The organism is Yoonia tamlensis, from assembly GCF_900115105.1.
Lineage (GTDB): Bacteria > Pseudomonadota > Alphaproteobacteria > Rhodobacterales > Rhodobacteraceae > Yoonia > Yoonia tamlensis.
In genome coordinates, this window is record NZ_FOYP01000001.1 from 1,946,431 (window position 1) to 2,003,567 (window position 57,137).

Genomic DNA, 57,137 nt, shown 5'->3' on the forward strand with positions numbered 1-57,137 from the left:
TGATCTCTCCGCGGGCAGGCAGATGCCCTGATAGCATCGTCACCAAACCGCCCAAAGTGTCGATTTCTTCTTCGTCGATCTCGTGGTGGTCGGTCAGCTTGATCCCGATCTCGGCTTCGAATTCTTCGAGTTCGGTACGGGCCTGCGCCATGTAGACGCCCGGTTTTTCCATGATCCAGCTTTTGGCTTCGTCAATGTCGTGTTCGTCTTCGATGTCGCCGACGACCTGTTCGATCAGATCTTCGATGGTGACCAGCCCGTCGGTGCCACCATATTCATCAATCACCAGCGCCATGTGAATGCGTTCGGCCTGCATTTTTTGCAGCAAGACCCCAAGCGGCATGGACGGCGGCACAAACAAAAGCGGGCGCGCGGTTTCGCGCAGATCCAGATCTTTGGTTTCGCCGTTAAACCCGTGGCGCAGCGCGAAATCCTTGAGATTCACAATGCCGATCGGCGTATCCAATGTTCCGTCATAAAGCGGCAGCCGTGTCAGCCCGCTTTCGCGGAACACATTGACCAGATCTTCCTTTGAGATACCCAATGGCACGGCAACAATATCGGTCTTTGGAACCGCGACATCTTCGACCCGTTTACGGCGCAGGTTCAACATGCCCAAGACAGATTGTGGCAGTTGGCTGACCTCGCTTGGCGCATCTTCATGCGTGTCGGGCATCGCCTGTGGTTGAAAAACATAGCGCAGCCGGGACAAAACTCCCGGGGTCGTTGCATTTTGATCCATTTGCGCGCTTTGCGCTGCGATAGATGGACCGTCGTTGGAGTCGCCCATTGTTTCCTTACCTATGTGGGCAAAAGCGCCCTAATTTTCCTTATATGGGTCACTTACACCCAGTTTGCCAAGTATCGCCACCTCTAATCTTTCCATAACGGTGGCGTCTTTGTCACGCTCGTGATCATAGCCCAGCAAATGCAGCGTACCATGAACAAGTAAATGAAGCGTGTGGTCGACCATGGATTTCCCTGCTTCTTGGGCCTCACGGGTGCAGGTATCAAACGCAATTGCGATATCGCCCAGTTCCGCATCCATCGGCAATTCGGGCGCAACCGGCGGGTCACCGTCAACATCCGCCCCGCGTTCATCGGACGGCCAGCTTAGCACATTTGTCGCGGCGGGTTTGCCGCGAAAATCGGCATTCAAGGCGGCGATGCGTGCATCGTCACAGGCCAGCAGGCTGATTTCAAATTCTGCGGGGTCATAGCCCAAATGCGCCAGCGCCGCGTCGCTCGCGCGGGTGGCGAGCAATGCAATCCCCTCCCAGCGCGTGTCTTCAATGATGCAATCGACTGTCACTTTTCCGCGTCGGCCTCGTAAGCCTCGATGATAGCGGCGACAAGCGGGTGACGCACGACATCCTTGGACGTAAAATAGTTAAAGCTGATTTTAGGAATATTCTTAAGCAGGCGTTCCGCGTCGCGCAGACCCGAATTCACCCCGCGCGGCAGATCAATCTGGGTGCGGTCGCCCGTGATCACCATGCGCGATCCTTCGCCAAGGCGGGTCAGGAACATCTTCATCTGCATGGTTGTCGCGTTTTGGGCCTCGTCCAATACCACAAAAGCATTCGACAATGTCCGCCCCCGCATAAACGCAAGCGGCGCAATTTCGATCACCTTTTCTTCCATCATCTTGGCAGCTTGCTTGCCCGGTAGAAAATCATTCAGCGCATCGTAAAGCGGCTGCATATAGGGATCGACCTTGTCTTTCATATCGCCCGGCAAATAGCCCAGCTTTTCACCAGCCTCGACCGCAGGGCGCGACAGGATAATCTTGTCGACATGGCCGGAAATCAGCATGTTCACGCCGACAGCCACCGCCAAATATGTCTTGCCCGTCCCCGCGGGGCCGATGCCAAAGGCCAGTTCGTTGTCGAACAGCGATTTTACATAGGTTTTTTGCGCATCGGTGCGCGGCTCAACCAGTTTTTTGCGGGTCTTGATTTCAACCCGCGCATTTTCGCCTTTGAACATTTCGGTTTGCTCAGTAGGGCCGGCAGGGCCGCGCACGGTTTCCGGCCCCATGCGCAATTCGCGGTCGATGTCGCCCGCATCCAGACTACGACCCGCCTCAAGACGCCCGTAGAGTGATTTCAGCACCTCCTGCGCCTTTTCGCGCGCGGCCCCGCCACCCAGAACATCAAGCTGGTTGCCGCGGCGCAAGATCTGCACGCCAAGGCTGTCCTCGATGGTGGTGAGATTGCGGTCAAATTCGCCGCAAAGGTCAATAAGTAAGAAATTGTCAGGGAATTCAAGCGTGACTTCAGTGACAATATCGTCGGTTACGGTCGGTGCACCAGTGGCCAAACGGCTCTCCTTTGAGTCGGTATAACACCAGCTTGGCAAGGGAATGCTGCAGGTGCAAGAACCGATCCAAGCGCGTGCGCCATTTCGGCCCAAAAAACTGCCCCGCACCAATGGAAATGCGGGGCCATGGTGATTACCGGTTCGGTGGCGGTGGCAAAATGCTGCGCAATGCGTCTTCGGTCACGCCCAACGCTGTTGCAGCTTGGCCAAAGTCCAATTGAGGACCGCCCGCAGCGTCGAGCACCTGCATCAGCTCTTCAACGCTACGACCCAGCGTTTGCGCCGCCTCATCAAATCCTTCAGGCGCGCCACCTGGGCCATCACCGCGCGGTGGTTCGCCGCGCGTAATCACTGTACCCTCAGGTGGATTCGCACCAACGCCAGCCTGTGCCGTGGTTACAAAGTTATCTTGTGCCTGCACACCGACCAAACAGCCCGGAAGGTTCGGGAAATCCGTTGTCGCATGGTAGTGATAGACAGCGTCGGCACCATATTCGGTCTCGCCGATGTGGCCGTTGCAAGTATCCAGATCGGTTGGAACGGTGCCGTCGATATCTGTGCTGCCATACATTGCAAACCCGTCAAATGCATAACCAAACTGCGCACTGCTATCCTGCGTCAGCCCGCATTCGGCGGCGATTTCATGGGCATCATAGACTGTTGCGATATCGGTCGCAGTCGCGTGCCAATGATACCAACCGCCCGGATCAACGTGACCGCCGCAGGTATCCAACACGGGCATGTGGCCGGTTTGCTGGATGCTTGGCGCGTCAGAAAAGATCGGCACGCCGTCCAAACCAACCCCGACCTTGGACACGGTCCCAAGCCGTGACGGGGCATCGGCCATGACCGGCGTGGTCGGGATCAACAATGTCATCGTAACGGTTTCGTCAACCGACACATTGATGCACGCGTGATCGTCAACCGGCTGCGCTACCGAAATATCGGCGATATGCACCGTGCCGTCATCATCAAAGAACCGATAACCAAGTTCGTCAAGCATCTCGAAATAGGAGCGATCGACACGGTAAATCCCAGCGTTTTCTCCGGTCCAGTCCCATATCCCGCTTTCGCCATCTATCGTTGCCGGGCAGAACGGGCCGATCTCAAGACCTTCGGGGACGTAATTGACAACAAGCTGGGTACATTGCGCGGCTGTCCCGTTTTCAAGGGTGCAATCGACGATCTGCGCCGGAGCGACAAGCGCGGTTTCGGTCATTCCATCGGCAATACCGTGGGCCGCGCCAAGGCTGGGCGCGCAAAGCGTTGCGGCCGTAAGCAGGCTTAGTATTATCTTGGGTTGCTTTCGCACATCAGGTCTCCGTTGCATGATAGATTGGACGTCAATCTTGATGCAAATTATAACGGTGACGTGCCGGAATTCCGTCGCGCAAAGCGCCGGTTATTGCGAAAGCAGTTCCCCCTTGAGCGAATTTGTCGCGTCATCAATGATCCTGACGCGGCGCACGGTGCCGATGACATCTGCTGGGGCCTCGGCGAATACGGCGTGCAGATACTCGGATTTGCCAATCATCTGACCGGCTTCGCGGCCCGCTTTTTCGAACAGGACCTTTACATCGCGCCCGACCATCGACGCTTGGGTCGCGATCTGCTGTTCACGCAACAGCCCCTGCAAGCGCTGCAATCGGTCGTTCATCACATCTTCGGGCAGTTGCGGTTTTTCGGCCGCAGGCGTGCCGGGACGGGTAGAGTATTTGAACGAATAGGCCTGCCCGTAATGCACATCGCGCACCAATTGCATCGTGTCTTCAAAATCCTGATCCGTTTCACCGGGGAAGCCGACGATGAAATCACCCGATAGCAACAGGTCAGGTCGGGCCGCGCGAATGCGTTCGATCAGACGCAAATAACCTTCGGCGGTATGTTTGCGGTTCATCGCCTTCAGGATGCGGTTCGACCCGGATTGCACGGGCAAATGCAGATAGGGCATCAGTTTTTCGCAAGTCCCATGCGCGTCGATCAGCGCATCGTCCATGTCATTGGGGTGGCTGGTGGTGAAACGGATGCGTTCCAACCCGTCAACCTTGTCCAACTCCCAGATCAACCCTGCCAAACCACCGTCATGCCCGTGATAGGCATTCACGTTTTGACCCAAGAGCGTGATTTCACGCACACCGGATTCGACCAGTTCTTGCGCTTCGCGGATAATCCGGTCGGCAGGGCGTGATACTTCGGCGCCGCGGGTATAGGGCACGACGCAGAAGGCGCAGAATTTGTCGCAGCCTTCCTGCACGGTCAAAAACGCGGTCGGGCCGCGTTTGGCCTTGCTGCGCGCTTTGAGCGTCTCGAATTTGTCGTCGTCAGGGAAATCGGTATCAAGCGCCTTGGCACCCGTTTGCACCGCATCATCCATCGCGGGCAGCCGGTGATAGCTTTGCGGCCCCACAACCAGATCAACCACCGGCGCGCGGCGCATGATCTCTTCGCCCTCGGCTTGTGCCACGCAGCCTGCGATCCCGATTTTCAGATTTGGGTTGATATCCTTGAGCGGCTTCATGCGCCCCAACTCGGAATAGACCTTTTCCGCCGCTTTTTCACGGATGTGGCAGGTGTTAAGCAGAATCATATCCGCGTCTTCGGGGGTCTTTGTTTCCACATAGCCGTTGCCGCCCAGCGCCTCGGCCATGCGTTCGCTGTCATAGACGTTCATCTGGCAGCCATAGGTCTTGATAAATAGCTTTTTGGGCGCGGACATGTGCAGGCCTCGGGTTAGGAGATTTGAGAGCGTCATAGCGGCTTGGTGGATTGCTTGCAATGCGGGGTGATTTGACCCAGTTTACGCCAAGCGCAACCGGATACGACTTTCATGCATTTTACCAACCTGACCGCCCTGATTTCCGATACCAAAACCGCGCTTGCGCGGGGGCCAATTGCCCTGATCCTGATCGAGGATGATGTGGAAATAGCCGGCACCATTACGCATCATCTGCGGCTGGGATTTGCACAGATTGTGCTGTTCTGCCCTGCCGATATGCCCATGCCGGATGGTCTGCCCGAAAATGTGCACCGCGTGGATTTTGACGTAACCGCCGAAGGTGCGCTTGCGACGATCAGCAATGCGGTGATCAAAGCCGCGCAAGGACAGTGGATTTATTATTGCTATAACGCCGAATATTTGATGTTCCCGTTTTGCGAAACACGCAGCATCGGTGAAATGCTGACCTTTATGGCCGAAGAACGCCGCGATAGCGTCATGTCTTATACGATTGATCTTTATGCCCGCGATCTGTCGCAAACGCCCAACGGGGTCGACCCGCATGCCCCCTATTTCGACCGCAGCGGATATTTTGCGCTGGCGCGGCAAGACGCCCAAGGTGCGGCGCTCGAGCGCCAGATGAATATTCACGGCGGTCTGCGCTGGCGGTTTGAAGAACATATCGCCAAAGCCCGCCAAAGGCTGGATCGGGCCGCATTGTTTCGCGCCCTGCCCGGGTTGCAAATGGCCGAAGATGGCACCCTGTCAGAGCCGGAGCACAACACGTTTTCCTGTCCGTGGCATCACAATCTGACCGTTGCAACCGCGTCGTTCCGCACAGCCAAGGCACTGCGCCGCAATCCTGGCAGCCGCCATGCGATCGACGGTTTTTTCGGGGCGCATTCGGAACCGTTCAACTGGTCGTCCCAGCAGCTTCTGGATCTGGGCCTGATCGAGCCGGGGCAGTGGTTCTAGACACGCGTGGATCAAGATCCACCCTACGCCTGTGCAGTGACCCATAGGGCCAGTCAGAAGGTTTGCCAACCAAGCCTGCACGCACCGGTGCCATCAGGATCAGGTGGTCGTGCAGATCGTAATCCGCCCGATCACGGATCACATGTTCCCAGTACCGACGCTGCCAGATGCCTTTTTCACCAGGGCGCAAACGGGTTGTCCCCGAAAGCACGGGCGGCGCGCAATGGCGCGAAAAGGTCGATTTAATCAGCCGCCAGCGTTTGCTATAGGCGCTATCCCCGGGCGGTAGGGTCCAGATCATATGCAATTTGTTAGGTAACACCACAGCCGCATTGATTTCAAAAGGCCAGCGCTGCAAACACAGCCGCGTCGCCGCGCGCAGCAGGTCGATGCGATCAACCAGCAGCGACGACGCATCGTCGCGCAAATTGACGGTAAAGAAATAGGTGCCTGCGGGCACAAAGCGTCTGCGGTATTGTGACATCACGCAAACCTGCCATGGAACTGGTTAACATCCGATAAACCATCGTAGGGTGGATCTTGATCCACCCCTGTTTGTATCGACCGTGCGCACCAGCAGGCGCATGGCGCGCAAATCTGCTATTTACGGCGCAGCCGGATGACCACGTCAACAGAGGCAATCTCGGCCCCCATGGGGGCATGCGGCACCCGTGCGATTTCAAGCTGGTCAGCCGGCGCATCCGTCAAAAGCGCGGTATCTTCCCAATAGAAATGCGGATGATCCGTCATATTCGTGTCGAAATAGCTCTTGGCGCCGTCAACTGTGATCTCGCGCATCAATCCGGCATCGCAAAAGGCGCGTAGCGTATTATAGACGGTCGCCAGCGACACTTTTTCACCTGCGGCAAGCGCTGCGTCAAACAGGCTTTCTGCGGTCACATGCCTGTCTTGTCCGTCACCGACAAGCAAGCTGGCCAATGTCAGCCGTTGCCGCGTCGGGCGCAATCCTGCCCCCGAAAGCCAATCCGTGCTGCGTTGTCCAACAATATCCGTCATGCGTGCCTGCTTATTTGCGTCCCCCCTTATAGCTGCGAATGCGAAGGATTATCAATTGAATTTCTGCAATTGCCCGTCAGGCTTGCCCTTGCAAAGGTCGCAGTGGTAAAGGTTTTGAAACGCAGCAGTTAAGAATGAGACCAGACAAATGGCCGATTACCCTACCAGTTTTGACAAAGACGACTTGCTCAAATGCGCCCGCGGCGAATTATTCGGCCCCGGCAACGCGCAGCTGCCTGCCCCGCCGATGTTGATGATGGACCGCATCACCGAAGTTTCTGCCGATGGCGGCGCGCATGGCAAAGGGCATATCATTGCTGAATTCGATATCACGCCAGAGCTGTGGTTCTTTGACTGCCATTTTCCCGGCAACCCGATCATGCCCGGCTGTCTGGGGCTTGATGGCCTGTGGCAGCTGACCGGTTTTAACCTTGGCTGGCGCGGCTGGCTTGGGCGCGGTTATGCGCTTGGCGTGGGCGAGGTCAAACTGACCGGCATGGTGCGCCCCGACCGCAAAATGCTGACCTATAAGATTGATTTCACCAAAGCGATCCAGACCCGCCGCCTGACCATGGGTGTCGCCGACGGGATCGTCGAAGCCGACGGCGAAGTGATCTATCAAGTCAAGGACATGAAGGTCGCGCTCAGCGAAAGTTAAGCCTCTGACCTAGCGCCGACAATTGTTGTTGGCGTTAGGCTTTGCGCAGCATGCGTTCAGCGCACCCAAAATGCGCGCCGCCCATCCCGCCGCAAAGTCACGCGTTGCTTTCCAAGAACGTTTGGGCCTCAAGCAATGCACCCGCAAGCCCGTCGATAAACCCGTGCGTGCTGACGTCAATCAAGCCGGATGTTGTGCGGGTCTCATCCTCAACGACATCCGCAACCGCAAGTACCCCAAATGGCGTAGCCTTTGCCGCAAGCAATTCGCGGTAGCTGGCACCTGTGCCATGTTTCAACACATTGACGGCGAGATAATATTTATGGATGCGATCCGCGAGATCCGGCTGCTTGGCCGCGAGCAACGCTGCGCGCAATTTGCGCGAAAACGGCCCGCGTTTGAAATGATGCTGCATGCGGGCTTCAAACAGGCCGAACAGGTCGACCGCCGCCTTTTCGAGCCCCGCAGTCGCCGCACGCATTTCCTGATCTTGTGCGTGCGCTTTTGCGCCTTGGCTGGTTGCGGCTGCGTTCAAGCGGGCTTCGTGTATCTTTGCATCAGCTTGCGCCGCTGCGATCAACGCATGCAGGTCATTCGTTTTTTCCATTGTCCGCGCTCCTTGGGGGTTGAACCACCCTTACGCTATGCTGCGCAGAAAGAAAGGGCAGAAACGGCACCGCCGCATTACCCGTTCCGGTCTGCGCGCGCGGATCAAGACACCAATGCGCGCCCGTTTTTGACATGCCGTGCAACCAGCCCGCGCTGGCGCTGGCCTTTTGGGATAAATGCGGCGGACTGTGGGGCGTGGCCGGCCTGCTTTAGTTCCGGAAACAGTTCAAAAATTTCTTTGCGCGCCTGCGCAGGCACCGATTTCAAGGCTTCGGGGCCTGTATACAGGCTTTCACTGGGGGCATCATTTGCATAGACCACCTGATGTGCGTCAAACAGCATATGCATATAGCAAACCGGCGCGTCGGTCTGTACTGACGCGACGCCGGGCGCGGCGACAAGCGATTTCGCGGCAACCAGTACTTCGTCTGTGCCAAACATGCGCTGCGCAATTTCCGACCGCACCAGCATCCGGTGCTGCGGAGAAACCAGCAGGTCCTGTTTGGGCAATCCGGCACCCATGCTGCCCGCGGCAATTCTGATCGGGCGCAGATTTGGCTTGAACGCCAGATCAATGCTGTCCAGCGCGCGCTTGCCGATCCACAAAATCGGCTGCAAACCGTTGTCTTTGGTCAGAACCAAATCACCAACTTCCAGCGATTCGATCGGGCGCGGTCCGGTGCTTGTGGTTATCAGCGTCCCTGCAACAAAGCATGGCACATTGTCGACAGGTGTTTCCTGACCGTCCGCGCTCCCGTTGACTGTATAGGTCGTGCCGGGCGTCGGCAAAACCGGCCCGCTGATGCCGACGTTATCGCCGTCAATGCGAATGATCCAGAATGTTTCGCCCGTGGAGGTCGTGAATCCGAACTCCAGTTCGACCGGCGACCCCGCAAGATAGGTTGTCCCGTTGATTGTGACGTCTTGTGAAAGCAGCTGGTCGTTATTGCCCGTCGACGGGGACGACCCGTTCCCCGGCGTATCAATATAGCCGTCCGAGAAATAGTTGTCGGGCGATCCGACCGGATTACCGTCATCGTCAGTGACACTGATAACAGTCAGCGTGGCACTGCTGTTAAGCGTCATTGTTGTCCCGTTCGGGTAGCTGATGGTGTTATTTGTCGATGCACCGACCCATTGATCAAACCCGTAGATCGGCACCGTAAAATTGAACGCAACCATGTTCAGCCCTCATACTCATGGAAATTGTCGGGTAGCACCGTCCAAATATTAACGCAACATTAACAAGCCAAGCAGATTTTGTGCGGTGGCGTCAAAGGCGCGATTTTTCGCCACATCGCGCGGACCAGATCGCTAGGCATGCCGCGCGGGGCGAAGCTACCTGCTTGCCCCCGCCCCCACTGCTGCCTTACAAAGCAGTAACAAAATAATGGGAGTGCGTTTATGCGTCGCGTCGTCGTCACAGGTTTGGGGATTGTCTCTCCGATTGGGAATAACGCCGAAGAGGTGAAAGCCTCGCTTAAGGCTGGCAAATCCGGAATCGTGGCGTCGCCCGAAATGGCCGAACACGGGTTCCGCAGCCAGATCGCAGGCACAGTCAAAATTGACATCACCGAACATGTCGACAAACGCGCGCTGCGTTTCATGGGGCCGGGTGCAGCCTATGCCTATATCGCGATGGGTCAGGCGATTGCGGATGCAGGGCTTGATGAAAGCACGGTATCAAACGTGCGCACGGGGCTTGTTGCGGGCTCCGGCGGCCCATCCACATCCGCGATGTTCGCGGCCCATAATGTGGTCAAAGATACAGGTGCCACCAAACGCATCGGGCCTTTTGCCGTGCCAAAATGCATGTCGTCCACGATCTCTGCGAACCTGTCGACCCAGTATAAAATCAAAGGCATTAACTATTCGATCACCTCTGCCTGTTCGACATCCCTGCACTGCATCGGCAACGCCGCCGAACAAATCATGATGGGCAAACAGGACGTGATGTTTGCGGGTGGCGGCGAAGAATTGGACTGGACGCTGTCATGTCTGTTTGATGCGATGGGCGCGATGTCATCAAAATTCAATGACACCCCCGAAAAAGCATCCCGTGCGTTTGACGCAAACCGCGACGGTTTTGTAATCGCTGGCGGCGGCGCGATGCTGGTGCTGGAAAGCCTTGAGCACGCGCAAGCACGCGGTGCCAAAATTTATGCCGAAGTAACCGGATACGCGGCGACATCTGACGGGCACGACATGGTTGCCCCATCAGGCGAAGGCGGCGAACGCGCGATGCGTCTGGCGCTGCAAACCCTGCCAGAGGGCCGCAAGATCAGCTATATCAACGCGCACGGGACATCGACCCCCGTCGGCGACGTGGGCGAGATCGAAGCCGTGCGCCGTGTGTTCGGCGAAGGCGCGACACCGCCCGTTTCATCGACCAAATCCATGACAGGCCACAGTCAGGGTGCCACCGGCGCCTCCGAAGCTGTTTATTGCCTGTTGATGCTCGAGGATGATTTCATCACCCCGTCAATCAACGTCGAAACCCTTGACCCTGCGCTGAAGCCCGCCGAAATCGCCACAACATTGGTTGAAAACGCAGGGCTGGATACCGTGATGACAAACTCTTTCGGGTTTGGCGGCACCAACGGGTCAATGTTGCTATCCAAGTTTAAGGGCTAAGCCATGACAATTACATTGAACGGAAAACGCGGGCTGATCATGGGCGTCGCGAACGAAAGATCAATCGCTTGGGGCATCGCCAAAGCGATGTCAGAGGCGGGCGCGGAACTGGCGTTCACCTATCAAGGCGAGGCATTTGGCAAACGCCTGGAACCGCTGGCGGCATCGGTTGGGTCGGATATGCTGGTCGATGTCGATGTCACCGATGACGCCAGCATGGATGCGGCCTTTGACATGATCGCGCAAAAATGGGGCAAGCTGGATTTTGTTGTGCACGCCATCGCGTTTTCGGACAAGAACGAATTGGCAGGTCGGTTCACCGACACGAGCCGCGCGAATTTCCAGAATTCGCTGACAATTTCTTGCTATTCATTCATCGATGTGGCCAAACGTGCCGCAGCCTTGATGCCCGATGGCGGCACCTTGCTGACGTTGACCTATCAGGGTGCCAACCGCGTGACCCCGTTTTATAACGTCATGGGCGTGGCCAAGGCCGCACTGGAAAGTGCGACACGCTATCTGGCGAACGATCTGGGGCCGCAAGGGATCCGCGTCAACGCGATCAGCCCCGGCCCGATGAAAACCCTCGCGGGGGCTGCAATTGCGGGTGCGCGCCGCACCTATAAGCACACCGAACAAAACACGCCAATGCGCCAGAACGCGAGCCTTGAGGCAGTGGGCGGCACTGCTGTCTATCTGGCGTCAGATGCGGGTGCGTTTACATCAGGCGAAATTATCCGCGTTGACGGCGGGTTTCATGTTTTGGGCATGCCCCAGCCGGAAAATCTTGTGATGCCAATCACCGATAAATAGCCACAACCATTGGGCGATAGCGACTTTTGTTATCGCCCTTGGTGTACTAGCCTTGTTCCAAAGCGGTTCACGCAAAAGGAATTGGCATGACCTCCCCCCATTATTTCCGGATCGACGGTATTTATGACGCGCAGACCTATTGGGAACGCGTCAAACGCAGCGAAGTATTTCTTGGTCTCGATCAGGCCCATATGCGCGCATCTCAAGAAAAAATTGCTGGCGCGACAGTGGGTGTTGCAGGGCTTGGCGGCGTTGGGGGTGCGGTGGCAATGTTGCTTGCACGGCTTGGTGTGCGGCATCTGAAAATCGCTGATCCCGATGCCTTTGACACCAGCAATATCAATCGCCAGCTTGGGGCGTCGCCTGCGACGTTAGGCGCATCAAAGGCCAGCACCATTGCCAAGCTCATCCATGAAACCACGCCGGATGTGACGCTGGATGTCTATACAGATGGGCTGACCGTGGAAAACGCCAGCGATTTTGTCACCGACTGCGACTTGCTGATTGATTGCATTGATTTTTACACAATTGCCGAACGCTACGCGCTACATCAAGCCTTTCGCGATAGCCCTAATTGCATGGGCTGCCTTTCGTCAAAAATGGTAGGGTACGGCGCGAACCTGTATCTGTTCACAAAAGACGGGCTCACGCTCGAAGATTTTTACGGGATCGCACCGGGCACGGAAATGACGCCGGAACTGATGGACAAGCTGGTGCGGCTTCAGGCCGCTTTCTTGCCCCGTTTTCCAAGTCTCGAAGTCATATATGACTGGATGCAAGAGGTGGGCACCGCCCCGATGATCGCCACGACACCGCCGCTGACACATTATCTGGTCGGTTCCCGCGCGGCACTGATGTTGGCGGGGCTTGACCAGCCGCCCTATTGTGACGCGCTGCCGCCGATGCCCAGCTATCTTTGGGTGGATGCCACACGCGGGCAATGCGGCATTTATGAATTCAACGGCGCATTCGCCAACCCTGACGAATACGCCGCGCATTTTGGAAAAACGCCGGATTAAGCTGCGTCGATGCCGACCATTTCGATTGCAAAGATCAGGTCTTTGCCTGCCAGCGCATGGTTGGCGTCCAATGTCACTTCGGTCTCGGTTACTTCGGCGACGGTGACATGCATGATCTGGCCTTGGGGGGTTTGCATTTGCAATTGCGTGCCCAGATCAAGCGGGATGTTGTCGGGGATTTCACCGCGCGGCACGGATTGGCGCGCGTCAGGGTTGGTTTCGCCGTAGGCTTGGGCACAGGGCACTTCGACGGTCTTTTTGTCGCCCACGGCCATGCCGGGAATGGCGACATCCAAGCCAGGAATAATCTGGCCAGAGCCAACCACAAATTCCAGCGGGTCGCGCCCGTCAGAGCTGTCAAAGGTTTCACCCGTCTTGAGCGTTCCTGTGTAATGGATACGCACCGTATCCCCTGATTTTGCTTGGCTCATTTTCTACATCTTTCGGCTAGCGTTTCAAAATTCGCGCTAAGCTACGCGCCTGCACCCCAAGTTGCAAACCGCTTTCCCCCTTTTCGTTAGCGCATGCCCGTGACACGATGGTTCAAAGACAAGAGGATCACATGACAATCACCACCTGTGTTTTCGATGCTTACGGCACATTGTTTGACGTCAACGCCGCCGCAGCGGCTGCCGCAGCAGAACCCGCCCATGCACATATTGCGGATGTCTGGCCTGCCATCGCGCGCGACTGGCGCGCAAAGCAGCTCGAATACAGTTGGCTGCGCGCCGTGGCCGGACGGCACTGTGATTTCTGGCAGGTCACGCAAGACGGGCTTGACTGGGCACTTGCGTCAAACGGGGTAACCGGCGTGGCCACCCGCAGACGTTTGTTGGACCTCTATTGGGAACTGGCCGCCTATCCCGAAGCACCGCAGGTATTGGCCGATTTGCGCGCGGCGGGCATGAAAACCGCGATTTTGTCAAACGGCAGCCCCAAAATGCTGGAAGCGGCGGTTACATCGGCGGGGCTTGCGCCGCTGTTGGATGCGGTCCTGTCGGTCGAGGCGGTCGGCGTTTTCAAGCCCGCCGCGCGTGTCTATGATCTGGTCGGAGAGCACTTTCCCGGCGCCGAGCAAAGCGTGCTGTTTGTGTCTTCAAACGGGTGGGATGCGGCGGGGGCTGCGGGATACGGGTTCCAGACTGCATGGGTGAACCGCGCAGGCGCGCCGATGGACCGGCTTTATGCCACGCCCCACCATACCGTGGCTGATCTGACAGCCATTCCGGGGCTGGTCTGATGCCGCAGTTTACCTCGCAAGACGGGCTTTCGCTGCATTATACCGATCAGGGCGCGGGGCTTCCGGTGATTGCGCTGGCGGGGCTAACCCGCAACGGCGCGGATTTCGATCATATTGCGCGCACATGGCCGACACGGTTGATCCGGCTTGATTACCGCGGGCGCGGCCAATCGGATTGGGCCGATCACACAACCTATACCATCCCGCATGAGGCGGCGGATGTTCTGACGCTGATGAACCATCTTGACCTTGATCAGGCCGCGATCCTTGGCACTTCACGCGGCGGGCTGATTGCAATGACGCTTGCCATCACGGCCAAAAACCGGCTGCTGGGTGTCGCGCTCAATGATATCGGTCCCGTACTCAAGCCCGAGGGGCTTGCCACGATCATGGATTATATCGGGCGCAATCCTGCGCAAACCACCTATGCCCAAGCCGCCGCGGTGCGCGCGCGGCTATGGACCCAGTTTGAAAACGTACCGATAGAACGCTGGCTGGCCGAAGTGAAAGCCCATTACAAAGAAACCCCCGCGGGGCTGGTGATACGTTATGATCCCAAATTACGCGATGCCGTTATCGCTGGAGGCGCCCAGCCGCTACCCGATCTGTGGCCGCTTTTTGATGCGCTTGACGGGCTGCCTTTGGCCTTGATCCGCGGCGCGAATTCTGACCTTTTGTCGCGTGAAACTGCTGATGAAATGGCGCGGCGGCGCCCCGATATGATCCGCGCGGATGTATCCGGGCGCGGGCATGTGCCATTTCTTGATGAACCCCAATCGCTGACTGCCTTGCATGCTTGGCTGGAGAAAATGACATGAATATTGAAATGATCCGCGCCGCGGCCACACGTATTGACGGGCACGCACGGCGCACCCCGCTGCTATCCTCGCCGTTTCTGGACGAAATCGCCGGACGGCAGGTTTTCGTCAAGGCAGAGTGCCTGCAACATACCGGTTCATTCAAATTTCGCGGCGCGTGGTCGGCGATTTCCATGCTGTCGGCTGACCAGATCAAGGCGGGCGTGATCGCCTTTTCTAGCGGCAACCACGCGCAGGGCATCGCGCTGGCGGCGCAAAAACATGGCGCCCCTGCCGTGATCGTGATGCCGGTAAACGCGCCCGCAATCAAGATCGCCAACACCCGCGCCTATGGCGCCGAGGTGGTGCTGTATGACCGCGCCACCGAAGACCGCGACGCAATTGGTGCGCGGCTCGCGGCAGAGCGCGGGCTGACCCTGATAAAACCCTTTGACGAGCCGCTTGTTGTCGCGGGCCAAGGCACCTGCGGGCTTGAGATCGCGCAAGAACTAGGCAACCGCGACGCCGAAGTCGCCGTTTGTTGTGGTGGCGGCGGGCTGACCTCTGGGGTCGCGATTGCCTTGGCCGCAGATGCGCCAAAGATGCGGGTGCGCCCTGTAGAGCCTGCTGGATTTGACGATGTGACCCGTTCGCTTGCTGGCGGGCAGATCATGCGCAATGCGCAGCTCGACGGGTCGCTTTGCGATGCAATCATCACGCCGCAGCCGGGTGATTTGACCTTTCCGATCATGCAAAACCTATGCGGCGCAGGCATTGCCGTGACCGACGATGAATGCCTGCGCGCGATGGGCCTTGCCTTTGCGCGGCTGAAAATTGTCATCGAACCGGGGGGTGCGGCCGCACTTGCCGCGGCTCTGTTCCACCCCGACGCGTTTGAAGGCGACACGGTTGTCGCCATCGCAACGGGCGGCAATGTTGACCCAGCGGTCTTTGCCCGCGCCTTGGACACGCTTGCATGACCCGTTTCACCATCGCCAGTTTCAACGTCAAGAACCTGATCGAAGCGGATCAGGAATATTACAAGTTCGAACAATACACCCCCGAAGAATACGCATGGAAACGCGCGTGGCTTGCGGACCAGTTGCTGACGATGAACGCAGATATCGTCGGATTTCAGGAAATTTTTAGCGAAGCCGCCCTGCGCGATGTGGTGATTGAAACGGATGAACTGGGGCTCGCGGCCAATGCCGCGCATATTCCCGACCGGTCCAAACGCTATGCCCGCAAGGCGATTTTTCGCAAACTAGCCTATGAACCCTATACGGAATCGGCGCTGGCCTTTGCGCCCAACAGCTTTGACGGTGGCGCGGGCGCACGCCGTCCGGGCGTTGCGATCCTGTCGCGGTTCGGGTTTGTGGGCGCGCCCGAGGTGATCCAAGACCTGCCAGAACCGCTTGATATCCCGTTTAGCGATATCGACGGCACAGACGGCGGCAGCTACCGGATCAAGCGGCTTTCGCGCCCGATCCTCAAGGTGCGCATTCCGGTCGGGGAAACGGTTGTCACCGTGTTCAACTGCCATCTGAAATCCAAGCTGGGTGAATTGCCCCGCCCCGCGGGCGCCGCGTTCCCGCCTGCCGCTGATCTGGTGAATTACGATCCGGCAGCCCGTGCGATGGGGTCACTGCGCGCCGCCTTGCGCCGCATGGCCGAAGCATGGGTGCTGCGCAATGCCATCATCGCAGAACTGGAGGCGGGCAATCCTGTCATGGTTTTGGGTGATTTCAATGATAGCGAAACCGCCGTTTCATCGGAAATCATCAGCGGCGAAGCCCCGTTCAAAAACTATGCATGGATGCGCCGCCACGACGCCCAGACCCCGCGCGACCGTTATTCCGACGCGCAAAACGAAGTGATTCAGGAAAAGATCAGCAAGGTGCGCCTGTTTTCCGCCGAAAAGCTGTTCGTGCGTAAATCCCTGCGCGATATGGTCTATACATCTGCCTTTGGCGGCGTGTTCGAAAGCATTGACCAGATTTTGATGTCGCGGCATTTCCACCCTGATTTTCCGCAAAAACTGGGCGAGATGGAATATTTCAGCGTGCTGAACGATCATCTCACCGACGGCTCGCACCCCGAGGCCCCGTATAATAAGCTCGCATCGGATCACGGGCAGATCATGGCCCATATGCTGATAGGAGACCCCTATGAATGATATAACCCAAATCACCCGCGACGGTGTTTCACTGCATGTCGCGGCCCAAGGGCCCGTGGATGCGCCCGCCGTGGTATTTGCCAATTCGTTAGGGACCGATCTGCGGCTTTGGGACGATATCGTGCCGCTTTTGCCAAAAGGACTGCGCGTGATCCGTTATGACATGCGCGGGCACGGGCAATCCGATGTGCCTGATGCACCCTATACGATGGGGCAATTGGTGTCGGATGCCGAAGCGGTCTGTGATGCCTTCAAGCTGCGCGATGTGTTGTTTGTGGGCCTCTCGGTTGGCGGCATGGTGGCGCAAGGGCTTGCGATCAAGCGCCCTGATCTTGTCCGCGCGCTGGTTTTGTCCAACACGGCGGCAAAAATCGGCAACGCAAAGCTTTGGCAAGACCGGATCGCTACGGTGCAGACCAAGGGTCTGGATGCGATGGCCGATGAGGTAATGAAGCGCTGGTTTTCGCCCGGCTTCTACGCCTCTGACGCGATGCTGCATTGGCGCGATATGCTGGTGGCAACCCCGACCAATGGCTATCTCGGGATTTGCCACGCGATTGCGGGCACGGATTTCTATACGCCCACCAGCGCACTACGCATTCCCACGCTTGGCATTGCCGGATCCGAAGACGGGGCCACGCCGCCCGATCTGGTGCGCGAAACTATTGATCTGATCCCCGGGTCAAGGTTCGAACTGATGCGCCGTGTGGGCCACCTGCCCTGCGCAGAAGCCCCCGCTGCCTATGCCGCGCTGTTAAACCAGTTCATCGCAGACATCGGCCATGGCTGAGTTCCTGCTGGTCCACGGGTCCTGCCACGGGGCGTGGTGCTGGGCGCATGTGATCGCGCAATTGCGCGCCGCAGGGCATGGTGCGCGCGCGATTGACCTACCCTCGCATGGGGCAGACCGCACGCCGCCCGCAGATGTCACGCTAGACCTTTACGCCAAGGCAATTGTGGATGCGATTGAAACCCCTGTGGTTCTGGTCGGCCATTCGATGGCGGGCTACCCGATCACCGAGGCCGCAAATCTTGCGCCTGAAAAAATCGCGCAACTGGTCTACCTGTGTGCCTATGCGCCGGTCATTGGCAAATCGACAGCGCAAATGCGGCGCATGGCGGACGAGCAGCCGCTGCGCGATGCGATCATTGTGGCGCAAGACAGGGTGACATTTACGATTGATCCGGCCAAAGCCCGCGCGAAATTCTATCACGATGTGGACCCCGCGCGCGCGCAATGGGCGATCCGCCAATTGGGGCCACAGCCGATTTTGCCACAAGAAACGGCTGTTACAAACCTGCCCGATGTCCCGCGCCACTATATCCGCTGCACCGATGACCGCACGATTCCGCCCGCGTTTCAGGCCAAAATGACCGAAGGCTGGCCTGCAGAGACCGTCAGCGAAATGGCGACATCGCATTCGCCATTCCTGTCAGCGCCAGTAGAATTGGCCGCGCAACTGATTGCCGCGCTTACGTAAAATCACCTCTTGCAATGCCCGCGCCCGCGCATAATCTGGCGCGATGAAAAGCAATCTTCCCCTCACCTTTATCCTGATCACGGTTGTCATTGATGCCATGGGCATCGGGCTGATCATGCCGGTCATGCCTGACCTGATCCAAGAGGTCGAAGGCCGCGATCTTGCGATGGCCGCCGTTTGGGGCGGGGTGCTGACAACAATCTTTGCGGCAATGCAGTTCCTGTTCGGACCAACAATCGGCAGCCTGTCCGACCGATTTGGGCGCCGGCCTGTGCTGCTTTGGTCGCTGGTGTTCATGGCGTTTGACTATGTGCTGATGGCGGTTGCGGGCACGATCTGGCTTTTGGTCATTGGCCGGCTGATCGGCGGGGTTACGGCGGCCACGCAATCGACTGCTTCGGCCTATGTCGCGGATATATCAACGCCCGAACAAAAGGCTGTCAACTTTGGCCGGATTGGTGCGGCATTCGGGATCGGCTTTGTGTTTGGGCCGATGCTGGGCGGGGTCTTGGCCGAATTTGGCACGCGCGCACCGTTTTGGGCGGCTGCGTTTCTGGCGGGGGCAAATGCGGTTTTCGGCTATTTTGTCCTGCCCGAAACCGTGACCGATAAGATCCGGCGCAAGTTCGAGTGGCGCCGCGCCAACCCGCTGGGCGCGTTCAAAAGCATCGGAGCGCTTCCCGGTCTTAAACGGCTGATGCTGATCCAGTTTGTCTATACCATTGCGTTTTTCGTCTATCCGGGTGTCTGGGCTTATTTTGGGGTCGCGCGCTTTGGCTGGGGACCGGGGATGATCGGGCTGTCGCTGGGCGTCTTCGGGATTTGCATTGCGCTGGTCCAAGGCGTTCTGATGAAGCCCATCCTTGACCGGATCGGCGAACGCAAGGCGGTGATACTGGGGCTGTCTATCGACGTTGTGGCATTTGGCGCGCTGGGTTTCCTGACGAGCGGCTGGCTGGCGCTTGCGCTGATCCCGCTGACGGCGATGGGGTCAATTGCGGGGCCGGCATTGCAGGGGATCATGTCCCGCACTGCGTCCAACGACCAACAGGGCGAATTGCAGGGGCTGATCGCATCCATCGCAGCCGTCGCGACAATCATCGCCCCGCTGATCGTGACGCAGACCTTTTACTATTTCACCAGCGAAACCACGCCATTCTATATGCCCGGCGCGCCGTTCCTTGTTTCCGCATTCCTAACGGCAGGTTGTGTCTTGGTCTTTGTCCAGACACCGCGGCCCAAGCGAAAACGCGTCACTTAGGGTTTTCACCCTGCTGAACACTTGCTAGGGTGAACTACGTTCAGAAGAGGGTATCATGGCGGGTAAAGTAGCACAGCGGCGCGCAGCCTTGCGCGAGGATCTGATCAACATCGCGCAGCGGCGCATCGCGGAAGATGGATTGCAAGCATTGCGCGCACGCGATCTGGCAACCGAAGCCGGCTGTGCCTTGGGCGCGATCTATAATGTCTTTGGTGATCTCAATGATCTGGTGCTGGCGGTAAATGCTCGCACCTTTCATGCGCTTGGCGCCGATGTTGCCGCAGCCCTTGCCGAAGCCCCCCAAGACCCTGTCGATCATCTTGTGGTAATGGCGCAGGCCTATCACCATTTTGCGGCGGCGCACTTGCATAGCTGGCGGGCCCTGTTTGATGTGGAACGCGCGCCAGACACCGCCGCACCCGATTGGTATCTGCACGAGATGGGGCAGCTGTTTACCTATATCTCTGACCCGCTGGCAGTGATTTTCCCCGCGCGTGACCCGCAAGATCTGGCGCTTTTGACGCGTGCGCTGTTTTCTTCGGTACATGGTATCGTGCTTTTGGGGCTGGACGGGGCCAGCGCAGGCGTCCCGTCCGACGATATCGACCGGATGATTGCCCTTGTTTTACGGCAATTTGCGGGCCGCGAATAATGTTGTGAACTTTGTTCATATTTCTCTTGACCCACAAGATCGGGCGCGCTATCACTAAGTCATGAACAGCGTTCACAAACGCAACACATGAGGATGATAGCAATGTTTAAGACACTCGCGACCTTGATCAACGGGCAGAACGCACGGGCCGAAGACCGCGTGCGCGACGCATTTGCGATCGAATTGATCGACCAGAAAATCCGCGAATCCGAAAGCAGTCTGCGCGCGGCCAAATCCACCTTGGCCAGCCTGATCCAGCGCCAGCGGTCCGAAGAAAAGCAGCATAGCGCCTTAAAGGCCCGTATCGGCGACCTGACCAAACGCGCGCAGGACGCGCTGGATAACGACCGCGAAGACATGGCCGCAGAGGCCGCCCGCGCCATCGCCACGATGGAAAACGAACTGACCCTGCGGGCTGAAACCCTGAACCGTCTTGACCAAAAGGTGTTGCGTTTACGGTCATCGATTGAAACCGGACACCGCCGGATTATCGACCTTAAACAAGGTGCGATACAGGCCCGTGCTGTGCGCCGCGAACAGTCGATCCAGATGCAAATGGTCAAAACCGGCGCGGGTCACGGCAGCGTCGAAGAGGCCGAAGAACTAATCCAGCGTGTCTTGGGCCGTGACGACCCGTTCGAGCGCTCTGAAATTCTGGCTGATATCAACCGCGACCTTGACGGCGGCACCATCACCGACCGCATGGCCGATGCCGGATTTGGCCCTGCGACGCGGTCAACCGCCGACGATGTTCTGGCCCGCCTGAAATCAACAAAGAAATAATGCAATTCCAATAGGAGAAAACCAAAATGGCACATGTAAAAACAGATAACGCATTGATTATGTTCGTAAACGGCGCAGGTGTTGCTGTCGCATACGGGATGCTTGCTATCTCGCTCTGGCTGTCCACCGAAGTTCCACTGTCGACCAAAGGTTTCTGGGCGATGTCGGTGATGATGCTCACACTGGCGCTGGTCAACTTTGTCAAATACCGCTTTGACGACAAAATGTCCGAAGACCGCATTCAGCGGATTGAGGACGCCAAGAACGAAAAGCTGCTGTCGGAATATGTCGGCGAAAATAAATAGCCAACCCCGCCCCGCCGTTGCAGATGCCGCGGCGGGGCCTTTTCCTTTGCAACCCCCACCGACATTCGCCAAAGTTGACATCATGAATTTCCTGCGCCGCCTTGCCGCCCGAATTGTGGGCCACGCCATCCGCATTTTCGCCCGCGCGATCACCGCCGTGCGCGCCGATTGGCAGGGGATCGAACCTGTCCCGCGCCAGCGCGTTTATTTCGCCAACCATACCAGCAACGGCGATATGCCGATGATCTGGGCGTCACTTCCTTCCGCATTGCGCCGCGAGGTCCGGCCTGTGGCCGCAGCGGATTACTGGCTCAAGAACAAGCTGCGCGCCTTTGTTGGCCCCGAGGTGTTCAACTGTGTGTTGGTCGACCGCCGCCCCGAGGTCAAAGACAAACCGATGGACAAGATCATTGCCGCACTCGACGAAGGGTCATCGCTGATTATTTTCCCCGAAGGCAACCGCAACATGACCGATGATCCGCTGCTGCCGTTCAAGGCGGGGCTGTATAATATGGGACTGGCCCGACCGGATGTTGATCTGGTGCCGACATGGGTGGCAAACCTGAACACGATCATGCCCAAGGGCGAGGTCATCCCGCTGCCCCTGATCTGCACGGTGACTTTCGGCACGCCGATGCATGTGCAAGTCGGCGAAGACAAAGACGCATTTCTGGCCCGCGCATCAAACGCGCTGCTAGCGCTTGCGCCCAAGGTGACAAAATGAGCAGCACAACCGTTGATATTCTGCTGCTGGCCTTTGGCAGCTTTGGCATCCTGATCGGATTGACGTTTCTTGGCGAAGTGCTGCGTGCACGCCAAACCCCCGGCACACAAAACCCCGTACTAGAGACCTTTATGACCCGCGTCCAAAGCTGGTGGGGCATGGTCGCCTTTGTGGGGGCGGCGTTGCTGCTGGGCAAGGGTGGCGTAATGGTGCTTTTTGCGTTTTGTTCCTTTGCGGCGTTGCGCGAAATCCTGACCATGACGGCCAAGGCACAGGCCGATCACATCGCGCTTGCGCTTGGGTTCTTTGTGGTGCTGCCGCTGCAATATGTCTTTGTCGGCATGGGCTGGCACGGCATGTATACCGTGTTTATCCCCGTTTACGCATTCCTTTTGCTGCCGATCGTATCGGCGCTGCGCGGCAATGCTGACCGGTTTTTGGTGCGGGTGGCCGAAACCCAATGGGCGCTGATGATCGCGGTGTTCTGCGTCAGCCATGTGCCCGCGCTGATGAACCTCGAGCTGGGTCAAAGCAGCGACCGGTCGGTGCTGTTGATCGCGTTTCTGGTCATGGTCGTGCAATTCGGCGATTTGCTGGAATACTTTTTCGGGCGCCGCATCGGTCGTCACAAAATCGCGCCGGGCCTGTCGCCCAAAACGCGGCGCGGGGTGCTTTGCGGTGTATTATCCGCAATGTGTATCGGCGCGTTACTGCATTGGATCACGCCTTTCGGGGTCTTGGGGGCAGCAGCCATGGCGGGGGCTGCGTCGCTTGTCGGGATGCTGGGCAGCCTTGTCTTTGCGGCCATCAAACGCGACCGCGGGGTCAAGGATTGGTCACATCTGATCCCCGGTCAGGGCGGTTTTCTGGACCAGCTTGACAGTGTGATTTTCGCAGCCCCGATTTTCTATCACCTGACGCGGTATTTTTACGGGTGACGCAGGAACTGCGGCAGCTTCCGCAGGTTCTTTGCGATCAGCGTTCCTGCCCCGCCAATACGGTGGTGCCGGATCGCGCGGTAGTCCTCGCGGCTTTTGCGGATCATTTGTTTGACCGACCTGTTACTTGCGCCACCCACGCGCATTTGCACCATGACGCGCGGCAGATAAGCCAGCCGCACATCGGCTGACAGATAACGCAGCATGGCCTCGTAATCGCCCGAAATCCGGTAAATCGGATCATAGGCGCCCAGATTTTCAAACACTTCGCGCCGCAGATAAAGCGTGGGATGCGGCGGCATCCAGCCCCATTTCAGGCGGTCTTGCGCATAGGGGCCAGCCACCCAATGGCGCAACACGCGCGCGGGGTTATCCGCTGCAACATATTGCAAATCGCCGTAAACCCCATCAACCGCAGGATCCGCCAGTGCGGCAGCCACATCGACCAGAACCGCAGGATCGGCAAGCTGGTCATCCGCATGCAGCAGCCCGATCACATCGCCGGTTGCGCGCGCAATCCCTTGATTTATCGCATCATATATCCCCGCATCCCGACCCGAGACAACCAATGAACGCCCCGCCGCGCGTGCATTGAGGATGTTCAACGTCGTATCGGTCGACCCGCCGTCTTGCACCAGATGTTCGATGTCCGTGTAAGTCTGGCGATCAAGGCTTGTCAGCATTGCAGGCAATGTGTGTGCGCCGTTCATGACGGCTGTGACCACTGATATTTTCATCCAAGATCAATCCCTAATACTGACAAAATTGCATCCTGCGGGGTGCAATCATGGGCCGCCATATGGCGGCGGACCTCGGCCAGTTTTGCGTCGACCAAATAGCGGTACCAGAACCCTTGTAGGACGTGAAACGCCCGCCCCTGCCGCCCGTCCAGAAACCCCAAACACAGCACATAGCGATAAAAGAAATAGGCGCCCGCACGCGCACCGCCGGGCAGTCGGGCATAGATGTTTTCCTTGATCCAGCGCTTAATCGCGGCCTGTTGCCCGCCCCGCAATTGGCCAATCGTTTCACGCGGCGCGAATTGGTAGATTTGGTTCAAGATATCAATCGCCTCGCGGCTGGCATATTGGTTATGCTTGGCGACCCACCAATCCAGACTGCGCCGGTTATCATCGACAATTGCGCCCGCAAGCATCGCTGTCGGCCCATCAACGATAATATGTTCATCCATCCACCTGTTTTCACAGCGCCCTGCCCCGTTGCGAGACAAGCGCAGTACGCGGACCGGAAACACCCCGCCCCAACGGACCGGCTGGCCCATGAAATGCACGTGACGGTTCACATAGATGCCCGCGACATCGGGCAGACCTGCGCTGATTTGTTCCGCAAGCTGCGGGGTGACAAACTCATCCGCATCAAGCCGCAAAACCCAGCCCGGCGCACCCGCAATTTGCGCAAGCGCCCAGTTGAACTGTGTGGCGTGATTGATCCAAGGGTGGTGCAGCACTTCTGCGCCCGCCTGCTGTGCCAGATGCACGGTGTCATCTGTCGATCCACTGTCGACAACGATAATCCTGCTGGCAATCGCCGCGACAGAGCCGATGGCCCGCGCGATGTGCAGGCTTTCATCCTTGGCAAGGATGATGACCGTCAGCGCGGTCATGGCGCGGGCCTGATTTCAAGCGGATTGCCAACCCCGATATGATCGGCGGGCAGATCGCGCATCGCCACCGCCCGCGCGCCCAAGATTGCCCGCGCCCCGATCCGCACAGCAGGCCCGACAAAAGCATCGGCGCAGACCCAAGCGTCTTGATCAATCCAAATGGCTGGCGTGATCAACGGGCGGGCCGGATCGCGCCAGTCGTGACTGCCCGCACATAGATGCGCGCCTTGCGAAATCGTCGCGCGCGCACCGATATGGATCTCACCCAAAGCATAAAGATTAGCACGATCACCGATGGCAGCCTGATCGCCAATATGCAGGTGCCAAGGCATGGTGATCCGCACATTGGGATAGATATGCACATTTCGCCCGATCCGCGCGCCAAACCCGCGCAACAGCAGCACCCGCCACGGCCAAAATATGCGCGGGCTTAGACGAAACAACGGCCAGACCACGGCCCAAAGCACGCGGCGTATTTGCGTGGGGCGCGCGTATTTTTGTGCGCGTCTGTTGGCATTTACATCTACGGGCGTCATGCGGGCACCTGCCTAGCCAAAGGGCGCGTGCAATCGAGGTAAAGCTGTGCAAACCGGTCAACCATCACACTGGGGGCAAATTCCCGCTGCATCCATGCGCGCCCCCGCGCCCCCATTGCAAACAGGTCTTGCGCCAGAAGCCGCGCGATTTCCTGCGCCAGATCCGTACGATCGAGATCAACACAAGCCCCGCAGCCCAATGCATCCAGACGCTGCCAAGGTGTCTGGCTTGTTGTCAGCACGGGCACACCATGGGCAAGCGCCTCGGCCACAGCGATGCCGAAATTTTCGGAATGGCTGGGCAAAACAAACAGATCGGCGGACGCAAATGCGCGCGCCTTGGCCGCCGCATCCGCGTGCCCGTGCAGACGAATACGCGCACCGCATGCTGCGCGGATACGCGCCACATAGGCCGCTTCACCCGTGCCGTAGATATCAAGCGTTACGGCTTGCGGCAGGCGCGTCATCGCATCCAACAGAAGATCCAGCCCCTTTTTGGGATGCAGCCGCCCCAAAAATAGCAGGCGCGTAGCGGGCTGATTGGGCCGGTGGGTTTGGGGCGGCACCGGCACCGCATTGGGGATCAGCGCGGTCCGGATATTGCCCAGCCGGGTCACGCTTTGCCTTGCTTCTGCATCGCTGGTGACATGCAAGACGACATCGCGCGCGCGCAGCATTTGCGCCAGCTTTTCAAACTTCTGTTTTTGTTTGCGCCTTGGCGCATCGGGCCAGTCTTGGGTGGCTTGCAATGCGCCGCGCGGCGACCAAACTAGCGGTTTGCGCAGCGCGCGCGCGCAGGCCAAGGTGGGCAGCGTGGGGAAACTATAGGTGCCCGTCAGATGCACGACATCGGCCCAAGCCACCGCGCGCGCAAGCCCCGCCAAAAGCCCCGGCGCAATGGCATGTCCGGCAACACGGCGCGCATAATGCACCGGATACGGCTGCGGCTGCGCGGTGACGCGGGCGCGCAGGGCAGGCCCCGCAGCATCGGTTGTCAGCACCCGCACGGCAAAATCAGGGTGCTGCGCTATCCCGTCACAAATCGCCTTGGTTGACCAGATCGGCCCGCCCCAATAGGTCGCGGGGTAGTAGGACGGGGTGACATGCAGCAGCTTCATTCCGCCACCTGCACAGCCGGCAGTCGCCGCCCCACAATGCGCGCAGGATTGCCAGCAACGACGGTGTTTTCGGCAATATCACCTGTAACAATCGCCCCTGCGCCAATCACCGCGCCGCGCCCGATCGTGCCACATTGCGGCAAGATCACCGCATTCATGCCAATCCAGACATCCGCGCCGATCTTCTTTGGGCAGGCCATTGGTTTCGCATAAGGATCCAGCCCGTGGTCATGTGTATAGATCACCGCGTTTTCCGAGATCATCACCCCGTCACCAATCTGCAACCCGCCGGTGATATCCAGATGCACACCGCGGTTCACCTGCACCGCATCGCCAATGTCAAGCCGCGCGCCCGCCAGTTCCGAGGCCGCATTGCAGCCTTTCCAAAAATAGCAGTGCCGCCCGATACGCACCGCGCGCGGATCGGCGAACCTCACACCGGTCTGAAATCGCGTGCCTTTTCCAACCTGCGCAAGGCTCGCTCTATGCAGTTGCGTCGCCCAGATCATGCCGGCGCGCCGCGCGATTGCGCCTGCGACGCGGCCCGTCCAATAAACGCCGGTCAACGGGTTAAACCGCATGGGAAAGTGCTCCTTTCGGGGTGAGGACCCTGCGAAACCGCGTCACAAAAAGCGCGATCATGGCCACGACAAGCACCATCTGCGCCGCAGCACCCACGATGAACGCGCTGAACGAAGACTGCAGTGTCGCCTGAACGAAGGGGTAAAACAGGATCGGATAAAGCAGGAATCGCGCGCTATGTGCGTCATTTAGCAGCCATTCTTCGCATCTGCGGTAAAGCGCGCCCAGCAAGGGGGCCACCCCCAAGCCAAACCAGCCGAAGTTGATGAATGCCTCGCCCGGGCCGGTGACATTAAATGCGCCGCCCGTATAGATTTGCATGATATCGCGCTTGAAATAGACACCCAGATCAATCGCGGGTTTGTCGGGCCAAAATGCGCGGGGCACCCAGCCGAACGACCACCACGCATAGGATTGACCAAGCAATTGCTGGTCAAACGCAACCCTGTCTGTGACCATGACGGCCACATTGATGTCCAGAAAATACGTCGCTCCGACGATCTGTTCAAACAGCGAAACATGCGCGCCGTGAAACCGCAGCTGGGTCATATAGGCCGAAACGGCCAGCACCATACCTGCCGCCAATAACCCGACGCAAAGCGCGCGCGCGCCAATACGCCCGCCCAGAATTGCATAGGTCGCCAATGCAAACAGCATCAGTTCGATCAGTTCGAACCGGTCGCCGGAAATCACCGCGATCCCGACAAGCAATGCGCCCAATGCGCCGGCCCCTGCCAAAACAAGGGGCGCGCGCCGCGCAATACCGTTGGCTAGCAGCAAGACAAAAGCAAATTTCGGGACCACAAAAAACGTCTTGATCCCTGCCAGTGTCGCGCCAACGCCCGCATCATTTACGTTGATCTGCTTGGTCGCGTTTAGTCCGGCCAATAGCGCGGGATCAAACAGGCTCAGGCCGCGTGCGCGCAAGACGGTCGCAAAGGTCAGCAGGCTGAACAGAAATGCGCAACCAAACAGCCAGCCAAGCCTGCCGATATGCGCAGCGACCTGCCGCGCAGGGGCGGTTGCCACATATGAACCCGAAATGCGCAGGCTGGCAACATAGCCGCAACATATCAACAAGACGAAAAGACCAAGATAAAGCGCCCCGTAAGCCAGCGCCGAAGGTGTTTGCACAAACCGCCCGTAGAACGCGAGCGATGGCGAAAACCCATATGCGGCCACCTTGGCTAAAAACCCGAACCCGCAGAAATACCCGAGCAAATGCATCGGCGATACATAACGCACGCAGCCCAACCGCTGCCCGATCACAAAAGGCAATACCGTGCAGAGCAGCGCCAGTGTGGTGACTAGGAAAATCTCCATTTTGCCCCCAATGCAAAGGCAGAGGTATCCACCCCTGCGCGCCTCCAGACCAGCCACCACAACAGCGCGCTGCCGCAGGTTATCGCCGCGACATAAGCAAGCGCGTTTTCAAACGGATCGCTCACCCCCCCCGCGCATGCCAGATAGATCAACAGGCTTGCCGCGCGCGCCATCACAGCAAATCGTGCCATACCGCACAGGGTGGCGACCGTGAATCCTGAGGCAAAAACAACCTGCAACGCCGCACCCGCAAGCAATACCGCAAATATCGCGGGGGCACCTGACGGCAAGAAAGGCAGCGCAAGTACACCCACGCAAAACAACGCCATTCCGGGCAAAAGCGCGACCTTGCTGCCCAATTGGCTGGCGGAGCTTAGGCCGGCAAAATCGCCCTGCGCATGAGTTTTGGAAACAGCATTGGCGCTGACCCAGGTTGCGACGCTGACGGGCAAAGCCACAAGATTGGCAACCCTGCGCAGCACCACATAGATCCCGATTTGCGCAGGCGACAAAAGCGCGCCACCAAGTATGATATCAACCTGCGCCAGCCCGACCCCCAACACCGAAGTCCCCCAAAGGGATGCCGAAATGGCTGGCGTCTTATGTGCCGCATTAATGATTTTTCCTGCGGCGGGCCGCGTTCCGGTCCAGACAAGCCCCAGTAACGCAAATAGTCCCATCCAGACCATCGCCCCAATCAAGACGTGGTCCGCCGTCATTGCAGCAATCCCCAAACCCAGCTGCGGGCCACAGTCACGCAGCACCATCGACAGATTAACGCTGCCCATTGCCCGCATCATGCTGGCCAGTCCGGTCAGAAAATTGATTGCAAATGCGGCCAGAATAATGGCCACCCATGGCAATGGCGGCCAAATAATCGGGCATAGCAACAAGCCTGCAACAGCCGCGCCCGCAGGCAATGTTACCAGATGCAAAAGCAGCCCCGTCGGCGATACACCGCCCGCAGTCAGCGCGCGCAACAGCAACAACGGGCCGCCCCAAGACAGGATTGGCGCCACCACCAGCGCCACGCCCCAAAGTACAGCCAGCGCGCCAAATGCTTCCAGACCCAAATAGGCGGCAAGCCCCATCATCACCGCAAAATTTGCGCCCACGCTTGCCGCCCGCACAAGCATCGGCACTGCCGCGTTTGACCCAAGGCTGATAATCGGAATTTTCAAATTCACCTACCCGACACAAAGCGACGCATTAACCACTGGCGCCTTGGTATTTAGTCGTCGTTCATTGAGATTAATTTTTGGTTAACCCTGTTGTGTTCATTTGACGTGGTAACTTGCTGCACAAAGGGCACGGGGCGCCATGATGATACGAAATCCTGATGATCGCGCCGAAGGCACCGGTTTTGGCGCAGGATTCTACCAGCCCGTGCCGCCGGTCGATGTCTGGGGGATTTTTCATGCCTTCTGGCGCGGCAAATGGATCATTCTGGGTGCCATGATTTGCGCTGTTTTTACGGCAGGTTACTATGCGTTTACGCAAACAACCCCCGCCTATGCGGCCACCGCGACAATTTCTCTCGACCGGACGGCTGCGGGCAACGACGACACCGGTTTCACGGAAATCAGCCCAACGCAACTGAATACCCAAGCGGCAATTTTGCGGTCCAGGCACATTCTGGAAAATGTCATAGTCGCACTGGATCTGGAACGCGATCAGACCTTTAACCGGTATTTGCTGCCCGTGTCCGTCTGGTCGGTTGCGGGGCTGCGCGACCGTGCGCGCGCGCTGATCACCGCACAACCCGCAACCGATGTGACAGCCCAGGAATTGCGCGACAAGACGATTGACAACCTTGCCGCCATGCTGCGCACGGGGCCGGAACGGGGCACCCATATTCTTGGGGTGACGGCGACCACCGCCAACCCGAACCAGTCGCAGATGATCGCAAATGCAGTCGCTCAGGCCTATCTGGACGATCAGGTCGCAGCGCATGCGCACGCAGTCGAAGACACAATTACCCGCCTCGGACAGCGGGTCGCACAATTGCAACAGGACCTGCAAACCAAAGAAACCGCGATCAACGCGCTTTTGACATCCGGTCAGATGACTGACGAAACCGCGCTTGACCGGCTAAGCCAGCAGGCAAATGCCGCAGCCCAACGACTGGCCGAAGCCAGACAGTCGCCCGCACAGAACCCGCAAATCGACGCGCTTCAATCTTTGCATGACCGGTTGACGGCGCAACTATCCGCGCAATCTGATGGGCTGGTTGCGCTGCAGCAATTGCGCCGCGAGGCCCAAAGCACCCGCGCATTATACACCACGCTTTTGGCGCAGTTGCAGCAGACCCAAGGGGTCATAGGCAGCGATCCGGCCGCGGCGCGGATCCTGTCGCCGGCTGCCCCAGGGCGATATGTTGCCCCGCGCAAGACCTATATCATTGCGATTGCAGCGCTTTTGGGTGCGTTTGCCGGCATGGCATATGTGCTTGTCCAGCGGCAACGCCATGTGCAAAGCACGGCTTTTTTCACAACGGGCAATTGGCGCGTGGTTGCACGGTTTCAAGCCAACCCCAAGCGCAAAAACCTGCGGTACAATCAGGATGCAGCGAACCGGCTGCGCACCGCTGTCACGTTGCACCAGGCGGATCGGGCGCAGATTATCCTTGCCACTACTTGCGAAAAAACCGCCACAGGCCGGCTTGCGGCTTGGGCGCTGGCGCAGTCGTTTGCGCGGATCGGCCGTTCGGTCTTATTCATTGATGCCCAAACATCGCGCACGACAGATATGTGCGACAGCGCAACAGATATCGCGCATTTTATGTCGCACGACGCCGTTTTCGCACAAGAGAACCCCGCAAGCGGCATCACCTGTTTGCACGTCGCTGACCCGAAAAATTGCGCGGCTGACATTATTGGCAACGCCGATTTTGGCCGTTTTCTGGAACGGGCACGCGCGCGGTTTGACCAGATCGTGATGCATGCGGCTGATGTCGGATCCTGCGCCGAGGCGCAGATTTTTGCACATCACAGCGACGCGGTGATTGTGACCTTGAACGACAACCAAACGCGCCAGCGCGATTGGGAAAATGCGCAGCGTGCCTTGCGTCACATTGCAACCGCGCCAGAGCCGCTGATCGCCTTTACGGGCTAGCGCGGGCGATCACATACAGGCGATCATCAATGTAGACGCGCGCGCCACCATCGCGGGTGACAGGCCGGATCGTTTGCGACAAGGCCCGCCCGTTGCCCAAGGGTATGGTGAATATTATCCCCTTGTCGAATGACCCTTCGCCGAACTGCGAAAACGGCACATCGGTCAATGTGGCGAAGGCACCCAAGGACCAGCCGCTTTCAAAGTGCCGCGCAAGCGTGAGCGTCGCCCCCCAATCGCCGGCCAGATACCGGCCGACATCAAGCTGCACATGACGGCCCGCGCCCGCGTCCCAATACAGCGATCCATGTCCACTGATCACCTGATAATCGCGCAGGCGAAAATCGCTGTGAAAGCCGCGCTGCTGCAATGCGTTGATTTCAACGCCAACCGCAAAAGGCGCATCGGGCTTTTGCCATAACATCTCGGCGGATAGGCCTGCGTACATTTCTTCAAGCAATCCGGCAGTGATGCGGGTGCTGATATGCGGAAGCGGCTGCCCGCGCCACGTAAGCGTGAGCCTGTTGATATCAAGATCCCCTTCGCGGCCATAAAGCGCAAAATCACTGCGTACATGGGGCAGATGGCTGTCGGATTCGCGCGTGGTCTGGTGCAGGTTGCCAGCGATACGTTGGCGCAGGCTGCCCGAAAGGGTAACGCGCGGTGAAATCTGCCACGCGGCCGTCGAGGCAATCCCGAAATCCGCCCGCAGCGGCGCATCCGGATCAAAAAGGTTCGGCAGGATATAGGGTTTGAGTTCCCAATCAATTGCACGCATGCGCGGTGCGGGTTCCGGCGGTGGCACGGGCGGCGCGGCGACAGATTTGGGATCAAGGCGGTAATGCGCGTGCAGGCCTATTTCGCTTCCATATTGATAGTAGGCGGCAAGCGCCAGCCCATTGCGCGGCTGATACGATAAACCAACATTCACAGGGGACCGGTGCGTAAATGCGCGGCCGTTTTCGGCGCGGTAGCCATCTGATGAATATTCCGCAATCAACGCAATATCGTCGCGAAGCTGGTAATGCACCCCGCCAAAAAGCGCGGCATCCCCGCGAAAGAGCGCGTTGCCCGCAATTGTGCCGCCTTCCCCGATATCCGATGTGGGCCGGTCGCCCAGCGGCAGCGCAGTGCCGCCATAGCTTGCCAGCCGTCCCCAACCCAACCCCAGTGTCGCGCTGAAATGCGGCGATAGCGTTTTGGTCGCGACCACATATTCGCCCGCATAGACGCCGGTGCCGACCAGATCATTCACACCGATCGCAATTGCGGGCCTGTTTTTCGTTTCATCAAACAGCCGGTAATGCAGTCCGAAACTGCGGTCAAAAATCTCTGGGTAGACGCGGCCATCGGCATCGGCAAGGTTGCGTAATCGGGCATAGCCGAGACTGGCCGAAAGCCGGTTTGACAGTTGAAAGGTGGCGCTGCCGCGCGTTTGTCCGGCAAAATGCGACAGGGTAAATGCCAGTTCTGCATCGGGGGCAGAGCTGGCGACCGGCATGTCGATCAAACCGGGCAGGCCGTAGCTGTTATAGTGCTGGGCCTGCGCGGCCACAGGCCAAAACAGGGCGATGACACAAACAAAAAGATACCGCATCAACGCCCCCTTTTCTGCACAGCGGCTACGGATCGTCCTTTGTGACGCGCAGCACATGGCGGTTAAAGAATCCCAAAACATCCCCCGCCCCAAAGCTGAAAGCACCTGCATTGACATAGGCCTTGGCCATCCAGTCCAGCCCGCCGCTTGCGGTGCCGGCATCCAGATTAGGCCGCAAAATAGTGTCAAAACTGTTAAGCACGTTTCCCGCCACTGCCATAGCACCAGCCTCCACCCCATAGGTAATTGAATTTGCGCCAAAGTTTCCGGAAATCCCGACGCGCGACACATCCGCAAAATCTATATTGGCAGGGTTCACGCCACTGAAATCATTAAGGTTAACCGGCGTTTCGCCCGCTGGGTGTACCTGTTCAAAGACCAAGCTTTTGGATTCGCCATCCCAATGCACAATCGGGGCCATCCCCGCATAGAGCCATGCAAAATCGGCGGTGGCACCTGTGCCGTTCAGGGTCACCTCATGGCAGGTTTCGCCCGGCGTGATCAGGCGCAGCAATTGGCATTCGCCAATATCGCCGCCTTCGGCGCGCTGCCATGTGGTGTTTTCAGTAATCGCAATCGCGGACCCGAGCGTGAGCCCGTTTGCCCCTTGGGCAGGCGTCCATGCCACCCCGTCAACCAAGATACTGCGCGAAATCAGGCTTTCGTTGCCATGGGTCTGCCCGCCCAATGTCGTGCTATTGCCTGCGACAGCCAACTCGGCTGCATATTCGCGCTCTGACGCGTAATCAACGGCCACAAATTTTGGGTAGGTCGGGCGGTTGTCCGCGCGCCAGTCAAGCGCCCCGTCTGACGCAATCCCGCCGGTGTGCGTCGGTGCGGTTGCGCCGCTGGTGCCGTTTGCGCGGGCCGTGTAGAAAACGCCACCGTGCTGGACCTCATCGCCCATCGCATAGGCGGTGGCAGGCACCCAAGATGGCGGCAGAATCCGCGGATCATTCAAAGCGCCGGAAATGCCGACAGCCTCAAGCATCAATGCGGTGCCGCCCGGGCTGGCCGCACCGCCGTTTGAAAGGGTCACCACATGCGATCCGGTCAATCCGCTGGCCACTTTGACAGCTTGGCGGCGGTTCAGATCGGTCACGGAATAGGTCGAAAACGCCTTGAAACCCAGACCCGCCGGATCCGCGATTTCATTGACCAGATCCTGCGCCCCGTCGATTGTTACGCGGCAATAGCCGCCGCTGGTGCGACCAGTGAAATAGACCCAAAGATCATAAGGTACAGCGCGGTCCACGGTGACAGTGGCGGTTGGCGTTTGCGACGATGTGCTCACTGCACGGTTGCCGGTGTAGCTGCCTTGCAACCCCGACCCTGATGACTGCATTTGCGCCCATGACCCCGACAGGGTAAGCGCCGCAACCGGATAGATATTGCGCAGCTCTGCGATCAATGTTTCGCGCCATGAAAAACGGTTGCCGGCATCATTTGCATCCAGCCGCATCGCCGCCGCAAAGCCGGTGCCGGTTTCGGACCAGATTGTCAGCCCGCCCTGCGGCGCTTGGGCAAGGGCAATAAATTGTCCTTGGCCTTTTGCAAAATAGGCGGCCAAAGGTTGCAAAGGCGCCGCCGCAAAGCCGGGGGAAAGCTCGAAACCGATCACGGGTTAATACCACGCAACCAGCTGGGCCGTTGTTCCGGTCGCCAGTACGCGCAGCGGCCGGATGCTAAGCACAGCACCCGCGGCCACGTCATAGCTAACGACCGTGCCGGATTTGTCCTGCAGGGCAACCGTGCCGCCCGCATTCACAAAAATTGCGCGCGGCCGCACGGGCAAATCCGCACCGTCATCCGGCGTGATTTGGAAATGCGACACCGCGGGTGATGTCAGGTTTACGTAATCAGAATCAAATGGATCAGACATGGGGGGCTCCGGTAAATAAGACTTTGCCACATATAGGTGACGCGTCTTACCAGCCCGTGTGCGCAGCGTACGTTGCTAGGCCCCGCGCCGCCCCATCACCACGCCAAGCGTGCGCCATGCAATGCGCAGGTCAAACCCGAAACTGGCATGGGCAATATAGTATAGATCCGCCGCGACCCTGCGGCGCATCGCATCCATATCGTCGATATAGCCCAGCTCTGTCTGCGCATAGCCGCTGATACCAGGCAGCGCGCCTTGCCGTGCGGCATAGCCCGGAACGTCGCGCAGATAGACAAGCGCATGGTCATAACAATCCGGACGCGGGCCGATCAGGCTCATCTCTCCGCGCAAGACGTTGATAATTTGCGGCAGCTCGTCAATCCGGCTGCGGCGCAAGAACTGGCCCAGCGGGGTCACCCGTTCGCTTTCCAGACGGTCAAAGGCACCGCGCGCCTGTCTGGCAGTGTGCATGGTCCGGAATTTTATCATGGTAAAGGGTTTGCAGTTTTGCCCCATACGTTTTTGGGTGAAAATAAGTGACCCTGCGTTCACAAACGGGTTCAAAACCGCGAGCACCGCCGCACAGATAATCAGCGGCCCCAAGAGAAGCAGCGCGACAATGCGGTCAAACATGACCTTTGTGCGCGGGATTGTCAGGCTGGTTGGTAATTCGGGCTGTGCAATTACGGCCGTATCATAGCGAAAATCAAACATCGTCACGTCACCTCGGCAATTTCAAAGCGCCACGTCGCAACTGTGCCGCAATCCGAAGTTGGATGATCATGGTTAAGCAATGCTTAAGTTTGGCCGAAATTATCAAGACGTTTAAGCGCAGGCGCAAACAAATTGCCGGTTTTGTTAATCTTTGCGCGCATCGGCGGCCGCGCGCGCGGATGGGGGCCGCGCATCACGCAACCGGTTCTTAACCAGTTTGCGGCTAGCTCGTTCCTGCAGCCGCATAAAAGGATAGGGATGCCCAGGATTATCAATGCACAAAAACTGGTCAGAACCGTTGCATTGGCGCTGCTGATCGGGTCTGCCGCAATGGCCCAAGAGGCCGGCACGCTGATCATACAAAATGACCGCGGCGGCGCGATTGGCGCGCGGTTGATTGCCATCGCCCAAGCCAATAGCAGCCGCACCCGTATCGAATTGCGCGGCCGCATCTGCTATTCGTCTTGTACTTTATATCTAGGCGCTGACGATATTTGTGTCAGCCCTGATACGGTTTTTGGCTTTCACGGGCCCAGCCGCAACGGTCGACCGCTACCCGATGCCGAATTTGAGCATTGGTCGCAAATCATGGCTGCGCAGTACCGCGCACCATTGCGCGACTGGTTCCTGAAAACGGCACGGCACCGGATTACCGGCTATTACCGGCTAACCGGTGCGCAGTTGGTCGCGATGGGCTATGCGCCCTGCTAATGCGTGTGTGGCGTCGACTGCCCTGCTACGACCAACGATCCGACAAACCCCAGCAACGGGCCGATACCGCCCAGAACCGGCACAAATGCGGTCGCATCTTCGTGACAGGTCACAACAATACGGCCCTGCGCATCATAGACGGCATCAGCCACACCATAAGGCACACATGCCGCCTGCACTTGTGGAATTGCGATCAGGTCGCTTTTGGCGTCGGCTAGCGCCGCCCCTGCAAGAAAGATCACACCGCACGCCCCCAATATTATTAAAATTCGCATCAATTTTCCCCTTAATTACAGCAACTTAAGCTGCCACTCCGAAGAATGATCCTTAGGGTTGAGGCTTTAATTTTCTATGAAATATTGGCAGGTCGATAAAATGCCACGCGGATCGCGCGTTAATCACGTTTTGCGCGCGGCATCCAATCCAGAACCCCGCGCGGCGCGGCCTCTGCCTCCGGCTCCGGCTCCGGCTCCGGCGCTTGTTGTTCTGCGGTCTCTTGGGCTGCAAGCGCTGCAATGCGGGCTTCTTCCTCTTGCCTTGCTATTTCCGCCAGTCTTGCCGCCTCTTGTGCAGCGCGCGCTTCTTCTTGCCGCTGGCGTTCATCCGCTTCGCGGCTTTCGCGGTTGAATTCTTCGATCCATTCGGGCCGCGCAATTTTCTTGACCGTGGTCGCGGCCGGCTTTGCAGGCTTATCCCCGCTGTATTTGGGGGCGCCATAGACGTGTTTGTTGGTTTCTTCGATCAACTCGCTCAGCGTCTTGCTCAGGCTGCGGGCCTCGGGGATTTTGACGATCTTGAGCTTGCTATCGTCGCGTTCGATCATTTTCAGCCATTCGGCCGCTGATTGTATCCGGTCACGCTGTGCCACCTGCATGGCCTTATCAATCGCGGCAAGGAACGCGCGGTCATACTGCGGAAAGCGTCCGACAAGCGGCAGGCAGGGATCGGGTTCATTATTGGTCATCGCGGCAACGCGGGTCTGGCTGTTGGGCGGAGATTCACCGGAAATAAGGTGGTAAATCGTGGCCCCCAAAGCATAAAGATCGCTGCTTGGCCCCTGCTTACCGCCCGCAATATAGAATTCATGCGGCGAATACCCGTCCTTGACCACCAGCATCGTCGAGACCTTGGCGGGGGTCTTGCTGGCGTCTTCGCGGGCGGCGCCAAAATCGATCAGCGTCGGGCTACCCCATTTATCCAACAAGATATTGTCGGGGGAAATATCGCGGTGCAGCAAATCGTTGCTGTGGACAAGATCAATAGCATCCAGCATTTTCACGACGATTTCGCGCACCTGATCCGGTAACAGCAGCGCGCTATCATCGTCATCGTCGATGATATCCATCAAATCGCGCCCGTGGATCAGATCCAGCACCATATAGGCGGTCTCGTTTTCCTCGAATACCTGATGCACGCTGACAATATTGGGGTGACGCAGCTTTGCAATACTGCGCGCCTCGCGCATGAACATCTGCACGCTTTTGCGGTATTGCCCTTCAAAGCGCGGGGAATTCACCCTGACCTGATTTCCGAACCGAAAGCACACGGCGTCAGGGAAACATTCCTTAAGCACAACGCCGCGATCCAGATAGATGTCGCGCACCAGATAGGTGATTCCGAAACCACCGCTACCGATCTGCCGGTCGATCTTGAATTTACCGTCAAGCAAATCCGTCCCGACAGGCAAGCCTTGCCCGTGGTCTTCATAGACCTCTGTGGAATCGATAATGCGGGTTTCTTCCATAATCCGTCCTATGTTTCAGGGAGTGGGAGAAACAAAGAACTAAATTATCAAACTAGATTTCATTGGAAACTAATCGCCAGCAATGTCAAGGCACCTGCCCCGCAATCGCCGCGTGGCAAATTGGAGCCCGTCAACGCAAACCTGCTGCCTTTCCGGCGCCAATGCCCGCGCTGCAAACAACATCCGGCATCGGGATACATGGCCAATCAACAGTTTATGGCGACCTGTCATCAATCCGCGCCGTGCATCCGCGATTTTCCTGAACGCGGCGCGCGCAGGCAAATTTGCCCCCTAAACAAAAAATATTTCTCAACAACCCGCACAAATTTGACGCGACCTGTTTGTCAATCGGGCACATGCGCGAAACCGGCCCCGCGCAATTGCGGGCCAAAGAATCAGCTGCCCGCGCAAAGACGTAAGCAGTGCCGACTGAAATGTGCTATGCTTGGGCATGTCTTTGCAAAATCGAGGCAGACCCAAGATGGCACAGCGCAATGGAGCACCGGTTTGGTACGAACTGTTATCGAGCGCGCCTGACGCCGCGTGTGCATTTTATGGCAGGGTCATGGGCTGGTCATTCGCGCAGATGCCGGGTGCTGCGGATATGGCCTATCATATCGGGACGGCCGCGGATGGTGTCGATATTTGCGGGATCATGGACCTGCCCGAAGGTGCGGGGTTCGCGCCGACATGGGCCGCCTATTTCGCGGTCGATGATCTTGACGCGATGCTCGAAAAGGTAAAATCGCTGGGTGGTGCGCATCATATGGGCCCGCAAGATATCCCCGATGTCGGGCGCTTTGCCTTTGTCGCGGATCCGCAAGGCGCGATGTTCTATTTGCTTGAATCCAGCAGCGACGCGCCAAGCACGGCATTTGCAGCCGATAAGGTCGGCCATTGCAGCTGGAACGAACTGGTCACATCGGATCAAAAGGCAGGGCTTGATTTTTATGCTGCACTATTCGGCTGGGCCAAAGCCGGTGCCATGCCAATGGGCGACGGCATGGGGGATTACACCTTTATTGGTCACGGTGATGCATTGATCGGGGCGATCATGGATGCGCCGCAAAAAGGCATGCCGCCGTTCTGGAATTTCGCGTTTCTGGTTGCCGATATCGATGTCGCAAAAACAGCCGTCGAAGATGCCGGCGGCACCGTGCGTATGGGGCCAATGGAGCTGCCCGACGACAGCGGCTGGCTGATCCAGACCACAGACCCGCAAGGGGCCATCGTGATGTTCACAGGCCCGCGCATTGCAGGTGCCGCGTAACCGGTAAATAGGCAAAAATGGCGAGCCGTGGAGGACTCGAACCCCCGACCTGAGAATTAGAAGTTCCCTGCTCTAATCCAGCTGAGCTAACGGCCCGCATTTGTGCGCGTTGTATCGGTTACTTTTGCGGGCATTGTCAACTTGCTAACCGTTCGAACGCTTCGGGCCTTGCGAATTCGCGCGCGCTGGCTATCCGGCTGCGGTGACGGCAATCTCTGCCATTGCCATAATTGCATCACGCGATGACGCAACCGCAATAAACCTGCCGTTGTGGCAGAATTTCGCGCCTTTGACGCCGCAGGCATCTTCGAGCGCCTGATCTGTCAATCCGGCCCAAGCGGCAGGCAGATCCGCGCGCTGGTCAAATGTATCATTTGACAGTTTTATCCCGCCAAGCGTCCATTCATCGCCACGCGGCGTGACCACAAACAGCATATGGTCGGCTCCGGCTGCGTCCAATGCGGAACGGTAGGGCATGCCCATCGGCAGTTCCAGTATGGGCGACGACCCCGCCTTTGCGATGGCGGCATTCACCAACATGCGTGCGCGCGCCTTGGCTGCAAGGTTGCGAACGGTCGCTTCGACAAAGGCCCCCGCAACCGGAAGCGCTGCGACAAACGCGTCATCATCCGCCGTGGGCGACGGATCGTCAAAAACCGGCTTGAGGCTGCCCAGCAAAGACGGCAGCGTCAGGATCGACAAAGGGCCAGCAACCGAAGGTTCCATCGCACCATTGTCCAAAAGGTCAATCGGCAGCACAAATTTCGCATCAAAAGCGGCATGGATTTCGGCAATATCATCCGCAGGCACCCCAAGCGTGGCAAGATAGTCTTGCCCGTAATGCTGCCAGATCAAGCCGAACGAACTAAAAGGCTGTTCATCCGCGCGCAGGGGATTGGGGCGCTGGTGGTGGTCAAAAATCTGGGCCTGCGCATCATAATCGCCCCCCACATCATAAATGATCTTATGCGCGGCAGGTGTCAGCATCTGCTTGTCACGGCTGCGGACAAGCTGCGCTTGGGGGTAAAGCCGCGTCAAAATGACAGAAGAAAGCAATTCATCCGCATGAAAGCCGCCAGAATGGGTGACAAGTTGCGTAATCGTCATGCGCGCAGGCTCCAGAACGTCGGGAAAAATTAGAATTGACGGTGACCGCGATGCACCAATGGCGCGCTTAGTGGGTCCAGGCGCCACGCCGGTTGGTCGCAAAATTCTCTGCGTAGCCGCTCGGACGGATGTTCATTTTGCGCGGCTTTGGGTCTTGCACGGTCGCGTCGATGCCGTGTTGCGCGGCATAATCAATCGCGGCCTGTTTTGTGTCGAATGCAAGACGCACCTGTGCTTGTGTATCTGCCGACGATGTCCAGCCCATCAAAGGATCCACTTCGCGCGCGGTTTCGGCGACATGTTCAAGCACCCAAGATTTTGTCTTGGCGGTGCCCGAAGACATTGCAGTTTTGGCCGGTTGATAAATACGTGCACGCATAGCAGAACTCCTTGCGCCGCACTTATCCCGAAGTTGCGATGCCTTGGCAAGACAGCAGAGTACGAATTCGCAGACAATTCTGAAAAATACGGCGCACCGCATGTGTACAAAACGTAAACATTTTTGTGCCGCAGGGTTGAAACCTGCGCGAAAAGGTTCGAACTATGTTCCTGAAAGCCGAGGTAAGAAACCGTGAACACGTCCGAAACAAGCACCCAGACTGCGGCCTTTCTGGCCAATCCTGCGCCCGATGTGAAAACCCGCGAAAAGCTCGAGGGTGGCAGGAAATTCGTGCTCAGGACTGAATTTGAACCCGCAGGCGACCAACCAACTGCAATCCGTGAATTGACAGCGGGCATTCTGGCAGGTGAACGTGATCAGGTTTTGTTGGGCGCAACAGGCACCGGCAAGACCTTTACAATGGCCAAGCTGATCGAACAAACCCAGCGCCCCGCCATCATTCTGGCCCCGAACAAGACGCTCGCGGCACAGCTATATGGTGAATTCAAAGGGTTCTTTCCTGATAACGCGGTCGAATATTTCGTCAGCTACTACGACTATTACCAGCCCGAAGCCTATGTCGCCCGCTCGGACACATTCATCGAAAAAGAAAGTCAGATCAACGAACAGATCGACCGGATGCGCCATTCGGCCACCCGTGCGCTGTTGGAACGTGATGACGTGATCATTGTGGCCTCTGTTTCATGCATTTACGGTATTGGTTCTGTCGAAACCTACGGCGCCATGACCCAGGATATCCATGTCGGGCAGATGTATGACCAGCGCCAGATCATCGCTGATTTGATCGCGCAGCAATACCGCCGCAACGATGCCGCATTCCAGCGTGGCACATTTCGGGTGCGTGGCGACAGTCTTGAAATCTGGCCTGCCCACCTTGACGATTGCGCTTGGAAACTATCGTTTTTCGGCGAGGAACTGGAAAGCATCACCGCATTTGATCCGCTGACAGGCAGCAAAACAGACACGCTTGATCAGGTGCGCGTCTATGCCAACAGCCACTATGTGACGCCGAAACCGACGATGCAGCAGGCGATCATCGGGATCAAAAAGGAACTGCGCACGCAGCTTGATCTGCTGACCGCAAACGGCAAATTGCTCGAGGCGCAGCGACTGGAGCAGCGGTGCAACTTCGATCTTGAAATGCTTGAGGCGACAGGCGTTTGCAACGGCATTGAAAACTATTCCCGCTACCTGACAGGCCGCGCACCAGGTGAGCCGCCCCCCACCCTGTTCGAATTCATCCCCGATAATGCGATTGTATTTGCGGACGAATCCCACGTTTCCGTGCCGCAGATCGGCGGCATGTATAAGGGTGACTTTCGCCGCAAATCGGTGTTGGCGGAACACGGGTTCCGGCTGCCGTCTTGTATGGATAATCGCCCGCTCAAATTCGAAGAATGGGACGCGATGCGCCCGCAATCGGTATTCGTTTCGGCCACCCCCGCCGCGTGGGAAATGGAACAGACGGGCGGTGTGTTCACCGAACAGATCATCCGCCCAACCGGGCTAATTGACCCCGAAATCGAAATCCGCCCCGTTGAAATGCAGGTCGACGACCTGCTGGACGAAGTCCGCAAGGTTTCCGCCGCGGGCTACCGCACGCTTTGCACGACGCTGACCAAACGCATGGCCGAAGACCTGACCGAATATATGCACGAACAGGGCATTCGCGTGCGCTATATGCATTCGGACATCGACACGATTGAACGGATCGAAATCCTGCGCGACTTGCGGCTTGGCGCCTTTGACGTGCTGATCGGGATTAACCTGTTGCGCGAAGGCTTGGACATCCCCGAATGCGGGCTTGTTGCGATTCTGGACGCGGATAAAGAAGGGTTCTTGCGATCAGAAACCAGCCTAGTGCAGACCATCGGCCGCGCCGCGCGCAACGCCGAAGGCCGCGTGATCATGTATGCCGACAAAATCACCGGATCAATGCAGCGCGCGATGGGTGAAACCGAACGGCGGCGCGCCAAGCAACTAGCCTATAACCTTGAGCATGGCATCACGCCGACCACCGTGAAAAAGAACGTCGAGGATATTCTGGCCGGTCTCTACAAAGGCGACGTTGACATGAACCGCGTCACCGCCAAGGTCGATAAACCGCTGCACGGCGGCAATCTCGAGGCCGTGTTGGACGGGCTGCGCGCCGACATGCGCAAAGCCGCCGAGAACCTCGAATTCGAAGAGGCCGCGCGCCTACGCGATGAGGTCAAACGGCTTGAAACAGTTGAACTCACCATCGCCGACGACCCGCTCGCGCGGCAGCAAGCCGTGGATAAGGCCGTCGACGACGCGCAAACCGCATCAGGGCGCAGCACAGGCGGCCGCGGCGGCATGCGTGGGGGCAAGTCGCGGTATGGGGGGAAGCGGTAACAAGCCTAATTGACTCCCGCAACGCGTGCGTTCAATTTAACCTTTATTAATGAAAGGTTAACGTGTGAACTCAACGCGCACCATTTGCACAGTTTCATTTCTGCTTGTGACAGCATCAAGTCCCACATTCGCGCAGGGCTGCGATCCTAATTATACTGGGGCCTGTGTTCCCATCGCCAGCGACGTGGATTGCGCAGGCGGGAACGGCAATGGTCCCGCATATGTGCGCGGCCCTGTGCAGGTCGTTGGCCGTGACATCTATGGGCTAGACCGTGATGGCGACGGCATAGGGTGCGACAAGTGACCCGCTAAATCTAGAAATTGGACATAGAAACCGCAAAAGCCATATGCACCCAAATCGCACGCGTCCGCCCCCACGGGCGGACGCGTTCCGCACCAGCCCGCGTGTCGGACGCAGGCTATGTGGCCGAAAACTACCGCCCCAGCCCCAGTAAAATCACGCTGCCTTGTTGCCAGCGGCCTTTGACCAGAAAGCCTTTGTCGCCGATCTTGGGGAAATCTTGTTTCCAGTCGAGGAACCGATCATTTGTGACGACCCGCATCCCATCGTCGGAGGCATGTTTTAGCAAAAGCGGATCAGCGGGCGTGCCGCTTGGGGCCAGTGTCACATCATCGGCTGGCAACCCCAGATGCGCGGCCATATCACGCCCGCCAATATGTCTATCCGACAGCTTATAGCCCACATTCGCATCAAAATAGACGATCGGTTCGTACCCGCGCTCCTGCAGCGCGCCAATCACCCGTTGCACCACCACAAGCGATGGATCACCGCCCCAATGCATGACGTTTGACCCATCCACCACAATCGGCCGGCCTACCCGTGTACGCGGCTGCGCGGGTTTTGGCGCCCGCGCAAGCCACCTGCGCAGCCGCCACAGATAGCCCAATGCAAGCACCGCAAATGTGGCGAAAACCATTTTGCCCAGCGCGTCAATGACCCGCGGTTTGTCGCCGCCTTCGGGCAGGACGACGGCACAGATCACCAGCCCAAACAGGGTGCAGACCAGTAATCCCCGAAATAGCCGCATAGAATCGTCCCTGTCTTTCGTGCCTTATGTGTTTGGGGTGCAATTCCCACAACCACAAGGCAACATCGGGACGTTTTTATGACCCTTCAAGCCCCTTCAGGATCGGGCAATCGGGCCGGTTGTCACCAGCGCAGCCCTGTACCAATTCGGCCAATGTATGCCGCATCGCAGTCAGCCCTGCGATTTTAGCATCTATTTCGTCCAGATGTTCGCGCGCAATTGATCTGACATCCGCGCTCGCGCGGGATTTGTCTTCCCACAGGGTCAACAGATTGCGGCAGTCATCAATCGAAAACCCCAAGGCCCGCGCCCGCCCCAAAAACCCCAGCTTATGCGCATCGTTTTGCGTAAAATCGCGGTATCCGTTGGGCCTGCGGTCCGGCGTGACCAGCCCGATATCTTCGTAATAGCGGATCGTTTTGGCGGGCAGTCCGGTGCGGGCAGCAACTTGTGAAATATTCATCTAAGCCCCCTTTACCCAGCGCAAGCGCAGCGCATTTGTGACCACAAGCACGCTCGAGAGCGCCATCGCCCCCGCACCCAGTTGCGGCGACAACAGCAGCCCCGAGAACGGATACAGCACCCCTGCAGCCACGGGCACCAGCAAGATATTATAGCCAAACGCCCAAATCAGGTTTTGCCGGATATTGACCATTGTGGCCTTGCTTAACTTTATCCCGTTTACCACGCCCGCAGGATCACCCGCCATCAAGACGACATCGGCCGTCTGTACCGCCACATCCGTGCCTGTCCCGATTGCGACACCCACCTGCGCGGCCGCCAAGGCAGGCGCATCATTGATCCCATCCCCGACAAAGGCCACGTTTTGGCCGCCCGTTTGCAACTGGGTGATCACGTCAACCTTGCCCGCTGGCAGCACGTCGGCATAGATGTCCGAAATGCCCAGTTCAGCCCCGATGGCCTGCGCCGTACGCGCCGCATCGCCAGTGATCAACACCACGCGTTTGCCCATTGCTTGCAACTGCCGCACGGTTGATTTGGCGCTGGGGCGCAACTGATCGGCGACCGCAATCACGCCGGCCGGCACCCCGTCGACGGCGACCATAACGGGCGTTTTTCCGGCACTGGCAAAGCCCTGCGCGACCGGTTCGAGCGGCGCGGGGTCGATCCCTTCGCGCGCAAGCAGCCGTGCGGCACCGACAAGGATCACGCGCCCGTCAACCACCCCGCGCAACCCATGCCCCGTGATCGCGCTGAAATCTGACACGCTAGGCAAAGGCGCAGATGCGGCGGCGATAATCGCGGACGCAAGCGGGTGCTCGGACAGGGATTCAACTGATGCAACCTGTTGTAATAGCGCGTCTTTATCACCCGTAATCGCGACCACATCGGTCAGCACCGGGCGTCCTTGGGTCAATGTGCCGGTCTTGTCGAATGCAACCGTATCCACCGCTGCCAATGCCTGCAGCGCGTCACCTTGCCGGAACAACACCCCCAGATCGGCGGCGCGGCCTGTGCCGACCATGATCGACATCGGCACCGCCAGACCCATTGCGCAGGGGCAGGCGATGATTAGCACGCAAACACCAGCCACCAGCGCGTGCGACAACACGGGCGCAGGCCCGAAAAACAACCAGACCAAGACGGTCAACGCCGCAACCCCCATAATCGCAGGCACAAACCAAAGCGTGATTTTGGTCACCAGATCCTGCACCGGTAGCCGCGCGTTTTGCGCGCCTTCGACCATGTCGATAATCCGCGCCAGCATTGTATCCGCCCCGACCGCCGTGGCGCGGATATGCAGCGCCCCGTTGCCGTTGATCGTGCCGCCAACCACGCTGTCACCAACTGTTTTTTCGACCGGCACAGGTTCGCCCGTGACCATGCTTTCGTCGATATATGATGCGCCTTGCGTCACAACCCCGTCGGTTGCGATTCGTGCGCCGGGGCGCAAAATGATGATGTCGCCTTTAGCCAATTCCTCAATTGGCACCGCGTGTTCAACCCCATCGCGCAAAACGGTCGCCGTATCGGGGCGCAACGCTATCAACCGCTTGATCGCGGCCCCCGTCTGGCCCTTTGCCCGCGCTTCAAGCCAGCGACCCAGCAAGATCAGCGTCACGATAACGGCCGCGGCTTCGAAATAGACGGCGCGGGATGCGGCGGGCAGCAGCGCTGGCGCAAAAAGCGCCACCACCGAATAGGCCCAAGCCGCCCCTGCCCCCATCACTACAAGCGCGTTCATATCAGGCGCAAAACGGCGCAGCGCAGGAATGCCCTTGGCAAAGAACACGCGCCCGGGCCAGGCAAGCACAAGCGTCGTCAGCACAAATTGCAATGTCCAACTGGCCTGCATCCCGATGGTTTTCATGATAAAATGATGCAGCGCAGGGAACAAATGCCCCCCCATTTCCAGCGCAAACACCGGTGCTGTCAGCAAGGCTGCAATGATAAACTGTCGCAGAACCACTTGCGCGGCGTCGTCTTGATCGGCTTGGGCGGGGGCCTGCGGCGTGATGGGCTGCGCGGCATAGCCCGCATCGGTGATTACCTGCGCTATCTTCGTCGGGGCCAGTGCGCTTGTCACTGTCGCCGTGCCATTGGCAAGGTTCACATAGGCTTTTGTGACGCCGTCAACCTTGCCCAATGCGGTTTCCACACGCCCCGCGCAGCCTGCGCAGCTCATGCCGGTGATTTGAAATTTCTGTTCGATTGCGTGACCCATGGTGCTTTCCGCCTTTGCTCTGGCACCCTACATAGGGGTTCCAGTCACGGGAAGGTCAAGAAGTGATTTCAAAAAAATAACGGTGAAGTTGGCAACTTGCCCAATATCTGGCCTGCCCGTCCGACACATGAAACTAGTCGCCAAAAATTTATCAAACAGTCAAAGAAATATTGCAAACGCCGCACAAATTGCAGCCTTTTCAATAAATTGCATCCCTCATGGATTTGCGCGATGGGCCGCTCGCACACGGTCTGGCTATATGCATGGGCCATTTGTGGACCTATTTCCAAGCGGCATCCTGTTGAAAAACTGTAGGGAATTGCAACAATGCCACCTAGATTCGGCCTGCATAAAACTTCAGACATAAACGGAGCCATACACATGGACACCAACAGCTATTCCAATGATCCTGGCCATGTGATCGAGGCCGACCGCGCCCATGTCTGGCACCACCTGAGCCAGAACAAGGTCTACGAAAAAATCGACCCGCGCATCATCGTCGAAGGCAAAGGGCTGAAAGTCTGGGACATCACCGGAAAAGAATATCTTGATGCCGTTTCTGGCGGGGTCTGGACCACAAACGTGGGCTACGGGCGCGAACGGATCGGCAAAGCTGTCGGCGATGCCATTACAAAGATGTGCTTTTTCAGTGGCGGGGCGGGCACAATTCCGGGCGCAAATTTTGCAAAGATGCTGATCGAAAAAATGCCCGGTCTTGACCGCGTCTATTACGCCAATTCAGGGTCCGAAGCGAACGAGAAGGCGTTCAAAATGGTCCGCCAGATCAGCCACAAGCATTATGGCGGCAAGAAATATAAAATCCTTTACCGTGACCGCGATTACCACGGAACCACGCTTGGCGCGCTATCCGCTGGCGGTCAGGATGAACGCAACGCGCAATACGGCCCCTTTGCGCCCGGTTTTGTGCGTGTCCCCCATTGTCTTGAATACCGGTCTGAAAACGGGCTGACCGGCGAAGCCTACGGCGCCGCTGCCGCCCAAGCGATTGAAGACGTGATCCTGCGCGAAGGTGCGGATACTGTCGGCGCGCTGTGTCTTGAACCGATCACCGCCGGTGGCGGCATCATCGTGCCCCCCAAAGGATACTGGGACCGCGTGCAGGAGATTTGCAAAAAATATAATATACTGCTGCATATTGACGAGGTCGTCTGCGGCATCGGCCGGACCGGCACATGGTTTGGTTACCAGCAATTTGGCGTCCAGCCCGATATCGTCACAATGGCCAAAGGCGTGGCGTCGGGCTATGCCGCGATTTCATGCTGTGTCACCACAAATGCCGTCTTTGACCAGTTCAAGGACGACACCGATAAAATGAGCTATTTCCGCGATATTTCCACCTTTGGCGGCTGCACCGGCGGGCCGGCGGCGGCGATTGAAAACATGAAAATCGTCGAAGAGGAAGACCTGCTGGGCAATTCCGCCGCGATGGGCGACCATCTCAAGGGCAATCTGCACGGGTTGATGGAACAGCACAAATGGATCGGCGATGTGCGCGGCATGGGGCTTTTTGCGGGGATCGAACTGGTCACCGACCGCTCGACCAAAGAACCGGTCGGGGAACCCCAGATCGCGGCAATCGTTGCCGATTGTATTGCCCAAGGTGTGATGATCGGCGCGGCGAACCGGTCTGTGCCCGGTTACAACAACAGCCTGTTGTTCGCACCGGCACTGGTCGCGACCAAAGACGACCTGAACAATATCACCGAAGCCGTCGGGCAAGCCATCAAACGCGTGTTAGGTTAAAAAAAGGCCCGGAGGGATGAGCTCCGGGCCTTACCACCCGCACAGTCGGTTTTCCCGTGAGTGGTGCGACTGTTATCCGCGGTCAGGTGCGGCGGGGCGGTATTTCTGCATGACTTCGTCCAATGATTGTGCGGTGATCGCTGCATTGTCCTGCTGCAAACAGCTGGCCATTTCGGTCAGGCGCGCTTCGTGTTCTTCACGGCTTGGGCGTTGTGGGCGCTCTCCATTGCCCGATTGCGCGCCGCCCGGCTGGCCTTGTTCGGGCGCACAGCTTTGCAAAAGTGTCGCGGACACCCCAAGCTCTGCGGCCATTTCTACCGGTTGCGGTGCGGGTCGCGCGCCCCCGTCCTGGGCTGCTGCAAATGTCGGGGCAAACACCCCGAGCGCGACGATCAATGTGGCCTTGGATAATGTAATCATTCCGGTCTTCCTTGTTGGATAGGCCAGTAATACGGCGCCGGCCCGAACTTCCGTCGCAAGAAATGCAAAGCCTTCGGAATTGCGCGCAACGGTATTTGCGCATTTGAAAACCGCCTTGTAATCCGGCGACCAATAGGTCCAATTTAAGGCTCACTTAGGACCACATATGCCGATTTCTGTCGAAACCTTCTTTCTTGATCCGTCTTCGGTCGGCACGCTTCAGGCGCGCGTCCAGCAAATGGTTGCCCAAGGGATCCTTGCCGGACGGTTCCGCGCGGGCGAACGGCTGCCATCATCACGCAAGATGGCCGCGCATTTGGGGGTCAGCCGGATCACCGTAACGCTGGCCTATACCGAATTGGTCGCTGATGATTACCTGACCGCACGCGGGCGGTCGGGCTATTTCGTGTCCAAAAACGCCCCCGAACCGCCAGCGTTTCCCGCCAAGCGCGCACAGGTCGGCAATGTCGACTGGAACCGCGCAATCGGCCAGAAATTCACCCCCGGCCTGAACCATGATAAACCAAGCGACTGGGCCAGCTACCGCTATCCGTTTATTTACGGTCAGGCCGACAAGACGCTGTTTGATACGGCCAATTGGCGGCTATGTGCGCTGCGCGCGCTGGGCATGCGCGACTTTGGGGCGCTGACGTCGGATTATTACGATGGTGACGATCCGCAACTGGTTGAATTCATTGCCAGACAGACATTGCCGCGGCGTGGGATATTGGCCAATAACGATGAAATTCTGGTCACTATGGGGGCGCAAAATGCGCTTTGGCTGGCTGCGCAGGTCCTGCTTAACAGCCGCCGTCTGGCCGCGATCGAGGACCCGGGCTATCCCGCATTGCGCAATATTCTGGAACAATCGCGCTGTCAGTACACCGCCGTGCCGGTTGATGATGACGGGTTACCGCCCGACCTGCTGCCGCCCGATATTGACGTGGCCTTTGTGACCCCCAGCCACCAGTGCCCGACCACATCGACCATGTCTGTCGCACGGCGCAAAGCCCTGCTTGCAAAGGCCGAAGCGGATGATTTCCTGATCGTCGAAGATGATTACGAATTTGAAATGTCGTTTCTCAAGGCGGCCTCGCCATCGCTCAAATCGCTCGACCAGAACGGGCGGGTAATTTATGTCGGATCATTTTCCAAATCGCTGTTTCCTGGGCTCCGGCTGGGGTATCTTGTGGGGCCCGCACCCTTTATCCGCGAGGCTCGCGCGTTGCGGGCCACGGTTTTACGACACCCGCCCGGACACATCCAGCGCACGGTCAGCTACTATCTTTCGCTAGGCCATTACGATGCGTTGATCCGGCGGATGGGCAAGGCCTATCATCACCGCCGCGAGGTCATGGACGTCGCACTCAGGCACCACGGGCTAACGGTTGCGGGGCATGGCACATACGGGGGGTCTGCGGTGTGGCTGCGCGCGCCAAACGGGATCGACACAAGGCAACTGGCGCAAAGGCTTCGTGGTGACAGCGTGCTGATTGAATCAGGCGCAGCATTCTTTTCCACCGACGCACCGCCCAAAGATTATTTCAGGCTGGCCTATTCGTCGATTCCTGCGGCACAAATTGCGCCCGGTGTTGCGCTGATCGCCAAGGCAATTGCGGGCGCATGACCTTAGCCGGCAATTCTGGATCCAAACCCCAATGCAAATTGGCCCTATTGCCACAACAGCCCGCTTTCTAATGTGGCGCTGACAATCGCGCGCGATCTACAAAACCCAAAGGACTATTTTCATGAAAATGACCACCGAAGAAGCATTCGTCAAAACCCTGCAAATGCACGGGATCAAACATGCTTTCGGGATCATTGGCTCTGCGATGATGCCGATTTCGGATATTTTCCCGAAGGCCGGAATCATGTTCTGGGACTGCGCGCACGAAGGTTCCGCCGGGATGATGGCTGACGGCTACACCCGCGCGACCGGTGAAATGTCGATGATGATCGCGCAAAACGGCCCCGGAATCACCAATTTTGTGACAGCTGTCAAAACCGCTTACTGGAACCATACGCCGCTTTTGCTGGTCACGCCGCAGGCCGCAAACAAGACCATTGGTCAGGGTGGTTTCCAAGAGGTCGAACAGATGAAACTGTTCGAAGATATGGTCGCCTATCAGGAAGAAGTCCGCGACCCCACCCGCATCGCCGAAGTTTTGAACCGCGTGATCATGAAGGCCAAGCGCGCCTCGGCCCCTGCCCAGATCAACGTGCCCCGCGATTTCTGGACGCAAGTGATCGACATTGAATTGCCGATGATTGTTGACTTTGAGCGCCCCGCGGGCGGCGAAACCGCCATAGCAAAGGCCGCCGAATTGCTGTCTGGCGCTAAGTTCCCCGTCATTCTGAACGGCGCGGGTGTGGTCTTGGCCGATGGCGGGATTGCCGCGTCCATTGCGCTTGCCGAACGGCTCGATGCGCCTGTTTGTGTTGGCTATCAACACAATGATGCCTTTCCCGGCACGCACCCGTTGTTTGCGGGGCCTTTGGGTTACAACGGATCCAAAGCAGCGATGGAATTGATTAGCAAAGCCGATGTTGTGCTTGCGCTCGGGACGCGGTTGAACCCGTTTTCGACCCTGCCGGGCTATGGGATTGATTACTGGCCCAAAACAGCCAAGGTTATTCAGGTCGATATCAACCCCGACCGGATCGGGCTGACCAAGACTGTGACAGTCGGCATTGTTGCCGATGCCGCAAAGGCCGCAAACGGTATTCTTGCGCAGCTCTCAGAAGACGCGGGTGACGCAGGGCGCGCGGACCGCAAGGCGCTGATCGGCAGTCTCAAATCCGCATGGGCGCAAGAATTAACCAGCCTTGACCACGAAGACGATGATCCGGGCACCACATGGAACGCGCGCGCCCGCGCCGCCCGCCCCGATTGGATGAGCCCGCGCATGGCGTGGCGCGCGATCCAGTCAGCGATGCCCGAAAACGCGATTATCAGCTCCGATATTGGCAACAACTGCGCAATCGGAAACGCCTACCCGTCCTTCCCGACGGGGCGCAAATATCTGGCGCCCGGACTGTTTGGCCCCTGCGGATATGGTCTACCGTCCATCGTCGGTGCCAAGATCGGCCGACCCAACGTGCCCGTCATTGGTTTTGCAGGGGACGGCGCGTTTGGTATTTCCGTGAATGAACTGACCGCAATCGGCCGCGATGAATGGCCTGCCATCACGCAGATCGTGTTCCGCAACTATCAATGGGGCGCGGAAAAGCGCAATTCCACCCTATGGTTCGACGATAATTTTGTCGGCACCGAACTGGATATGAAAGTCAGCTATGCAGGGATTGCACAGGCCTGTGGGCTCAAAGGCGTGCAAGCCAAGACCATGGACGCGCTGACAGAGATCCTGAACCAAGCAATCAAGGATCAGATGGAAAACAAAGTGACTACGTTGATCGAAGTCATCTTGAACCAAGAGCTGGGTGAACCGTTCCGCCGCGATGCAATGAAAAAACCCGTCCGCGTGGCAGGCGTATCTGCCGACGATATGGCGTCAGGTTAGGCTTTGCCATTTGCCCCCAGCCTGCCGGTTACCGCAGCTCACGCAATTTCTATGTTCGGGGGGCTTTTGCCAGCACCTATGCGGGGTTCGGGTTTTTGCCTGTGTTTAGATATCTGCGGTTTTCCCTTGCCGATCTTGCCCGCACTTGGCCTACTGCGGCTAAATATGACATAAAAAGGCATCCTCCCCAATGACCCTTCCCTTTCCTTTCCTCGCCCCACAAAACGCCCCTTGCCCTGCAGGGCTTCTGGCCAAGGCGCAGGCCCTGCCAACGCCAAAGGTCGCGCTGGTTAACGCTGGCGCCGTGAACCCGCTGCAAGGGATCCGCGAGGCGGCTGAACTGGGCCTTGCCGATCCGGTTTTGATCGGGGATGCGGATAAAATCAGGCGCACCGCCGACGAAATCGGCTGGGACATAAGCCCCTACCGCATTGAACACGCGCCGCATGAAACCGCCGCAGGGCGCGCCGCCGATCTGGCGCGCGACGGCGAGGTGAACAGCATCATGAAAGGACAGATCCATACGTCCACCTTTCTGAAAGGGTTGCTACCCTCTGCGGCGGGCCTGCGCGAAAAAGGCACCCGCTGCGGGCATGTGTTTCACATCAACCGCGCGGGGTCCGAACGGCCGTTGCTGCTGACCGATGCCGCGCTGAACGTGAACCCGAGCGTCGACACCCGCAAAGCCTGCCTTGCCCACGCGGTGCGGCTGGCCGAAATCTTGGGCGACACGGATATCAAAGCCGGCATTCTGGCCCCGACCGAAGACCCGATCACGTCGATCCCCAATACCGGCGAGGCGGCAGAAATCGCCGCCTGGGCCAAATCAGCGCTGCCAAATGCCACCGTGCAGGGGCCGATGGCGCTTGATCTGATTTTCAGCGCCGAGGCCGCACGCGCCAAGAACTACGCCTCCGATGTATCAGGCGATGCCGATATCATGCTGGCCCCCAATATCACATCCGGCAACGCGCTGTTCAAACTTATGGCGCTGGGCATGGGTTGCTGCGCAGGCGGGTTGGTTATGGGGCTGCGTGTGCCGGTTCTTTTGACATCACGCAGCCAACAGGCCCCGGCGCGGATATGCTCGGCCGCACTTGGAGCAATTGTGGCGGCTGCATCATGATTCTTGTCATCAATGCCGGATCATCATCGCTCAAGGTAGCTTTGTTCAAACCTGATCTTAGCCAAATCGCGGATGGAATGGTCAGCAATATCGGGGGTGCGGCCCGCCTCAAACTGGGGGGGTATACCGCAGCAGTTGATGCGCCCGATCATGCCAGCGCCTTGACACAAATGTTGGCTGGATTGGACACCCAAGGTCATAAAAACACAGAAATTACCGCCACTGCGCACCGTGTTGTGCATGGTGGCACATATTTTTCAAAGCCTGCGCGCGTCACGCCTGCGGTGATCGACGCAATCCGCACCTGCATTCCGTTGGCCCCGCTGCATAACCCAGTGAACCTGATCGGGATCGAAGCATTGGCCAAATCGCACCCCGATCTGCCGCAGTTTGTCAGCTTTGACACCGCCTTTCACGCGGGAAATCCGGCTATTGCGACCCGCTATGCCATTCCTGTTGCGCAACATGCAGCGGGCATTCAACGCTATGGATTTCACGGGTCATCATATGCCAACATGGTGACAGAATTTGGCGCGGACCTGCCGCACCGCCTGCTTGCGCTGCATCTCGGCAACGGGGCAAGCCTCTGTGCAATCAGGGACGGCAAATCGGTTGCCAGCTCAATGGGCTATTCGCCGATGTCGGGCTTGGTTATGGGCACGCGCTGCGGTGAAATTGACGGGGCTGCCGTGCTGCGTATCGCGACTGATCTGGGGCTAGATGGTGCGGATAGGCTGTTGAACAAACAAAGCGGGCTAAAGGGCCTTGCGGGCGACAACAATATGAAAACCCTGCTTGCGCGCGGCGATGACGCTGCGCATTTCGCGGTGGATCATTTTTGCTATTGGGCCGCGCGTCAGGCCGGTTCGGCGATTGTGGCGATGGGCGGGTTGGACGCGGTCGCATTCACTGGCGGGATTGGCGAAAACGCGGCCACCGTGCGCGATAAAATCATGGCACATCTGGCCTGCTTTGGCGAAGTGCCGGTGCATGTGATCGCAGCCGACGAGGAAAAACAGATCGCGCGTGACGCGCGGTCGCTATTGGGGGAATAGCCGACGTGCCAAAAGACCAACCCAGCCTTGATACATCACCGCCTGTATCGGACGAGGTCCGTCAAACGACCTGCTACATGTGCGCCTGCCGCTGCGGGATCAACGTGCATATGAAGGCTGGAAAGGTCGCCTATATCGAAGGCAACAAGGATCACCCTGTGAACAAAGGCGTTCTGTGCGCAAAAGGTTCGGCAGGGATCATGCAGCATAACGCGCCATCGCGCCTGCGCGCACCATTGAAACGGGTCGGCCCGCGCGGGTCGGGCGAATTTGAGGAAATCAGCTGGGAAGAGGCGCTGGAAACGGCCGTTTCATGGCTGAAACCGATTCGCGAAACTGCCCCTGAAAAGCTGGCATTCTTTACAGGGCGCGATCAGTCGCAAAGTTTCACAAGCTTTTGGGCGCAGGCGTTCGGCACCCCCAATTATGCGGCCCACGGGGGTTTTTGTTCGGTCAATATGGCCGCCGCTGGCATCTATACGATGGGTGGCGCGTTCTGGGAATTCGGCCAGCCCGACTGGGACCACACAAAGCTGTTTATGCTGTTTGGCGTTGCCGAAGATCACGACAGCAACCCGATCAAGATGGGCATCGGCAAGATCAAACAACGCGGTGCGCGCATGATCAGCGTGAACCCGATCCGCACCGGTTACAACGCTGTGGCGGATGACTGGCTGGGGATAACGCCGGGCACGGACGGGCTGTTTATTCTGGCACTGGTGCATTGCCTGCTAAAGGCAGGCAAGGTCGATCTGGACTATCTGGCGCGGTTTACGAACGCATCCGTGCTGATCAACCAAGACCCGAAATCGGATCAATACGGTCTTTTTTTGCGTGGTAAAGACGGACAGCCGCAGGTGATCGATCGCCGCACCGGCAAGCTGGCCGCGTGGAACGGCAAAGGCGTTGAACCCGATCTTTCCGGCACCCACCAAAGCGGCGGCGTGACCCATCACACCGTGTTTCACATGATGGCAAACCGCTATCTTGCCGGTAAATATGCCCCCGAGGCCGTGGCGGACCGCTGCGGCATCCCCGCCCAGCGCATCCATGCCATTGCCGCCGATCTGGCGCGCGTAGCCTTTGACGAGGCAATCACGCTGGACCGCGCATGGGTCGATTTTCGGGGAAATCGACACAAGACGATGATCGGGCGGCCTGTATCATTTCACGCAATGCGCGGGATATCGGCCCATGCCAACGGGTTCCAGACCTGCCGTGCGCTGCACATGTTGCAGATCATCCTTGGCACGGTTGAGACGCCCGGTGGGATGCGGTTCAAACCGCCCTACCCCAAACCCGCAACTGCGCATCCAAAGCCGCATTGCAAGGTCGTGCCGGGCCAGCCGCTTGACGGGCCGCACCTGGGTTATGTGCAAGGCCCCGAGGATTTGTGCCTGAACGATGCGGGCGATCCGATCCGCATCGACAAGGCCTATACTTGGGAAAATCCGATGTCGGCCCACGGGTTGATGCATATGGTGATTTCCAATGCCCATGCGGGCGATCCCTATAAAATCGACACGCTGTTCATGTATATGGCGAATATGGCGTGGAATTCATCGATGAATGTGGGCGGCGTGCATGACATGCTGACCGACACAGATGAGAACGGCGATTACGTGATCCCACGGATCATCTATTCAGATGCCTATTCATCAGAAATGGTGGCCTATGCCGATCTGATCCTACCTGACACAACCTATCTGGAACGCCACGATTGCATTTCTTTGCTGGACCGCCCGATTTGCGAGGCAGACGGTATCGCCGACGCAATCCGTTGGCCCGTGGTCGCACCTGACCGCGATGTGCGCGGGTTCCAATCGGTGCTCTGTGATCTTGGCGCGCGGCTGGACTTGCCGGGGTTCGTGAATGAAGACGGCGGCGCGAAGTACAAAGACTACGCCGATTATATCACCAACCACATCCGGCGTCCCGGCATCGGCCCGCTTGCCGGTTTTCGTGATGGCGGTGATGGGCGCGGTGATGTGAACCCTGATCAACTTCAGAACTACATCGACAATGGCGGCTATTGGCTGAGCCACGTGCCCGAAGGCGCCGCCTATTATAAGCCGTTCAACATGGGCTATCAGGACTGGGCCGTGAAAATGGGCTGCTACGACGTGGTACAGCCTTATATCTTCCAGCTTTACGTTGAACCGATGCGCAAATTCCAAGCGGCTGCCGAAGGCACCGGGTTGCGCCAGCCCCCCGAGCACCTGCGCGCGCAAGTTCAAAAAACGATGGACCCGCTGCCAATTTGGTACCCCTCCGCGGAAGACGCGGCCGATGAATACC

The 57,137-nt window shown here is 58.2% G+C and carries 56 protein-coding genes and 1 tRNA gene (2 of these 57 only partly in view); 27 read left to right on the forward strand and 30 right to left on the reverse strand.

The window, feature by feature from the left end; translation table 11 throughout:
- From BM320_RS09960 to miaB, 5 genes are all read right to left on the reverse strand, one after another.
- Positions 1–790 carry the 5' portion of a hemolysin family protein gene (locus BM320_RS09960; RefSeq protein ID WP_090199509.1) on the reverse strand. It extends 98 nt beyond the left edge of the window, so the window shows 790 of its 888 coding nt (coding positions 1–790); the start codon lies at positions 788–790; its stop codon lies off the left edge, out of view.
- A 30-nt stretch (positions 791–820) separates the two neighbouring features.
- Positions 821–1,312, reverse strand: coding sequence for an rRNA maturation RNase YbeY (gene ybeY / locus BM320_RS09965; RefSeq protein ID WP_090199511.1), 492 nt, complete (start codon positions 1,310–1,312; stop codon positions 821–823).
- Positions 1,309–2,322 carry a PhoH family protein gene (locus BM320_RS09970; protein WP_090199513.1) on the reverse strand — a complete coding sequence of 338 codons (1,014 nt, stop codon included), beginning with the start codon at positions 2,320–2,322 and terminating at the stop codon, positions 1,309–1,311. Before BM320_RS09970 ends, ybeY begins: the two co-directional genes overlap by 4 nt.
- Positions 2,323–2,455: 133 nt before the next feature.
- Positions 2,456–3,634 (reverse strand): YHYH protein, encoded by a 1,179-nt coding sequence (locus tag BM320_RS09975; protein ID WP_207496867.1) that lies wholly within the window; start codon positions 3,632–3,634, stop codon positions 2,456–2,458.
- Between the two features lie 90 nt (positions 3,635–3,724).
- Positions 3,725–5,038, reverse strand: a complete 1,314-nt coding sequence (miaB, locus tag BM320_RS09980) for a tRNA (N6-isopentenyl adenosine(37)-C2)-methylthiotransferase MiaB (RefSeq protein ID WP_090199517.1) — start codon at positions 5,036–5,038, stop codon at positions 3,725–3,727.
- A 111-nt stretch (positions 5,039–5,149) separates the two neighbouring features.
- On the opposite strand from miaB, the gene BM320_RS09985 reads away from it, so the two are divergent.
- On the forward strand, positions 5,150–6,013 hold the full coding sequence (locus tag BM320_RS09985; protein ID WP_090199520.1) for a glycosyltransferase family protein: 864 nt from the start codon (positions 5,150–5,152) through the stop codon (positions 6,011–6,013).
- On the opposite strand, the gene BM320_RS16300 is transcribed toward BM320_RS09985, so the two are convergent.
- The gene (locus tag BM320_RS16300) at positions 5,952–6,497 is read right to left on the reverse strand and encodes an REP-associated tyrosine transposase (protein WP_131802377.1); all 546 of its coding nucleotides are present in this window, start codon (positions 6,495–6,497) and stop codon (positions 5,952–5,954) included. The genes BM320_RS09985 and BM320_RS16300 overlap by 62 nt on opposite strands.
- 116 nt (positions 6,498–6,613) lie before the next feature.
- Positions 6,614–7,030: an iron response transcriptional regulator IrrA gene (irrA, locus tag BM320_RS09990; RefSeq protein WP_090199522.1), complete on the reverse strand. Its 417-nt coding sequence runs from the start codon at positions 7,028–7,030 to the stop codon at positions 6,614–6,616.
- A gap of 148 nt (positions 7,031–7,178) precedes the next feature.
- Here irrA and fabA point away from each other — a divergent pair, with 148 nt between their 5' ends.
- A complete protein-coding gene (gene fabA, locus BM320_RS09995; protein WP_090199524.1) occupies positions 7,179–7,688 on the forward strand; it encodes a bifunctional 3-hydroxydecanoyl-ACP dehydratase/trans-2-decenoyl-ACP isomerase in 510 nt (169 codons plus the stop codon).
- Positions 7,689–7,785: 97 nt separating this feature from the next.
- Here the strand turns inward: fabA and BM320_RS10000 are convergent, their stop codons facing one another.
- On the reverse strand, positions 7,786–8,295 hold the full coding sequence (locus BM320_RS10000; protein ID WP_090199526.1) for a hypothetical protein: 510 nt from the start codon (positions 8,293–8,295) through the stop codon (positions 7,786–7,788).
- 104 nt (positions 8,296–8,399) lie between these two features.
- Complete coding sequence (locus tag BM320_RS10005) at positions 8,400–9,479, reverse strand: Hint domain-containing protein (RefSeq protein ID WP_242650996.1); 1,080 nt, start codon at positions 9,477–9,479, stop codon at positions 8,400–8,402.
- Positions 9,480–9,701: 222 nt separating this feature from the next.
- On the opposite strand from BM320_RS10005, the gene fabB reads away from it, so the two are divergent.
- The 3 genes from fabB (at position 9,702) to BM320_RS10020 (ending at position 12,763) form a co-directional block, all read left to right on the forward strand.
- A complete protein-coding gene (gene fabB / locus BM320_RS10010; protein WP_090199528.1) occupies positions 9,702–10,931 on the forward strand; it encodes a beta-ketoacyl-ACP synthase I in 1,230 nt (409 codons plus the stop codon).
- Positions 10,932–10,934: 3 nt separating this feature from the next.
- Positions 10,935–11,744 carry an enoyl-ACP reductase FabI gene (locus tag BM320_RS10015; protein WP_090199531.1) on the forward strand — a complete coding sequence of 270 codons (810 nt, stop codon included), beginning with the start codon at positions 10,935–10,937 and terminating at the stop codon, positions 11,742–11,744.
- 86 nt (positions 11,745–11,830) lie between these two features.
- A complete protein-coding gene (locus tag BM320_RS10020; RefSeq protein ID WP_090199533.1) occupies positions 11,831–12,763 on the forward strand; it encodes a HesA/MoeB/ThiF family protein in 933 nt (310 codons plus the stop codon).
- Here BM320_RS10020 and BM320_RS10025 read toward each other — a convergent pair.
- Positions 12,760–13,194 carry an FKBP-type peptidyl-prolyl cis-trans isomerase gene (locus BM320_RS10025; RefSeq protein ID WP_090199536.1) on the reverse strand — a complete coding sequence of 145 codons (435 nt, stop codon included), beginning with the start codon at positions 13,192–13,194 and terminating at the stop codon, positions 12,760–12,762. The genes BM320_RS10020 and BM320_RS10025 overlap by 4 nt on opposite strands.
- Positions 13,195–13,325: 131 nt before the next feature.
- Here BM320_RS10025 and BM320_RS10030 point away from each other — a divergent pair, with 131 nt between their 5' ends.
- The 12 genes from BM320_RS10030 (at position 13,326) to BM320_RS10085 (ending at position 23,120) form a co-directional block, all read left to right on the forward strand.
- Positions 13,326–14,003 (forward strand): haloacid dehalogenase type II, encoded by a 678-nt coding sequence (locus BM320_RS10030; protein ID WP_090199538.1) that lies wholly within the window; start codon positions 13,326–13,328, stop codon positions 14,001–14,003.
- Positions 14,003–14,821, forward strand: a complete 819-nt coding sequence (locus BM320_RS10035; protein WP_090199541.1) for an alpha/beta fold hydrolase — start codon at positions 14,003–14,005, stop codon at positions 14,819–14,821. The genes BM320_RS10030 and BM320_RS10035 overlap by 1 nt, the downstream gene beginning before the upstream one ends.
- Entirely contained in the window at positions 14,818–15,780 is a 963-nt protein-coding gene (locus tag BM320_RS10040) for a threonine ammonia-lyase (protein WP_090199543.1), read from the forward strand. The genes BM320_RS10035 and BM320_RS10040 overlap by 4 nt, the downstream gene beginning before the upstream one ends.
- Positions 15,777–16,976 (forward strand): endonuclease/exonuclease/phosphatase family protein, encoded by a 1,200-nt coding sequence (locus BM320_RS10045; RefSeq protein WP_090199546.1) that lies wholly within the window; start codon positions 15,777–15,779, stop codon positions 16,974–16,976. The genes BM320_RS10040 and BM320_RS10045 overlap by 4 nt, the downstream gene beginning before the upstream one ends.
- On the forward strand, positions 16,969–17,766 hold the full coding sequence (gene pcaD, locus BM320_RS10050) for a 3-oxoadipate enol-lactonase (protein WP_090199548.1): 798 nt from the start codon (positions 16,969–16,971) through the stop codon (positions 17,764–17,766). Before BM320_RS10045 ends, pcaD begins: the two co-directional genes overlap by 8 nt.
- Positions 17,759–18,457 (forward strand): alpha/beta fold hydrolase, encoded by a 699-nt coding sequence (locus BM320_RS10055; RefSeq protein ID WP_090199551.1) that lies wholly within the window; start codon positions 17,759–17,761, stop codon positions 18,455–18,457. The genes pcaD and BM320_RS10055 overlap by 8 nt, the downstream gene beginning before the upstream one ends.
- Positions 18,458–18,500: 43 nt before the next feature.
- On the forward strand, positions 18,501–19,718 hold the full coding sequence (locus BM320_RS10060; RefSeq protein ID WP_090199553.1) for a TCR/Tet family MFS transporter: 1,218 nt from the start codon (positions 18,501–18,503) through the stop codon (positions 19,716–19,718).
- A gap of 55 nt (positions 19,719–19,773) precedes the next feature.
- Positions 19,774–20,370 (forward strand): TetR/AcrR family transcriptional regulator, encoded by a 597-nt coding sequence (locus BM320_RS10065; protein WP_090199555.1) that lies wholly within the window; start codon positions 19,774–19,776, stop codon positions 20,368–20,370.
- Between the two features lie 102 nt (positions 20,371–20,472).
- The gene (locus BM320_RS10070) at positions 20,473–21,153 is read left to right on the forward strand and encodes a PspA/IM30 family protein (RefSeq protein ID WP_090199558.1); all 681 of its coding nucleotides are present in this window, start codon (positions 20,473–20,475) and stop codon (positions 21,151–21,153) included.
- A 26-nt stretch (positions 21,154–21,179) separates the two neighbouring features.
- On the forward strand, positions 21,180–21,458 hold the full coding sequence (locus BM320_RS10075; protein ID WP_090199560.1) for a YiaA/YiaB family inner membrane protein: 279 nt from the start codon (positions 21,180–21,182) through the stop codon (positions 21,456–21,458).
- 82 nt (positions 21,459–21,540) lie between these two features.
- Complete coding sequence (locus tag BM320_RS10080) at positions 21,541–22,182, forward strand: lysophospholipid acyltransferase family protein (RefSeq protein WP_090200549.1); 642 nt, start codon at positions 21,541–21,543, stop codon at positions 22,180–22,182.
- Positions 22,179–23,120 (forward strand): phosphatidate cytidylyltransferase, encoded by a 942-nt coding sequence (locus BM320_RS10085; RefSeq protein ID WP_090199562.1) that lies wholly within the window; start codon positions 22,179–22,181, stop codon positions 23,118–23,120. The genes BM320_RS10080 and BM320_RS10085 overlap by 4 nt, the downstream gene beginning before the upstream one ends.
- On the opposite strand, the gene BM320_RS10090 is transcribed toward BM320_RS10085, so the two are convergent.
- From BM320_RS10090 to BM320_RS10120, 7 genes are read right to left on the reverse strand one after another with little or no spacing between them, the layout of a single operon-like run.
- A complete protein-coding gene (locus BM320_RS10090) occupies positions 23,111–23,857 on the reverse strand; it encodes a glycosyltransferase family 2 protein (protein WP_090199564.1) in 747 nt (248 codons plus the stop codon). The two genes, BM320_RS10085 and BM320_RS10090, sit on opposite strands and share 10 nt — an antisense overlap.
- Complete coding sequence (locus BM320_RS10095; protein ID WP_090199566.1) at positions 23,854–24,744, reverse strand: glycosyltransferase family 2 protein; 891 nt, start codon at positions 24,742–24,744, stop codon at positions 23,854–23,856. The genes BM320_RS10090 and BM320_RS10095 overlap by 4 nt, the downstream gene beginning before the upstream one ends.
- Entirely contained in the window at positions 24,741–25,280 is a 540-nt protein-coding gene (locus BM320_RS10100) for an LbetaH domain-containing protein (RefSeq protein ID WP_090199568.1), read from the reverse strand. The genes BM320_RS10095 and BM320_RS10100 overlap by 4 nt, the downstream gene beginning before the upstream one ends.
- Positions 25,277–26,398 carry a glycosyltransferase gene (locus BM320_RS10105; protein WP_090199570.1) on the reverse strand — a complete coding sequence of 374 codons (1,122 nt, stop codon included), beginning with the start codon at positions 26,396–26,398 and terminating at the stop codon, positions 25,277–25,279. Before BM320_RS10105 ends, BM320_RS10100 begins: the two co-directional genes overlap by 4 nt.
- Positions 26,395–26,979 carry an acyltransferase gene (locus tag BM320_RS10110; RefSeq protein ID WP_090199572.1) on the reverse strand — a complete coding sequence of 195 codons (585 nt, stop codon included), beginning with the start codon at positions 26,977–26,979 and terminating at the stop codon, positions 26,395–26,397. The genes BM320_RS10105 and BM320_RS10110 overlap by 4 nt, the downstream gene beginning before the upstream one ends.
- Positions 26,969–28,303: an oligosaccharide repeat unit polymerase gene (locus BM320_RS10115; RefSeq protein WP_090199574.1), complete on the reverse strand. Its 1,335-nt coding sequence runs from the start codon at positions 28,301–28,303 to the stop codon at positions 26,969–26,971. The genes BM320_RS10110 and BM320_RS10115 overlap by 11 nt, the downstream gene beginning before the upstream one ends.
- Positions 28,288–29,484 carry a lipopolysaccharide biosynthesis protein gene (locus BM320_RS10120; RefSeq protein WP_090199576.1) on the reverse strand — a complete coding sequence of 399 codons (1,197 nt, stop codon included), beginning with the start codon at positions 29,482–29,484 and terminating at the stop codon, positions 28,288–28,290. The genes BM320_RS10115 and BM320_RS10120 overlap by 16 nt, the downstream gene beginning before the upstream one ends.
- Positions 29,485–29,623: 139 nt before the next feature.
- On the opposite strand from BM320_RS10120, the gene BM320_RS10125 reads away from it, so the two are divergent.
- Positions 29,624–31,417, forward strand: a complete 1,794-nt coding sequence (locus BM320_RS10125; RefSeq protein ID WP_090199578.1) for an exopolysaccharide transport family protein — start codon at positions 29,624–29,626, stop codon at positions 31,415–31,417.
- Here the strand turns inward: BM320_RS10125 and BM320_RS10130 are convergent.
- The 4 genes from BM320_RS10130 to BM320_RS10145 all read right to left on the reverse strand — a co-directional run bounded on the left by BM320_RS10130 (position 31,407) and on the right by BM320_RS10145 (position 35,610).
- On the reverse strand, positions 31,407–33,014 hold the full coding sequence (locus BM320_RS10130) for a YjbH domain-containing protein (protein ID WP_165615027.1): 1,608 nt from the start codon (positions 33,012–33,014) through the stop codon (positions 31,407–31,409). The two genes, BM320_RS10125 and BM320_RS10130, sit on opposite strands and share 11 nt — an antisense overlap.
- Before the next feature lie 25 nt (positions 33,015–33,039).
- Entirely contained in the window at positions 33,040–34,635 is a 1,596-nt protein-coding gene (locus BM320_RS10135) for a hypothetical protein (protein ID WP_090199582.1), read from the reverse strand.
- Positions 34,636–34,638: 3 nt separating this feature from the next.
- Positions 34,639–34,896, reverse strand: coding sequence for a spike base protein, RCAP_Rcc01079 family (locus tag BM320_RS10140; RefSeq protein WP_090199584.1), 258 nt, complete (start codon positions 34,894–34,896; stop codon positions 34,639–34,641).
- 75 nt (positions 34,897–34,971) lie between these two features.
- Complete coding sequence (locus tag BM320_RS10145) at positions 34,972–35,610, reverse strand: sugar transferase (protein WP_090199586.1); 639 nt, start codon at positions 35,608–35,610, stop codon at positions 34,972–34,974.
- A gap of 258 nt (positions 35,611–35,868) precedes the next feature.
- On the opposite strand from BM320_RS10145, the gene BM320_RS10150 reads away from it, so the two are divergent.
- A complete protein-coding gene (locus BM320_RS10150; RefSeq protein WP_090199588.1) occupies positions 35,869–36,321 on the forward strand; it encodes a hypothetical protein in 453 nt (150 codons plus the stop codon).
- On the opposite strand, the gene BM320_RS10155 is transcribed toward BM320_RS10150, so the two are convergent.
- Positions 36,318–36,596, reverse strand: a complete 279-nt coding sequence (locus BM320_RS10155) for a hypothetical protein (RefSeq protein WP_131802379.1) — start codon at positions 36,594–36,596, stop codon at positions 36,318–36,320. The two genes, BM320_RS10150 and BM320_RS10155, sit on opposite strands and share 4 nt — an antisense overlap.
- A 119-nt stretch (positions 36,597–36,715) precedes the next feature.
- A complete protein-coding gene (locus tag BM320_RS10160) occupies positions 36,716–38,065 on the reverse strand; it encodes a serine/threonine protein kinase (protein WP_090199593.1) in 1,350 nt (449 codons plus the stop codon).
- A 481-nt stretch (positions 38,066–38,546) separates the two neighbouring features.
- On the opposite strand from BM320_RS10160, the gene BM320_RS10170 reads away from it, so the two are divergent.
- Positions 38,547–39,335 (forward strand): VOC family protein, encoded by a 789-nt coding sequence (locus BM320_RS10170; RefSeq protein WP_090199597.1) that lies wholly within the window; start codon positions 38,547–38,549, stop codon positions 39,333–39,335.
- Between the two features lie 18 nt (positions 39,336–39,353).
- On the opposite strand, the gene BM320_RS10175 is transcribed toward BM320_RS10170, so the two are convergent.
- The 3 genes from BM320_RS10175 to BM320_RS10185 form a co-directional block, all read right to left on the reverse strand.
- Positions 39,354–39,431, reverse strand: a tRNA-Arg gene (locus BM320_RS10175).
- Between the two features lie 93 nt (positions 39,432–39,524).
- Positions 39,525–40,442, reverse strand: coding sequence for an MYG1 family protein (locus BM320_RS10180; RefSeq protein WP_090199599.1), 918 nt, complete (start codon positions 40,440–40,442; stop codon positions 39,525–39,527).
- 67 nt (positions 40,443–40,509) lie between these two features.
- The gene (locus BM320_RS10185; RefSeq protein WP_090199601.1) at positions 40,510–40,821 is read right to left on the reverse strand and encodes an ETC complex I subunit; all 312 of its coding nucleotides are present in this window, start codon (positions 40,819–40,821) and stop codon (positions 40,510–40,512) included.
- A 192-nt stretch (positions 40,822–41,013) separates the two neighbouring features.
- On the opposite strand from BM320_RS10185, the gene uvrB reads away from it, so the two are divergent.
- Positions 41,014–43,218, forward strand: a complete 2,205-nt coding sequence (uvrB, locus tag BM320_RS10190; RefSeq protein WP_090199603.1) for an excinuclease ABC subunit UvrB — start codon at positions 41,014–41,016, stop codon at positions 43,216–43,218.
- Between the two features lie 434 nt (positions 43,219–43,652).
- Here uvrB and BM320_RS10200 read toward each other — a convergent pair whose 3' ends face one another.
- From BM320_RS10200 to BM320_RS10210, 3 genes are all read right to left on the reverse strand, one after another.
- The gene (locus BM320_RS10200) at positions 43,653–44,267 is read right to left on the reverse strand and encodes an NYN domain-containing protein (RefSeq protein ID WP_090199607.1); all 615 of its coding nucleotides are present in this window, start codon (positions 44,265–44,267) and stop codon (positions 43,653–43,655) included.
- 76 nt (positions 44,268–44,343) lie between these two features.
- Entirely contained in the window at positions 44,344–44,730 is a 387-nt protein-coding gene (gene cueR, locus BM320_RS10205) for a Cu(I)-responsive transcriptional regulator (protein ID WP_090199609.1), read from the reverse strand.
- Positions 44,731–46,953, reverse strand: coding sequence for a heavy metal translocating P-type ATPase (locus BM320_RS10210; protein WP_090199612.1), 2,223 nt, complete (start codon positions 46,951–46,953; stop codon positions 44,731–44,733).
- Positions 46,954–47,334: 381 nt separating this feature from the next.
- Here BM320_RS10210 and BM320_RS10215 point away from each other — a divergent pair, with 381 nt between their 5' ends.
- A complete protein-coding gene (locus BM320_RS10215) occupies positions 47,335–48,717 on the forward strand; it encodes an aminotransferase family protein (protein ID WP_090199614.1) in 1,383 nt (460 codons plus the stop codon).
- Between the two features lie 72 nt (positions 48,718–48,789).
- Here BM320_RS10215 and BM320_RS10220 read toward each other — a convergent pair whose 3' ends face one another.
- Complete coding sequence (locus tag BM320_RS10220; RefSeq protein ID WP_090199616.1) at positions 48,790–49,137, reverse strand: hypothetical protein; 348 nt, start codon at positions 49,135–49,137, stop codon at positions 48,790–48,792.
- A 166-nt stretch (positions 49,138–49,303) separates the two neighbouring features.
- Here BM320_RS10220 and pdxR point away from each other — a divergent pair, with 166 nt between their 5' ends.
- From pdxR to BM320_RS10245, 5 genes are all read left to right on the forward strand, one after another.
- On the forward strand, positions 49,304–50,764 hold the full coding sequence (pdxR, locus tag BM320_RS10225) for a MocR-like pyridoxine biosynthesis transcription factor PdxR (protein WP_090199618.1): 1,461 nt from the start codon (positions 49,304–49,306) through the stop codon (positions 50,762–50,764).
- 121 nt (positions 50,765–50,885) lie between these two features.
- A complete protein-coding gene (gene xsc / locus BM320_RS10230; RefSeq protein WP_090199620.1) occupies positions 50,886–52,658 on the forward strand; it encodes a sulfoacetaldehyde acetyltransferase in 1,773 nt (590 codons plus the stop codon).
- A 190-nt stretch (positions 52,659–52,848) separates the two neighbouring features.
- Positions 52,849–53,784, forward strand: a complete 936-nt coding sequence (locus BM320_RS10235) for a phosphate acyltransferase (RefSeq protein WP_090199622.1) — start codon at positions 52,849–52,851, stop codon at positions 53,782–53,784.
- Positions 53,781–54,839, forward strand: a complete 1,059-nt coding sequence (locus BM320_RS10240; protein ID WP_090199624.1) for an acetate/propionate family kinase — start codon at positions 53,781–53,783, stop codon at positions 54,837–54,839. The genes BM320_RS10235 and BM320_RS10240 overlap by 4 nt, the downstream gene beginning before the upstream one ends.
- A gap of 5 nt (positions 54,840–54,844) precedes the next feature.
- On the forward strand, positions 54,845–57,137 hold the 5' portion of the coding sequence (locus BM320_RS10245; RefSeq protein ID WP_090199626.1) for a molybdopterin oxidoreductase family protein. 515 nt of this gene lie beyond the right edge of the window; only the first 2,293 of its 2,808 coding nucleotides appear in the window; it begins with the start codon at positions 54,845–54,847; the stop codon falls past the right edge of the window.

Coding starts and splice junctions, on each gene's coding strand:
- BM320_RS10180 (WP_090199599.1), bottom strand. CDS start 40,442: ATGACGATTACGCAACTTGTCACCCATTCTGGCGGCTTTCATGCGGAT.
- BM320_RS10235 (WP_090199622.1), top strand. CDS start 52,849: ATGACCCTTCCCTTTCCTTTCCTCGCCCCACAAAACGCCCCTTGCCCT.
- BM320_RS10115 (WP_090199574.1), bottom strand. CDS start 28,303: ATGGAGATTTTCCTAGTCACCACACTGGCGCTGCTCTGCACGGTATTG.
- BM320_RS10020 (WP_090199533.1), top strand. CDS start 11,831: ATGACCTCCCCCCATTATTTCCGGATCGACGGTATTTATGACGCGCAG.
- BM320_RS10100 (WP_090199568.1), bottom strand. CDS start 25,280: ATGACGCCCGTAGATGTAAATGCCAACAGACGCGCACAAAAATACGCG.
- fabA (WP_090199524.1), top strand. CDS start 7,179: ATGGCCGATTACCCTACCAGTTTTGACAAAGACGACTTGCTCAAATGC.
- irrA (WP_090199522.1), bottom strand. CDS start 7,030: ATGACGGATATTGTTGGACAACGCAGCACGGATTGGCTTTCGGGGGCA.
- BM320_RS10085 (WP_090199562.1), top strand. CDS start 22,179: ATGAGCAGCACAACCGTTGATATTCTGCTGCTGGCCTTTGGCAGCTTT.
- BM320_RS10030 (WP_090199538.1), top strand. CDS start 13,326: ATGACAATCACCACCTGTGTTTTCGATGCTTACGGCACATTGTTTGAC.
- BM320_RS10125 (WP_090199578.1), top strand. CDS start 29,624: ATGATGATACGAAATCCTGATGATCGCGCCGAAGGCACCGGTTTTGGC.
- BM320_RS10015 (WP_090199531.1), top strand. CDS start 10,935: ATGACAATTACATTGAACGGAAAACGCGGGCTGATCATGGGCGTCGCG.
- BM320_RS10130 (WP_165615027.1), bottom strand. CDS start 33,014: ATGCGGTATCTTTTTGTTTGTGTCATCGCCCTGTTTTGGCCTGTGGCC.
- BM320_RS10170 (WP_090199597.1), top strand. CDS start 38,547: ATGGCACAGCGCAATGGAGCACCGGTTTGGTACGAACTGTTATCGAGC.
- BM320_RS10005 (WP_242650996.1), bottom strand. CDS start 9,479: ATGGTTGCGTTCAATTTTACGGTGCCGATCTACGGGTTTGATCAATGG.
- BM320_RS10095 (WP_090199566.1), bottom strand. CDS start 24,744: ATGACCGCGCTGACGGTCATCATCCTTGCCAAGGATGAAAGCCTGCAC.
- xsc (WP_090199620.1), top strand. CDS start 50,886: ATGAAAATGACCACCGAAGAAGCATTCGTCAAAACCCTGCAAATGCAC.
- BM320_RS10150 (WP_090199588.1), top strand. CDS start 35,869: ATGCCCAGGATTATCAATGCACAAAAACTGGTCAGAACCGTTGCATTG.
- BM320_RS10075 (WP_090199560.1), top strand. CDS start 21,180: ATGGCACATGTAAAAACAGATAACGCATTGATTATGTTCGTAAACGGC.
- BM320_RS10060 (WP_090199553.1), top strand. CDS start 18,501: ATGAAAAGCAATCTTCCCCTCACCTTTATCCTGATCACGGTTGTCATT.
- BM320_RS10140 (WP_090199584.1), bottom strand. CDS start 34,896: ATGTCTGATCCATTTGATTCTGATTACGTAAACCTGACATCACCCGCG.
- BM320_RS16300 (WP_131802377.1), bottom strand. CDS start 6,497: ATGTCACAATACCGCAGACGCTTTGTGCCCGCAGGCACCTATTTCTTT.
- BM320_RS10215 (WP_090199614.1), top strand. CDS start 47,335: ATGGACACCAACAGCTATTCCAATGATCCTGGCCATGTGATCGAGGCC.
- BM320_RS10160 (WP_090199593.1), bottom strand. CDS start 38,065: ATGGAAGAAACCCGCATTATCGATTCCACAGAGGTCTATGAAGACCAC.
- fabB (WP_090199528.1), top strand. CDS start 9,702: ATGCGTCGCGTCGTCGTCACAGGTTTGGGGATTGTCTCTCCGATTGGG.
- BM320_RS10155 (WP_131802379.1), bottom strand. CDS start 36,596: ATGCGAATTTTAATAATATTGGGGGCGTGCGGTGTGATCTTTCTTGCA.
- BM320_RS10080 (WP_090200549.1), top strand. CDS start 21,541: ATGAATTTCCTGCGCCGCCTTGCCGCCCGAATTGTGGGCCACGCCATC.
- BM320_RS09985 (WP_090199520.1), top strand. CDS start 5,150: ATGCATTTTACCAACCTGACCGCCCTGATTTCCGATACCAAAACCGCG.
- BM320_RS10110 (WP_090199572.1), bottom strand. CDS start 26,979: ATGCGGTTTAACCCGTTGACCGGCGTTTATTGGACGGGCCGCGTCGCA.
- pcaD (WP_090199548.1), top strand. CDS start 16,969: ATGAATGATATAACCCAAATCACCCGCGACGGTGTTTCACTGCATGTC.
- BM320_RS10210 (WP_090199612.1), bottom strand. CDS start 46,953: ATGGGTCACGCAATCGAACAGAAATTTCAAATCACCGGCATGAGCTGC.
- BM320_RS10035 (WP_090199541.1), top strand. CDS start 14,003: ATGCCGCAGTTTACCTCGCAAGACGGGCTTTCGCTGCATTATACCGAT.
- BM320_RS10055 (WP_090199551.1), top strand. CDS start 17,759: ATGGCTGAGTTCCTGCTGGTCCACGGGTCCTGCCACGGGGCGTGGTGC.
- BM320_RS10105 (WP_090199570.1), bottom strand. CDS start 26,398: ATGAAGCTGCTGCATGTCACCCCGTCCTACTACCCCGCGACCTATTGG.
- BM320_RS10145 (WP_090199586.1), bottom strand. CDS start 35,610: ATGTTTGATTTTCGCTATGATACGGCCGTAATTGCACAGCCCGAATTA.
- miaB (WP_090199517.1), bottom strand. CDS start 5,038: ATGTCCGCGCCCAAAAAGCTATTTATCAAGACCTATGGCTGCCAGATG.
- BM320_RS10240 (WP_090199624.1), top strand. CDS start 53,781: ATGATTCTTGTCATCAATGCCGGATCATCATCGCTCAAGGTAGCTTTG.
- BM320_RS10025 (WP_090199536.1), bottom strand. CDS start 13,194: ATGAGCCAAGCAAAATCAGGGGATACGGTGCGTATCCATTACACAGGA.
- BM320_RS10040 (WP_090199543.1), top strand. CDS start 14,818: ATGAATATTGAAATGATCCGCGCCGCGGCCACACGTATTGACGGGCAC.
- BM320_RS10200 (WP_090199607.1), bottom strand. CDS start 44,267: ATGCGGCTATTTCGGGGATTACTGGTCTGCACCCTGTTTGGGCTGGTG.
- BM320_RS10065 (WP_090199555.1), top strand. CDS start 19,774: ATGGCGGGTAAAGTAGCACAGCGGCGCGCAGCCTTGCGCGAGGATCTG.
- BM320_RS10045 (WP_090199546.1), top strand. CDS start 15,777: ATGACCCGTTTCACCATCGCCAGTTTCAACGTCAAGAACCTGATCGAA.
- BM320_RS10185 (WP_090199601.1), bottom strand. CDS start 40,821: ATGCGTGCACGTATTTATCAACCGGCCAAAACTGCAATGTCTTCGGGC.
- pdxR (WP_090199618.1), top strand. CDS start 49,304: ATGCCGATTTCTGTCGAAACCTTCTTTCTTGATCCGTCTTCGGTCGGC.
- cueR (WP_090199609.1), bottom strand. CDS start 44,730: ATGAATATTTCACAAGTTGCTGCCCGCACCGGACTGCCCGCCAAAACG.
- BM320_RS10070 (WP_090199558.1), top strand. CDS start 20,473: ATGTTTAAGACACTCGCGACCTTGATCAACGGGCAGAACGCACGGGCC.
- BM320_RS10220 (WP_090199616.1), bottom strand. CDS start 49,137: ATGATTACATTATCCAAGGCCACATTGATCGTCGCGCTCGGGGTGTTT.
- BM320_RS10000 (WP_090199526.1), bottom strand. CDS start 8,295: ATGGAAAAAACGAATGACCTGCATGCGTTGATCGCAGCGGCGCAAGCT.
- BM320_RS10090 (WP_090199564.1), bottom strand. CDS start 23,857: ATGAAAATATCAGTGGTCACAGCCGTCATGAACGGCGCACACACATTG.